This is a genomic window from Mucilaginibacter lappiensis (assembly GCF_900155965.1).
Classification (GTDB): domain Bacteria; phylum Bacteroidota; class Bacteroidia; order Sphingobacteriales; family Sphingobacteriaceae; genus Mucilaginibacter; species Mucilaginibacter lappiensis.
Genome location: NZ_FTMG01000017.1, coordinates 57,672 through 114,469, shown reverse-complemented (window position 1 = coordinate 114,469; position 56,798 = coordinate 57,672). Strand labels below are relative to the sequence as shown.

Annotated in this window: 64 protein-coding genes (2 of these 64 cut by a window edge); 42 read left to right on the top strand and 22 right to left on the bottom strand. The window is 41.9% G+C overall.

What is annotated here, in order from left to right; genetic code table 11:
- The 3 genes from BW976_RS24475 to trxA form a co-directional block, all read right to left on the bottom strand.
- Window positions 1-30 carry the beginning of an ABC1 kinase family protein gene (locus tag BW976_RS24475; RefSeq protein WP_076377497.1) on the bottom strand. Its footprint begins 1,335 nt before the window's first position, so only the first 30 of its 1,365 coding nucleotides appear in the window; the start codon lies at window positions 28-30; its stop codon lies beyond the left edge, outside the window.
- A 4-nt stretch (window positions 31-34) separates the two neighbouring features.
- Window positions 35-688 (bottom strand): TetR family transcriptional regulator C-terminal domain-containing protein, encoded by a 654-nt coding sequence (locus BW976_RS24470; RefSeq protein ID WP_076377496.1) that lies wholly within the window; start codon window positions 686-688, stop codon window positions 35-37.
- A 139-nt stretch (window positions 689-827) separates the two neighbouring features.
- Window positions 828-1,133, bottom strand: coding sequence for a thioredoxin (trxA, locus tag BW976_RS24465; RefSeq protein WP_076377494.1), 306 nt, complete (start codon window positions 1,131-1,133; stop codon window positions 828-830).
- Between the two features lie 262 nt (window positions 1,134-1,395).
- Here trxA and BW976_RS24460 point away from each other — a divergent pair, with 262 nt between their 5' ends.
- Entirely contained in the window at window positions 1,396-2,286 is an 891-nt protein-coding gene (locus BW976_RS24460) for an alpha/beta hydrolase (RefSeq protein WP_076377492.1), read from the top strand.
- A gap of 123 nt (window positions 2,287-2,409) precedes the next feature.
- Here the strand turns inward: BW976_RS24460 and BW976_RS24455 are convergent, their stop codons facing one another.
- The 3 genes from BW976_RS24455 to BW976_RS24445 form a co-directional block, all read right to left on the bottom strand.
- On the bottom strand, window positions 2,410-3,594 hold the full coding sequence (locus BW976_RS24455) for an acetyltransferase domain-containing protein (protein WP_076377490.1): 1,185 nt from the start codon (window positions 3,592-3,594) through the stop codon (window positions 2,410-2,412).
- Between the two features lie 91 nt (window positions 3,595-3,685).
- Window positions 3,686-4,582: an MBL fold metallo-hydrolase gene (locus BW976_RS24450; RefSeq protein ID WP_076377488.1), complete on the bottom strand. Its 897-nt coding sequence runs from the start codon at window positions 4,580-4,582 to the stop codon at window positions 3,686-3,688.
- Between the two features lie 76 nt (window positions 4,583-4,658).
- Window positions 4,659-6,317 (bottom strand): ArnT family glycosyltransferase, encoded by a 1,659-nt coding sequence (locus tag BW976_RS24445; protein WP_076377486.1) that lies wholly within the window; start codon window positions 6,315-6,317, stop codon window positions 4,659-4,661.
- A 195-nt stretch (window positions 6,318-6,512) separates the two neighbouring features.
- Between BW976_RS24445 and BW976_RS24440 the strand changes: the two genes are divergently transcribed.
- From BW976_RS24440 to BW976_RS24430, 3 genes are all read left to right on the top strand, one after another.
- The gene (locus BW976_RS24440; protein ID WP_076377484.1) at window positions 6,513-7,763 is read left to right on the top strand and encodes an alkaline phosphatase family protein; all 1,251 of its coding nucleotides are present in this window, start codon (window positions 6,513-6,515) and stop codon (window positions 7,761-7,763) included.
- 189 nt (window positions 7,764-7,952) lie between these two features.
- Complete coding sequence (locus BW976_RS24435) at window positions 7,953-8,528, top strand: Crp/Fnr family transcriptional regulator (RefSeq protein WP_076377482.1); 576 nt, start codon at window positions 7,953-7,955, stop codon at window positions 8,526-8,528.
- 70 nt (window positions 8,529-8,598) lie between these two features.
- Window positions 8,599-9,621: an NAD-dependent epimerase/dehydratase family protein gene (locus tag BW976_RS24430; RefSeq protein ID WP_076377480.1), complete on the top strand. Its 1,023-nt coding sequence runs from the start codon at window positions 8,599-8,601 to the stop codon at window positions 9,619-9,621.
- Window positions 9,622-9,734: 113 nt separating this feature from the next.
- On the opposite strand, the gene BW976_RS24425 is transcribed toward BW976_RS24430, so the two are convergent.
- From BW976_RS24425 to BW976_RS24410, 4 genes are all read right to left on the bottom strand, one after another.
- Window positions 9,735-12,284, bottom strand: coding sequence for a phosphocholine-specific phospholipase C (locus BW976_RS24425; RefSeq protein ID WP_076377478.1), 2,550 nt, complete (start codon window positions 12,282-12,284; stop codon window positions 9,735-9,737).
- A 185-nt stretch (window positions 12,285-12,469) separates the two neighbouring features.
- Window positions 12,470-13,594 carry a TIGR03364 family FAD-dependent oxidoreductase gene (locus tag BW976_RS24420; protein WP_076377476.1) on the bottom strand — a complete coding sequence of 375 codons (1,125 nt, stop codon included), beginning with the start codon at window positions 13,592-13,594 and terminating at the stop codon, window positions 12,470-12,472.
- Between the two features lie 15 nt (window positions 13,595-13,609).
- Window positions 13,610-14,968, bottom strand: a complete 1,359-nt coding sequence (locus BW976_RS24415; RefSeq protein WP_221283437.1) for a DUF5690 family protein — start codon at window positions 14,966-14,968, stop codon at window positions 13,610-13,612.
- A 3-nt stretch (window positions 14,969-14,971) separates the two neighbouring features.
- A complete protein-coding gene (locus tag BW976_RS24410) occupies window positions 14,972-15,655 on the bottom strand; it encodes an HAD hydrolase-like protein (RefSeq protein ID WP_076377474.1) in 684 nt (227 codons plus the stop codon).
- Window positions 15,656-15,839: 184 nt separating this feature from the next.
- Between BW976_RS24410 and BW976_RS29955 the strand changes: the two genes are divergently transcribed.
- Window positions 15,840-16,064: a GDCCVxC domain-containing (seleno)protein gene (locus BW976_RS29955; RefSeq protein ID WP_455565428.1), complete on the top strand. Its 225-nt coding sequence runs from the start codon at window positions 15,840-15,842 to the stop codon at window positions 16,062-16,064.
- An 18-nt stretch (window positions 16,065-16,082) separates the two neighbouring features.
- On the opposite strand, the gene BW976_RS24400 is transcribed toward BW976_RS29955, so the two are convergent.
- The gene (locus BW976_RS24400) at window positions 16,083-16,661 is read right to left on the bottom strand and encodes a helix-turn-helix domain-containing protein (protein WP_076377470.1); all 579 of its coding nucleotides are present in this window, start codon (window positions 16,659-16,661) and stop codon (window positions 16,083-16,085) included.
- Between the two features lie 257 nt (window positions 16,662-16,918).
- Between BW976_RS24400 and BW976_RS24395 the strand changes: the two genes are divergently transcribed.
- From BW976_RS24395 to BW976_RS24375, 5 genes are all read left to right on the top strand, one after another.
- Window positions 16,919-17,503 carry a phosphonate degradation HD-domain oxygenase gene (locus BW976_RS24395; RefSeq protein WP_076377468.1) on the top strand — a complete coding sequence of 195 codons (585 nt, stop codon included), beginning with the start codon at window positions 16,919-16,921 and terminating at the stop codon, window positions 17,501-17,503.
- A gap of 180 nt (window positions 17,504-17,683) precedes the next feature.
- Entirely contained in the window at window positions 17,684-20,980 is a 3,297-nt protein-coding gene (locus BW976_RS24390) for a carboxypeptidase-like regulatory domain-containing protein (protein WP_076377466.1), read from the top strand.
- Between the two features lie 17 nt (window positions 20,981-20,997).
- Window positions 20,998-22,605 carry a SusD/RagB family nutrient-binding outer membrane lipoprotein gene (locus BW976_RS24385; protein WP_076377464.1) on the top strand — a complete coding sequence of 536 codons (1,608 nt, stop codon included), beginning with the start codon at window positions 20,998-21,000 and terminating at the stop codon, window positions 22,603-22,605.
- A 192-nt stretch (window positions 22,606-22,797) separates the two neighbouring features.
- Window positions 22,798-23,616 (top strand): glycerophosphodiester phosphodiesterase, encoded by an 819-nt coding sequence (locus BW976_RS24380; RefSeq protein ID WP_076377462.1) that lies wholly within the window; start codon window positions 22,798-22,800, stop codon window positions 23,614-23,616.
- A 127-nt stretch (window positions 23,617-23,743) separates the two neighbouring features.
- Window positions 23,744-24,592: a metallophosphoesterase family protein gene (locus tag BW976_RS24375; protein WP_076377460.1), complete on the top strand. Its 849-nt coding sequence runs from the start codon at window positions 23,744-23,746 to the stop codon at window positions 24,590-24,592.
- Window positions 24,593-24,662: 70 nt separating this feature from the next.
- On the opposite strand, the gene BW976_RS24370 is transcribed toward BW976_RS24375, so the two are convergent.
- From BW976_RS24370 to BW976_RS24345, 6 genes are all read right to left on the bottom strand, one after another.
- The gene (locus tag BW976_RS24370) at window positions 24,663-25,628 is read right to left on the bottom strand and encodes a Gfo/Idh/MocA family protein (RefSeq protein ID WP_076377458.1); all 966 of its coding nucleotides are present in this window, start codon (window positions 25,626-25,628) and stop codon (window positions 24,663-24,665) included.
- A gap of 104 nt (window positions 25,629-25,732) precedes the next feature.
- Window positions 25,733-26,791: a hypothetical protein gene (locus BW976_RS24365; RefSeq protein WP_076377456.1), complete on the bottom strand. Its 1,059-nt coding sequence runs from the start codon at window positions 26,789-26,791 to the stop codon at window positions 25,733-25,735.
- A gap of 71 nt (window positions 26,792-26,862) precedes the next feature.
- Window positions 26,863-28,446 (bottom strand): N-acyl-D-amino-acid deacylase family protein, encoded by a 1,584-nt coding sequence (locus tag BW976_RS24360; protein ID WP_076377454.1) that lies wholly within the window; start codon window positions 28,444-28,446, stop codon window positions 26,863-26,865.
- A gap of 8 nt (window positions 28,447-28,454) precedes the next feature.
- Window positions 28,455-29,342: a class I SAM-dependent methyltransferase gene (locus BW976_RS24355; RefSeq protein WP_076377452.1), complete on the bottom strand. Its 888-nt coding sequence runs from the start codon at window positions 29,340-29,342 to the stop codon at window positions 28,455-28,457.
- Window positions 29,343-29,492: 150 nt separating this feature from the next.
- Complete coding sequence (locus tag BW976_RS24350; RefSeq protein WP_076377450.1) at window positions 29,493-30,245, bottom strand: ABC transporter ATP-binding protein; 753 nt, start codon at window positions 30,243-30,245, stop codon at window positions 29,493-29,495.
- The gene (locus BW976_RS24345) at window positions 30,242-30,973 is read right to left on the bottom strand and encodes an MlaE family ABC transporter permease (protein WP_076377448.1); all 732 of its coding nucleotides are present in this window, start codon (window positions 30,971-30,973) and stop codon (window positions 30,242-30,244) included. Before BW976_RS24345 ends, BW976_RS24350 begins: the two co-directional genes overlap by 4 nt.
- A gap of 215 nt (window positions 30,974-31,188) precedes the next feature.
- On the opposite strand from BW976_RS24345, the gene BW976_RS24340 reads away from it, so the two are divergent.
- From BW976_RS24340 to BW976_RS24325, 4 genes are all read left to right on the top strand, one after another.
- Entirely contained in the window at window positions 31,189-31,893 is a 705-nt protein-coding gene (locus BW976_RS24340; protein WP_076377446.1) for an SDR family oxidoreductase, read from the top strand.
- A gap of 234 nt (window positions 31,894-32,127) precedes the next feature.
- Entirely contained in the window at window positions 32,128-32,730 is a 603-nt protein-coding gene (locus BW976_RS24335; RefSeq protein ID WP_076377445.1) for a PspC domain-containing protein, read from the top strand.
- Window positions 32,731-32,811: 81 nt separating this feature from the next.
- Window positions 32,812-33,816, top strand: a complete 1,005-nt coding sequence (locus BW976_RS24330; protein ID WP_076377444.1) for a LiaI-LiaF-like domain-containing protein — start codon at window positions 32,812-32,814, stop codon at window positions 33,814-33,816.
- An 855-nt stretch (window positions 33,817-34,671) separates the two neighbouring features.
- A complete protein-coding gene (locus BW976_RS24325) occupies window positions 34,672-35,376 on the top strand; it encodes a carboxypeptidase-like regulatory domain-containing protein (RefSeq protein ID WP_076377443.1) in 705 nt (234 codons plus the stop codon).
- 51 nt (window positions 35,377-35,427) lie between these two features.
- On the opposite strand, the gene BW976_RS24320 is transcribed toward BW976_RS24325, so the two are convergent.
- Entirely contained in the window at window positions 35,428-36,054 is a 627-nt protein-coding gene (locus BW976_RS24320) for an NUDIX hydrolase (protein WP_076377442.1), read from the bottom strand.
- Between the two features lie 169 nt (window positions 36,055-36,223).
- On the bottom strand, window positions 36,224-36,955 hold the full coding sequence (locus tag BW976_RS24315) for a hypothetical protein (RefSeq protein ID WP_076377441.1): 732 nt from the start codon (window positions 36,953-36,955) through the stop codon (window positions 36,224-36,226).
- Between the two features lie 132 nt (window positions 36,956-37,087).
- Here BW976_RS24315 and BW976_RS24310 point away from each other — a divergent pair, with 132 nt between their 5' ends.
- From BW976_RS24310 to BW976_RS24300, 3 genes are all read left to right on the top strand, one after another.
- Window positions 37,088-38,347 (top strand): prephenate dehydrogenase, encoded by a 1,260-nt coding sequence (locus tag BW976_RS24310; protein ID WP_076377440.1) that lies wholly within the window; start codon window positions 37,088-37,090, stop codon window positions 38,345-38,347.
- Window positions 38,348-38,773: 426 nt separating this feature from the next.
- A complete protein-coding gene (locus BW976_RS24305; RefSeq protein WP_076377439.1) occupies window positions 38,774-39,256 on the top strand; it encodes a hypothetical protein in 483 nt (160 codons plus the stop codon).
- A 5-nt stretch (window positions 39,257-39,261) separates the two neighbouring features.
- Window positions 39,262-39,657, top strand: coding sequence for a hypothetical protein (locus BW976_RS24300; protein ID WP_076377437.1), 396 nt, complete (start codon window positions 39,262-39,264; stop codon window positions 39,655-39,657).
- 125 nt (window positions 39,658-39,782) lie between these two features.
- Here the strand turns inward: BW976_RS24300 and BW976_RS24295 are convergent, their stop codons facing one another.
- The 3 genes from BW976_RS24295 to BW976_RS24280 form a co-directional block, all read right to left on the bottom strand.
- A complete protein-coding gene (locus BW976_RS24295; RefSeq protein ID WP_076377435.1) occupies window positions 39,783-41,090 on the bottom strand; it encodes a DUF3472 domain-containing protein in 1,308 nt (435 codons plus the stop codon).
- A 933-nt stretch (window positions 41,091-42,023) separates the two neighbouring features.
- Window positions 42,024-42,680: an energy transducer TonB gene (locus BW976_RS24285; RefSeq protein ID WP_076377431.1), complete on the bottom strand. Its 657-nt coding sequence runs from the start codon at window positions 42,678-42,680 to the stop codon at window positions 42,024-42,026.
- Window positions 42,681-42,716: 36 nt separating this feature from the next.
- On the bottom strand, window positions 42,717-44,123 hold the full coding sequence (locus BW976_RS24280) for a C45 family autoproteolytic acyltransferase/hydrolase (protein ID WP_076377429.1): 1,407 nt from the start codon (window positions 44,121-44,123) through the stop codon (window positions 42,717-42,719).
- 662 nt (window positions 44,124-44,785) lie between these two features.
- Here BW976_RS24280 and rplC point away from each other — a divergent pair.
- The 25 genes from rplC to rpsM all read left to right on the top strand — a co-directional run.
- Window positions 44,786-45,403 (top strand): 50S ribosomal protein L3, encoded by a 618-nt coding sequence (rplC, locus tag BW976_RS24275; RefSeq protein WP_076377427.1) that lies wholly within the window; start codon window positions 44,786-44,788, stop codon window positions 45,401-45,403.
- A 1-nt stretch (window position 45,404) separates the two neighbouring features.
- Entirely contained in the window at window positions 45,405-46,037 is a 633-nt protein-coding gene (gene rplD, locus BW976_RS24270; protein ID WP_076377425.1) for a 50S ribosomal protein L4, read from the top strand.
- 2 nt (window positions 46,038-46,039) lie between these two features.
- Window positions 46,040-46,330: a 50S ribosomal protein L23 gene (gene rplW / locus BW976_RS24265; protein WP_076377423.1), complete on the top strand. Its 291-nt coding sequence runs from the start codon at window positions 46,040-46,042 to the stop codon at window positions 46,328-46,330.
- Between the two features lie 7 nt (window positions 46,331-46,337).
- Window positions 46,338-47,165 (top strand): 50S ribosomal protein L2, encoded by an 828-nt coding sequence (gene rplB / locus BW976_RS24260; protein WP_076377421.1) that lies wholly within the window; start codon window positions 46,338-46,340, stop codon window positions 47,163-47,165.
- On the top strand, window positions 47,165-47,431 hold the full coding sequence (rpsS, locus tag BW976_RS24255) for a 30S ribosomal protein S19 (protein ID WP_076377419.1): 267 nt from the start codon (window positions 47,165-47,167) through the stop codon (window positions 47,429-47,431). The genes rplB and rpsS overlap by 1 nt, the downstream gene beginning before the upstream one ends.
- Before the next feature lie 6 nt (window positions 47,432-47,437).
- Window positions 47,438-47,866, top strand: a complete 429-nt coding sequence (gene rplV / locus BW976_RS24250; RefSeq protein ID WP_076377417.1) for a 50S ribosomal protein L22 — start codon at window positions 47,438-47,440, stop codon at window positions 47,864-47,866.
- A 6-nt stretch (window positions 47,867-47,872) separates the two neighbouring features.
- On the top strand, window positions 47,873-48,748 hold the full coding sequence (gene rpsC, locus BW976_RS24245) for a 30S ribosomal protein S3 (protein ID WP_076377415.1): 876 nt from the start codon (window positions 47,873-47,875) through the stop codon (window positions 48,746-48,748).
- Window positions 48,749-48,910: 162 nt separating this feature from the next.
- On the top strand, window positions 48,911-49,333 hold the full coding sequence (gene rplP, locus BW976_RS24240) for a 50S ribosomal protein L16 (protein ID WP_076377413.1): 423 nt from the start codon (window positions 48,911-48,913) through the stop codon (window positions 49,331-49,333).
- A 120-nt stretch (window positions 49,334-49,453) separates the two neighbouring features.
- Entirely contained in the window at window positions 49,454-49,663 is a 210-nt protein-coding gene (gene rpmC / locus BW976_RS24235) for a 50S ribosomal protein L29 (RefSeq protein ID WP_076377411.1), read from the top strand.
- 16 nt (window positions 49,664-49,679) lie between these two features.
- Entirely contained in the window at window positions 49,680-49,934 is a 255-nt protein-coding gene (gene rpsQ, locus BW976_RS24230) for a 30S ribosomal protein S17 (RefSeq protein ID WP_076377409.1), read from the top strand.
- Window position 49,935: 1 nt separating this feature from the next.
- A complete protein-coding gene (gene rplN / locus BW976_RS24225; RefSeq protein WP_073405786.1) occupies window positions 49,936-50,304 on the top strand; it encodes a 50S ribosomal protein L14 in 369 nt (122 codons plus the stop codon).
- 1 nt (window position 50,305) lies between these two features.
- Window positions 50,306-50,650 (top strand): 50S ribosomal protein L24, encoded by a 345-nt coding sequence (gene rplX, locus BW976_RS24220; RefSeq protein ID WP_076377407.1) that lies wholly within the window; start codon window positions 50,306-50,308, stop codon window positions 50,648-50,650.
- Window positions 50,650-51,213: a 50S ribosomal protein L5 gene (gene rplE / locus BW976_RS24215; RefSeq protein ID WP_076377405.1), complete on the top strand. Its 564-nt coding sequence runs from the start codon at window positions 50,650-50,652 to the stop codon at window positions 51,211-51,213. The genes rplX and rplE overlap by 1 nt, the downstream gene beginning before the upstream one ends.
- Window positions 51,206-51,475 (top strand): 30S ribosomal protein S14, encoded by a 270-nt coding sequence (gene rpsN, locus BW976_RS24210; RefSeq protein WP_076377403.1) that lies wholly within the window; start codon window positions 51,206-51,208, stop codon window positions 51,473-51,475. The genes rplE and rpsN overlap by 8 nt, the downstream gene beginning before the upstream one ends.
- Before the next feature lie 149 nt (window positions 51,476-51,624).
- A complete protein-coding gene (gene rpsH / locus BW976_RS24205) occupies window positions 51,625-52,023 on the top strand; it encodes a 30S ribosomal protein S8 (RefSeq protein ID WP_076377401.1) in 399 nt (132 codons plus the stop codon).
- A gap of 16 nt (window positions 52,024-52,039) precedes the next feature.
- The gene (gene rplF, locus BW976_RS24200; RefSeq protein WP_076377399.1) at window positions 52,040-52,597 is read left to right on the top strand and encodes a 50S ribosomal protein L6; all 558 of its coding nucleotides are present in this window, start codon (window positions 52,040-52,042) and stop codon (window positions 52,595-52,597) included.
- Between the two features lie 5 nt (window positions 52,598-52,602).
- Window positions 52,603-52,953 (top strand): 50S ribosomal protein L18, encoded by a 351-nt coding sequence (rplR, locus tag BW976_RS24195; RefSeq protein WP_076377397.1) that lies wholly within the window; start codon window positions 52,603-52,605, stop codon window positions 52,951-52,953.
- Between the two features lie 12 nt (window positions 52,954-52,965).
- A complete protein-coding gene (gene rpsE, locus BW976_RS24190) occupies window positions 52,966-53,484 on the top strand; it encodes a 30S ribosomal protein S5 (protein ID WP_076377395.1) in 519 nt (172 codons plus the stop codon).
- Between the two features lie 6 nt (window positions 53,485-53,490).
- A complete protein-coding gene (gene rpmD, locus BW976_RS24185; protein WP_076377393.1) occupies window positions 53,491-53,670 on the top strand; it encodes a 50S ribosomal protein L30 in 180 nt (59 codons plus the stop codon).
- Window positions 53,671-53,674: 4 nt separating this feature from the next.
- Complete coding sequence (gene rplO / locus BW976_RS24180) at window positions 53,675-54,121, top strand: 50S ribosomal protein L15 (protein ID WP_076377391.1); 447 nt, start codon at window positions 53,675-53,677, stop codon at window positions 54,119-54,121.
- 6 nt (window positions 54,122-54,127) lie between these two features.
- On the top strand, window positions 54,128-55,468 hold the full coding sequence (secY, locus tag BW976_RS24175) for a preprotein translocase subunit SecY (protein ID WP_076377389.1): 1,341 nt from the start codon (window positions 54,128-54,130) through the stop codon (window positions 55,466-55,468).
- A gap of 8 nt (window positions 55,469-55,476) precedes the next feature.
- Window positions 55,477-56,268 carry a type I methionyl aminopeptidase gene (gene map, locus BW976_RS24170; protein ID WP_076377387.1) on the top strand — a complete coding sequence of 264 codons (792 nt, stop codon included), beginning with the start codon at window positions 55,477-55,479 and terminating at the stop codon, window positions 56,266-56,268.
- Window positions 56,269-56,331: 63 nt separating this feature from the next.
- Window positions 56,332-56,550, top strand: a complete 219-nt coding sequence (gene infA, locus BW976_RS24165) for a translation initiation factor IF-1 (protein WP_022833270.1) — start codon at window positions 56,332-56,334, stop codon at window positions 56,548-56,550.
- Between the two features lie 8 nt (window positions 56,551-56,558).
- Window positions 56,559-56,675, top strand: coding sequence for a 50S ribosomal protein L36 (gene rpmJ, locus BW976_RS24160; protein ID WP_074487407.1), 117 nt, complete (start codon window positions 56,559-56,561; stop codon window positions 56,673-56,675).
- Window positions 56,676-56,748: 73 nt separating this feature from the next.
- Window positions 56,749-56,798, top strand: the 5' portion of a protein-coding gene (gene rpsM, locus BW976_RS24155) for a 30S ribosomal protein S13 (RefSeq protein ID WP_076377385.1). It continues 328 nt past the right edge of the window; 50 of the gene's 378 nt are visible here — the first part of the coding sequence; the start codon lies at window positions 56,749-56,751; its stop codon lies off the right edge, out of view.

Below are 56,798 nucleotides of genomic sequence, written 5' to 3'. Positions count from 1 at the left end.
GGTAGGGGAGACTTTCTTATCGTTTGTCATCGTATTAAAACCCCATCTTATCCTTTATAGCGCCGTTTTTAACCAGAAACTTACCATACTCAAACAGGTTGTCGATAGGCGAGCGCTGAAACAGATCGAACGTAACGTTAACGCCTTTTTCAATAGCTTCGTCGGTTTTTTCGAACCCGGCAGAATTATCATTCACCCAAAAATTCAGCACAAATACAAACTGTACCCACAGGGCATCTTTATAACGTTTGCTGAAAAACTTACGATCGCTCAGTTCTGATGATTCCAAACCTTCTTTCAGTATTTCGTCGGCAAAGTTTTCGTAGATATCTTTTAAGTGCTCAAACACGCGGGGGGTAGTAAAACCTTTGGGTTGTTTATTGATGGTGTAAATGGCAAAGCTGCGGCTGTTTTTGATCAGCTCGAAAAATCCATAAAAAAACGATAATGCTTTTTCACGGGCGCTGTATCCGCCCCAGATTTCCTGTCCGCGAATCTCCGTTAGGGTTTTGCGGGCGAATTCGGCCCAGATGTTTTGTTCAACCGATTCAAACGAACCAAAGAACTGGTAAAACTCAGCCTCGGTCATTTCGTTTTGTTTGGCAAAAATGTAAACCGATTTAGGCTGCGCGCCCTCAGTCAGTACATAATCAATATACGCGTTCTGGATGCTTTCGATAGTTGCCATAATTTTGAATTTTTAAAGAGCCTCACCTAATCCTCTCCAAAAGAGAGTGCTTTTATGTGTATGTTTTTAAAGTCTCACCCTTTAGGGGGAGATTATGAACATTATTATTTGTTTTTAGTGTTCATGAGTGCTTCGCCGTTTAGAGGGGGCTGATAAACTGCTCAACCGCCTGTTGTAATTGCCGGGCCTGTATCACCCCACTTTGCCGCCATTTGGTTTGCCCTTTTTGAAATATCATGAGGGTAGGTACGCTTTGTATCTTGTAAGCGCTGGCCGCCGAGGGGTTTTTGTCGATATCTATTTTCAGGATCTTTACCTTGTCGCCAAGGGCGTGTTTTACATCTTGCAATATCGGCGGCATCATTTTACAAGGGCCGCACCACTCGGCCGAAAAATCGACCAGTACAGGGGTTTCAGATGCTATAATTTCCTGGAAGTTAGCCATAGCGCTTATTTTAGTTCAAGGGTGAAAGTTCATAGTCCACGTGATATGAACACTCTAATTTCGTAAAAGTTTAAGGTATTTACATAGCAGTGGTATATTATGACTTTGGGGTTATGAAGAAGTTCTAATAAATTGGGGAAAATAATTTTGTCATGCTGAGCGACAGCGAAGCATCTATTTACGGGAAGCATAATTAAATAATAGATCCTTCGCTGTCGCTCAGGATGACAAAGTATTAAGTTTAAAATCCCTAAATTTAAGCATGCAAACCAAACCAACCATTTACCTCTGCTTGCTACTTTTTACATTGCCTATGGCCATCATGGCGCAGGATAAACCAACGGTGATACCGCTCTGGGCCAAAGGAGCGCCGGGCTTTGAGAACCGGAGAAATGAGCCCGAGCAGGCTAAAGATTACTGGGTAAAAAATATCCACAATCCATCACTTACGGTTTTTACGCCGCCGGCAGGCAAGGCTAACGGTGCTGCTATTGTGGTGTGCCCTGGCGGCGGGCACCGTTTGCTGGTGTATACCGCCGAAGGAATTGAGCCTGGTAAATACCTCAGCAATCTGGGCGTAACTGTTTTTGTATTGAAATATCGTTTGGGTAGGGATACGCTATCGCCCTATAAAATTGATGTGCATGCCAAGCAGGATGGTTACCGTGCCATGCGCCTGGTGCGCAGTAAGGCTGCCGAATATGGTTTGGATACCAACAGGATAGGGATGATGGGTTTTTCGGCGGGAGGCGAGGTGGTGGATATGGTAGCTTACGGCCCGGGTAAAGGCGATCAAAATGCCCCTGATCCGATTGATAGGTTGAATGCCCGGCCAAACTTTGTGATCCAGATATATCCTGGCCCGCTGTACATACCTGATACACTGCCCGCTGATGCGCCGCCGGCATTTTTACTGGCTGCTAATGACGATCCTTGCTGCTCGCCATCGGTAGTGAAACTGCTTAACCTGTATCGTACTGCCAAAATACCGGTAGAAGTACATTTATACACGCAAGGCAGTCATGGTTTTAATATGGGGAGCCGCTCCAAGCTGCAATCTATCAATACCTGGCCGCAGCGCATGGCCGACTGGCTAACGGATAATAACTATTTAACCCCGGTAAGGAGAGAACGGCCAAAGGTGTTGCATTGAGCCCTTGGAAAGTCTGAAGTCTTGAGTCTGAAGTCCGAAGCATAAAACTTGACCGCACGATTATGTGTCGATCTGATTCACCTATTTTTGTTGACTTACAACTTTCGACTTCAGACTTAGAACTTACAAATAGTTTAACCACCATTGCTTATGCGTTTGTTTGTATTTACCAAACCAGCGGCAAGGAAAATACAGCGAGGCGATCACTGCCAGCCATATCAGGTAAACTACCGGCAGGCTATAACCAAAGGTTGGTGGACGAAACCAGATGGGGGATTTGGGTGTAATCAAATCTTTACTGGTATATCCCCAGGCCAAAAGGAAAATGATGCTCAATATCCGGATAATATAAAAATGGGGTACGTAATAAAAGAAAGGGACTTTGCCATAAACATTAAATATACCGGTAAGCTTGTTTTGTATTTTCTCAAAGTACGATAGCAATAGCATCGCCACGCCCAGCGTCATACAGAGGTATAATAGGGAGCAAGGATATTTGGTGGTATTCAGAAATGACATTATCGTAAACAACGTATTTCGTTGTACCGCCCATGGCGAGGGATCGCCATAAATATTGAAAGCCCGCAGAATAACAAAGATACCTAACGTAATCAGGCCGGCATAGCGTAGCTGCCTGCGTCGCAGTATGGCATCATAACCCGAACGGTAAAGCGCGCCAAAAGCATAGCCCAATAGCATAACGCTGGTCCAGGGGAGTATGGCGTAGAGGCAAAATATAAAATGTGAATCACCCAACGGTATGATGGCAGCTCTTGCCGTAAATAATACCTTAGTAGCAGCACTGTCTGTTGCCGGATTAGACAGGCCAGGCAAATCAAACAGGTTATGACCAAAAAACAGCAGTAAACCAATCAAACCTATTACTTTTACCGGGAGGCGGTTAAACAACCCTAAGATGATCATGCTGATACCTATGGCCCATATTACCTGTAAAATAATGAAATTGTAAAACGGATTGGCCGATATAGCCAGGGTAATGAGCACAACTTCTACAAAAATAAGCCAGAGACCCCGCTCGATCAGAAAGGCAGAGAACTCGCCCGGGCTGCGCCTGGAGCCTGCCAGGTTAGCCGATATGCCGCTTAGGAAAACAAACGTAGGTGCGCAAAAATGTGTTATCCACCGGGTGAAAAACAAAGCCGGTGTAGTGTTGGCCATATCAGTAGGGCTCACACTGCTCAGGTGAAAAAAATCGCGCACATGATCAATGGCCATAATGAGCATGATGATGCCGCGTAGCACATCAATTGACTGTATGCGCTGTTTATTTACTGATTGTGATGACATTGATAAAAGCTTAAGTTATTTGAATATACATTAAATGATTGATATTTAATGTAATAGCTTAAGTATTTAGCGCCGCAATAAAGTATCGGTTTTAAGCACTAAGCTCTTCATAAGCGGCGGTAAGCCCGCGCTCTATACCATCGCCCTGCCATTCGGTTACGCCGGGAATGGTTTTGATAGCGAGGATATCTTCTTTGCTTTTTCCGGCCTTGATGCTGCTGTCTACATAAGTTACCAGGCTTTCCATAAAGTGGTGCATAGCTTTTACATCGTCCATATTTCCGGTTACCTTTTGCGGATCGAAGGCATGACCGAAAACAAACAGCGTATTTTTATCAAATTGCTTTTGTGCTTTTTCCAACACGGTGATCCAACTTTTGCAGGATGCGCCTGCGCTGCGGTCAACAAAAGGGTAACGGCGATTAAACACCAGGTCGCCGGTATGTACAATGTTGGCATTTTCAAAGTGTATAAAACTGTCGCCATTGGTATGGCCGGCGCCAAAATAGTGCGCGGTGATGTGCTCGTCGCCTACTTTAATTTTCCATTTATCGGTATAGGTGGTATCCGGGTATAGTTGCTTGTCTTCGGTTTGTTTTTGAACAGCCACCGCTTTTTGATTGGTAAGCGAATTGGCATGTGCTGCTACATTTTTGGCGATACCTTTAAAGGAGATATTGCCGCTGGTATGGTCGCCATGGTGATGGGTATTGATGAGCCATTGAAAAGGCAGGTCCGATTGTTTTTTGAGCTCGGCTATCAGGTGTGTGGCCGGGTCCGGAAATTCGGCATCAACCACCACAATTCCTTCTTTATTTACCAACCAGGCAATGGTGCCGCCCTGCTCGGCAAACATACCTACATTGTTGCGTAGAGGTTTAAACTGGTAGGTAGGGTCGGCCAGCATGGATGCAAAGCTTTTGTTAACCAGTAATGCTACGGAACCGGCGGTAAGCGCGGTATTAATTAAAAACTGACGACGTTGCATAGTTTATTGTATTGGTACAGCTAAGTAAATTTAGGTAATTATTAGTAGCGGATAACCTACCTGATGTAACAATATCCTATGGGTTTAACAACACCACCTGTGCTTCCGATAATTCTGTTTCGCGCGTGTTTCGGTTCAGGAATGTAGGTTTAAGGCGAGTTACGGAATAATGTTTAAAGGTTTTGATAACGGTGAATTTCCAGCCTTTGGTTCCCAGGTTATGCAGTACCCCGGTATTGGCATACAGCAAGCCTTTGCTTTTTATTGGAGAAGAGTCGGAAACTTCAGTGAAGGGCGCATGCAGGTTAAAGCTGAAATCGTCATGAAACTGGCCGTCATTAATATAAACCGGCAGTTTTTGCGGATTGTTCTGGTTGATCCACAAGGCAGCCTCACTGCCCGATTGGTAATGCAACAGCGATGGGTAAAAGCACAGGTTAAGAAACAGGTTAACGATAAACGAAGCCAGCATCGTGCTGAAAATGATTTTTTGCATGCCCGTGGAAATCCGTCCAGGTAAAAATATCAGCATCAGCAGGAATACGAAAATGATTGATCCGGTAAGCCAGCCGAAGGTTTCGGGGCGATAAAAATACCAGAGCGTAACTGTAATCAGCAGCATCAACACCATAACAATAGTTTGGGTGATGCGTATCGCTTTGATGCCTTTTTCGGTGCTAAGCCCCTTGAGATATTGCGCCGTGATGATGGCGAAAAAAGGGAATACGATATTTAAATAATGTGGCAGCTGAAATTTGGATGCGGAGAACAGCAGGAAAGTGATGAGCGATCCACAGATGCAATACCATTCTTGTGCCTGCACATTTTTGATTCCCTTTTTAATAAACTGAAATATAGCCGCGAACAATAACAGCGACCAGGGCAAAAAAGCCCAAAGCGTGGTATGTATAAAAAAGGTAGGATCGCCATGACCTTTGATGGGGCCCGTATTAAAAAAGCGCCCGAACTGGCTATCCCAGAAAAAGAATTTGATGCCTGATACACCGGTATGTCCGAATACTACCTTTTCTGGGTGGAGATCAAATTGTTTGTACAGGCACCATACTTCGGGAGTGATAAACAGCAACACCAATACTATAGCCAGCAGCCAGCGCCAATGAAAAAGTTGTTTCCACTGCCGGGTGATGATCAAATGCCCAACTATAGCGCCCCCGATAGTGATCAAGGCGAACATACCCTTGGTCATCACCGCGCAGGCGGTAAACAGGCAGGCCAGTACCAGCTGACTAAAACTATTTCGGGTATACGCTTTATAAAAATGATAAACCGCGGCAATGATAAGTCCGGTTAAATAAGGTTCGGCGCGTACATCTGTATTGGAAAGGATGATATGTTGAGCGGTTAGTAATATCAGTACAGCCCACAGGGCGGTTTGCTTATTGTACAGATCTTTGGCAAAATAATAGGTATACACCACACCCATCATCATAAACAGGATGCCCGGCAGTTTATAGGCCCAGGTGGTAAAGCCAAAACATTTAAAGAATACGGCGGCTACCCAAAACGGAAAATGCGGCTTATCGAGCCAATCGGTTCCCCAGGCAAACAGGTCGGCATAGTTGTTACGCTGTACCATAGTTTTGGCTATGTTAGCATACAAATTAGCATCGGGGCCCATAATGGTAGTAAACAAACCAGTAAAATTGATGATCACCGCCATACCGATAAAGAGGTATAGCCATTTGGTTTGATGAGTAGTCCTGGGTTGATGCATATGAACAAGCGGGGTAAGACGGCTGTAAATATAAGCAGATTTTGGAAGCCTCTACAAAGGAGAGGCCTTTACTTTAACAGGTTTTAACACTCTCTCCTTTGGAGAGGGCGGGATGAGGTAAATCATAACAATTTATTAACGTCGTGGTTTTTAAAACAAGGTAGTTTAGTACCTTGTACCATCCAAATATAAACGATGCGAAATTCTATAAAATTAACTGTAACAGGCCTGTTTTTACTGGCAACTTTAAATGTAAACGCTCAAATACGTACCAAAAAAGCCGTTTTTATAATTGCTGATGGTATCCCTGCCGATGTGATCGAAAAATTGAATACACCCAATCTGAAACTGATAGCCCAACAAGGTACCTACCTGCGCGCCCATGTTGGCGGCGAAAAAGGGGGGTATTCGCAAACACCAACTATATCGGCCAATGGTTATAACAGCTTGCTTACCGCTACCTGGGTAAATAAGCACAATGTTTGGGGCAACGACATTAAAGCTCCCAATTATAACTACTGGAATGTTTTCCGGATGTTTAAGAATGCTTATCCAAACAAAAAGACAGCCGTTTTCTCGAGCTGGACGGATAACCGTACCAAACTAATCGGTGATAATCTACCTGCCGCGGGCAACATTCACCCGGATTATGCCTATGATGGTTATGAATTGGATACCGCGAAATTTCCGCATGATAAGCTGAGTAATTATATGCACCTGATAGATGAGCAGGTAGTAACCTCGGCAGCGGCCTGTATTAAGGATAAAGCGCCCGACTTGTCATGGGTGTACCTGGAGTATACCGATGATATGGGTCACCGGTACGGCGATAGTCCTCAGTATTATGATGCCATTGAAAAAATGGATGCACAGGTTGGTCGTATCTGGCAGGCTATCCAATATCGCCAGAAAAACTTTAAAGAAGATTGGTTGATATTTATCACCACCGATCATGGTCGCAGCGAGCTAAACGGCAAAGACCACGGCGGGCAAAGCACCCGTCAGCGCTCTACCTGGATGGTGACCAACTATAAACCATTAAATAATTATGCTAAATATTATACCCCAGGAATTATCGATATTACCCCGTCCATCAATACGTTTTTGGATGTAAAAGTACCTGAAGCGCAATTGCGCGAGGTTGATGGTACATCGCTGATTGGTCCGGTTTCTGTTGCAGAGCCGCAGGCTAATTTTGTACAAGGTTCGTTGGATGTAAGCTGGAAAGCATTAAATCCGCAAGGCAAAGTAAAGATATGGGTGGCGGCCGCCAATAATTACAAAGAAGGTCAGCCCGATGATTATAAACTATTAGCCGAGGTGCTTGTAACCAAGGAACATGCGCTGCTGGATGTTAAAAATCTGTCGTCTAAATTTTATAAGGTTTGTATTGAAGGGCAATTTAATACCGTGAATAGGTGGGTGGTTTTGGAGGATAAGAAATAAGGGAAGCGATTCAAGAGCTAAGAATCAGGAATCAAGACCGAAAATCATGTTTCATCTGTAAGGAACGAACGAACAACTTCGTCGGGGGCCACATTTTGACCCATTCATGTGGGCGACACTGGAAAGATTATTCAAAAGCCTTCAGATGAAAATCAGGAGGCTTTTATTATTTATTAATAACTTGGCCGTATGCATAGCGGCTTGCTGAATATTATATCTCAAAAAGTACAATTAACCGATAATGACGTTGATTTGTGCGGGATGCTTTTTGAACCTGTACAGTTTCCGAAAAATAGTATTATTGAAAAAGAAGGTGCAGTACCTCAATATTTATATTTTGTAGTCAACGGATTTATGCGCTTGTTTCACCATAACAAAAATGGCGATGAGGTGACTACCCATATTAATTGTCCGCCTGGATTTTTAACATCATATGTCAATTTTATTAACCAAACCAAGGCAAATGAAAATGTGCAGTGTATAACTGATTGTGAATTGTTAAGGATAACCAAAAGTAATTTAGATAACCTAACCATTCAAAGTGCCGCTTTTAAAGATTTTAGCATCATTGTATTCCAACAGTCCATCGCGTATAATGAGGCCCGTTCAAAAGAACTGGCAACACTAACGGCTGGGGAACGTTATGAAAAATTGATCGAAAACTATCCGGGTATTATTCATCATGTACCGGTTCAATACATCGCATCCTTTTTAGGTATGAAGCCGGAAAGTTTAAGCAGGATACGTAAGCAGATGAATTCCTAACATTTGTTAAGTGGATTAGAATTAACAACAGGCAGATTTGTACCATTCATTATTAAAAAACAGTAAGAAAATGGCCAATCGTAATTTAGCCTTAGTTAATGGTGCCAATGGGCACCTTGGCTACAACTTAGTAAAGCTTTTGTTAAGCAAAAATATCCCGGTACGCGCTGCTGTAAGAAATATTGGCAATAAAGACTTCATGGCGGGTTTAGATTGTGAGGTAGTCCAATCGGATATTACCGATAAGGAGTCGTTAGTAAAAGCATTCCAGGATGTAGAAACCTTTTATGCGGTAGGTGCCTCGTTTAAACTCTGGGCAAAAGATCCGCAAAAGGAGATCTATGATGTAAACATGCAAGGTGCCCGGAATATTATTGAAGCCGCAGCGCAGGCTGGAGTGAAAAAGATTGTATACGTAAGTTCAATAGCGGCATTAAATTACGGTACTATCCCGGTGAGGGAAAATGATGGTTATAACCCAGTTCGTAAGGATGTATATTATAACTCCAAAAACGACGGAGAACAACTGGTATTTAAACTTGCAAAAGAGCATCATGTGCAATTGGTGGCTGTGTTGCCATCTGCTATGATAGGCGGGGAAGCTTTTGCACCATTAAATGTATCGTATAATATTTTAAAACTGATCTTACAAAAAGAGATCCCGGTAGAGACTAATATCGCGGTTAATTGGATTGATGTAAAAGATGTTGCCGAAGGTTGTTACTTAGCAGCAACTAAAGGCGTAAACGGAGAAAGGTATATCCTGGCTAATGAGAAATGCACTTCTATTAAAGATACTACAAAAATAGCACAGGAGCTTTTTCCTGAATTGAAAATCAAATTGCCTGCTGCTGTGCCAAAGCCCGTTTTATTTTTTATTGCGTGGTTAATGGAATTAGGGAGTAAAATAACAGGCAGGGCACCTTTACTAAGTACTAAAGATATCGCGATGTTTTCTGGCTTACAGCAAGACTTTGATTTAACGAAATCGAGACAGGAGTTAGGATTTGATCCTAAAGATTCGAGCGTTGCGGTAAAAGAAGCGATGCAATATTTGATCCAACATCAATTAGTACAATTAAAAAGACGATAGACCAGTTGCTATGTGCAAATCGGCTATAAAAAGAGTTTGGGGTTTGATTTTATAGGCAACAAAAAATGCCAGGCATTAATGCCCGGCATTTTTTGTTATTATTGAAGATTAGCCTAAACTACTTTCCCCATCAAAGGATCGCTGAAGCTATGTTGTCCGGTTTCTACACGACCGGCGTAGCGTTTTTCAAAGGATTGGCTGCCGCTTACTTTGACGCTGAAATCATACCAGCCATGGCTTTTGGCGAGGTTAAGCACCAATGTGTTTTGTCTTTTGGCTGTTAATACCTTTTTAAGGTTATTGGTTTTGTAAGCGTGGTCGATTATTTCAATGGTATGGGCTTTGCCATCGGTGTTGGCCAGTTTTAAGGCCACGTTACCGGTAAGCTTATTACCCGTATGTTCGTAATCGCAGGTAATGTCCAGGTGCGGATCGGCGGCATTGCCTTTATATTCACGGAAAAATCCGTTAGGGCCGTAAACACGCAGGTGGTATTCATCGTTCTCAAATTCATGCACGGGCCAGTTATCAGTCAAACTGTCGCCAGCTGTAAGCGCGTATGCCCAGGTACGCAACGGTTCCATCTGCTGTGGATCATTAAAACTAACGTATTTGCCTGGTGCGTAAACATTAAACGGAGCTCCGGTTGCTTTATCACCAAATACTTTGTTATCCGCAGTGAATTTTAATTCGAACGATTTTTTATCGGCACTTAGTTTGCCATCGGCATATAGCTGGTAAGGCAGGGCACATGACGGTTTAATGCCTTTTTCCTGCTGTGGCATATATGGCGATGAGTGCGGATCTTTGTTGATCTGCGCAATCTCATCAGCTGTAAGCAGTTTGTAGGTGGGTAGTTTTTTGAATTTTGCCTGGTGTATGCTCTCTAAAAAAGCATCTTTAGCCACAAACTCTGGGTTGGCTATTTTTTCACCATTATATGGCCTGAAAACGCTGGTCAAATCACCACAGATGGTACGACGCCAGCTGCTGATGTTGGGTTCGGCTACTTTTTTACCTGTTTTTTTACTTAAAAAGTTCTCCAGGAATTGTAGGGTGGAGGTGTGGTCAAATACTTCGGAGTTTACCCATCCACCTCTTGACCATGGCGAAGCGATAACTAAGGGCACGCGGTATCCCAAGCCTATGGAGCATTCCCGGTCAAACATCTGGGGGAAATTATTGCGGGCTTTTTCCTGTGCAAGGGTTACAAAATCAACACTGGTATCAATACCTTTTGAAGTTAGGCCGGTACCTGTTTTTTTTGAATGAGGTACTACAAATGGCGGTACGTGGTCAAAATAGCCATCGTTTTCATCGTAAGCTAATATGAAAATGGTTTTTTTCCAAACCTCAGGATTCTGGGTCAATATGTCCATTACTTCGGATACATACCAGGCCCCAAACCAGGCTGCGCTGGGGTGATCGGAGAAGTTTTCGGGAGCCGATATCCAGGAAACGGTTGGTAATTGCCCTGTTTTTACATCATCTCTAAACTGGTGCAATACATCCCCTTTGGGTACCTGCAATTCGCGTTCGGTGCCGTTATCATTATATTTCAGGTTTACCAGCTCGCGGTAATGCGGATCATTGGTATTGGTGGTAAAACCTTTCTGGTGCAGGTTTTTTTCGCGTTGTGATAGTTTGGCAAATTTACCCGGATCAAGACTGGCCATATCTTTTTTGATACTATCCAGATCGCGTTTTTTCTGTTTCAGTTGCTTTTGCAGGTGATCAATGTGCGCGTCGCCGGCTGGTAAAGCGGCTATTTGTTTCTCAAGCGCGGTTATTTCATCAGGCAACAGGGTGAATCTTTTTTGCAGATAAGTAATGTGGTTATCGTGCAACTTGATGTTGTACTGACCAAAAAATTCCAGGGGGTTATCCTGAAAGTTTGATAACCATGAATCTTCTTCGCCTTCAAAACCACTATCAATAGCTACCTCGTTCTGGTAATGTTTCCAGGAAATGCCGTGATCTTCTAAACGTTCGGGGAAAGTGGCCCAGTTGAGGGTACCATAATCCATATCATCGTTCCATACGTGTGCCAGCGAGTCTTCATGCTGCTCTGCGCGGATGGTACCGCTCCAGAAATATAACCTGTTGGGATTAGTGCCGGTTAATGCCGAGCAAAAATTCTGATCGCACACGGTAAAGGCATCGGCCAGGGCATAGTAAAAAGGCAAATCCTCCCGGTTATAATAACCCATGGTAAGTGGCATATGCCTGTATTCTTTAATGCCGTTTTGTTTTACATTAAGCCACTCATCATACTTGCCATCGTTACGGGCATTTACCTGGTTGGCCCAGGAATGTGGTAATGATGACATCCAGGTGGCCTTGGTGCCTTTAATATCCAGACGGAAAGGTGCATAAGTTTCACCCGCTTTGTTGGATTGCAGCCATACTTTGTTTTTATTTGGCAAGTCAATAGCCCGCGGATCATTATAGCCGCGCACGCCTTTGAGGGTGCCATAGGTATGATCAAAAGAACGGTTTTCCTGCATCAGGATTACGATATGTTCGGCATCCAGGTAGGTACTGCCGGGGGCCGGATTAATGGCCATCGCTTTTTGAATTGATTCGGGCAAAATACTGGCCATGCCAGCCGCACCGGTAAGTAATGCTGCTTTCTTTAAAAAGTCTCTGCGGGTATCAAACATTGGTGTTTAGTTATTGGTCCATGGTCGATAGTCCATAGATCATGGTTGTTATTTTTGTCCATAGTCGATGGTCCATAGACCATGGTTATTATTTTTTCAATATTAAGAAATTTTAAAATCTATTACTGCTATACTGTATTCTAAACTTTAAATTAATCTATGGACTATCGACCATAGTTCATAGATTAACTTCTTGCCGCAATTACCTCTTCGCACAAGCCAAATGAAAGGGTCATACCATTACCGCCCATTCCGTTGATGATAGTTACACCAGGTTTGATCTCTACAACTAGCTCGGTTGCCCCGTTAGTCATTTTTGGATAGATACCATGCCATGACTGCAGGAGTTTCCAGTCCTTAAAGGTGGCAAAAGTATGTAAGTACTCCATTATTAAATTATTAATAAATGCCTTATCAAACGGGTCGTGTACCAGGCCATATTCATGCGAATCGCCAATGGTGAGTTCGCCACTACCATTTTGAGAAACCATTACATGGATACCCCATTTTAAATGTGTAGCGTATTGTTCCTCATAACGTTTGCGCAAAGCAGGTAACGAAGCCGCAGTCTGAAAACCAGGATAATGGATCATGGATAAACCACCGCATAAAGACGGACCTATACGCCACTCATCCGGCTGGGTAACCAGGCGCATCATTTGCAATTTACATTTGGTGATGGGGGTTTGAGCAAACAGCTCGGGATATAAGGTTTCAAACTCGGCACCACTGCAAACAAATATTTCATCAGCCTGCCAGCTTTGACTGCCCGATACTACTTTGGGATGTTCGATACGGCTGATGGCGGTATTCCAATGAAATTCCACACCATATTTTTCGGCCAGGTATTTGGCTACTTGCCCAACAGCCACACGCGATTCTACAATCATATCCTCACCACTCCATAACGCGCCTTTTAAACCTTTAGGATTAACAGCCAGTGATTTGGCAAAAGTTTGGGCAGGGGTTAATAAGGCACAATCCCTGAATTGATGATTAACCTCTACATATTCTTTAATGGCCTGTAACTCATCATCATGATAGGCCAGGTGCAATGAGCCTACTTCATTATGCCATATACCGGCTTCAGTACAAATGGTTTTCCAGATGCTGCGCGATAGCATGGCACGGTCAAACAGGGGGCCGGTTGCCTGTCCAATTGGCCATACCATCCCGAAATTGCGAATGGATGCGCCAACGGCACGTTCGTTACGTTCAAATACGATTACCTTATAGCCACGCATGGCTAAGGCGCGGGCAGTGGCTAAGCCTACAATACCTGCGCCTATAATGATCGCGTTTTTGTTCATTGGTTTAATGATTAATTAGTTGATCGGATTGCCTGTTATGAGATGGTCGTTGCCTAATAAGCCGGCTTGCTCATTTTGACTTTTTAATTTTGAATTTTGACTTGGCCTGGCACTTTGCAAAAAGTAAATGAGCGATAGCACACCGCAAATGCCGCCAACAAGACCCACAATCATAACGCCTTGCTGAAAAAAGTGCCCCCAGCTAATGTTTGGATGCCCCAATTCTCTTACCAGCAAAATGCTTACACTACCCAGGTAACCCATGGAGTCGGCTACGTACATGATAAAACCAACGTTGCTTTTATAGTTAAAAGTGGCTATCATGCGCTCAAAAAATATGGCGTTGTAAGGTACGTAACCCAGGTAAAGGCCAAGGCCGGCCATAGTCATCCAGCTTATCGGGCTTATTAGCTTCATAGTAAACAGCATGGTAGATACACCAACCAATAAACAGCCGCCGATGATGAGCAGGTGGATGATACTAAAGGCTTTCAGATTCTTTTTTACTAAAATGAGCAAACTCATGGCTACCAGTACGATGATGGATATGATGGAATCTATATTGGTATAAATGCTGTTACTTTTTACGCCCAGATCGGCCCAGATCTCTACCTCAAAATTATCGCGCACATCACGCATAATGGTAAGCAGCACATAAATGATAATGGTAAGGATGATACCCGGTAAAAAGCGTATCAGGAATTGCTTGCGCTCCGCCGCGTTCATGGGGCTGCGTTTGGTACGCAGCTTTTGATCCTCGGCTGTGGGGGCGGGCATCAGCTCCATGCAAAATACAAAAAGGAGTAGCGGTAATACAAATATGGCGCCTGTTAAAAAAGGCATATGATATTCGTTCACATGAAAAACGTTAAGCAGGGTACGCCCAACCGTTTTTACAAAGCCCGAGGCAAATATTAAACTAATAGATAGCACTGCTGCCATAAACTCGGTAGAGCGACGGCCTTCCAGGTAACCAAAAACCAGGCCCCAGATCAGCCCCAATGGAAAGCCGTTGACAAACAGGAAAATGATATTGAAGGGTGCCGGCACTATAGCAAAAGCCAGCAATGCCAGCCAGGCAATGCCTATTAAAGTTAAAATATATCGCGCCCTGTTTTTGCTGTTTACTTCGGCTATAAAACGGATGCCATAAAACTTGCTGAAGGTATAACCCACCACCTGGGCTATTACCAGCCATACTTTATAATCGATATGCAGATATTGCTGACCGGTAAAGGTACCGGCTGCAAAAGCTTTACGAAAAGCATACATAGAAGTGTATAGCCCAAATGACGCCACAGCAGCCATTATGGATAGAAGAGAGTAGGGCCATTTGGCTATTTTGGCCCTTAACGAGTCCATCAGTTTTATCATTTTTTATTGATTTATGATATCAATTACCTGTGCTATATTATCAATGATGTGAGTAGGATTGGAAGGTTCCAATTGCTCGCGGGTAAATGCGCCGGTGGTTACACCAATTACATATTTGCAGCCAACGCTCTGTCCTTCGCGTACATCAGCCCCGGTATCACCTACTTTAACAACCTCTAAAGGGTCCGTTATATTACCTGCCTTCATCATTTTTTGTATCATATATGGGTGCGGGCGACCAAGTTCTACTTCGTCAGATCCGACTACATGATCTATCAGCCCTTTTTCGCGCCATTGCAGGCGGGTTACTATGGTGTTGGCAATATCACGGGAAAAACCGGTGTTGATACCTACTTGTACACCGGTGGCGCGTAGGGCCGCAAATGTTTCTTCGACATGCGGCAGGGGGTCAATAGGGCCATGTTGATAAAAGCTGATCATCTGCTGAACAAATTCTTGATGAATGTTGCTGATGAGTTCCGGAGTAATTTTATCGGTATTATTTTCAATCACCAGCAATATTTGTTTGATGGCTACCGTTTTTTGGTAACCCCTAAATGGGGCAATCTGGTTGAGCTCAATATCATAATTGTATTTTTTTAAAGCGGCCTGGAAAGCTTTGCTCACCTCCTGATCGTCTTTAACGGTAGTGCCGGCTATGTCAAATACCACTAATTTAATGGCCATAATATTGATGAAATAATGTTTAGCAATAGTAAACTTTGTTTATTAATATCAAACTAAATTTGTGTTAAGATATGGTTAAGGGGCGAGAATCTTGTGTAAGAATGTATAGCCCATATATTTAAACAACCTCTTGTTGATGAAGTAAATACAGGCTATCTATATCGGTTATAAGATCGGAAAATTAATGCTAATTTTGAATATGGAAGTAATATTCATCTCAGAAATTACCTGCCCGGTTTGTGGTTTTAAAAAGCAGGAGAAGATGCCGGTGGATGCTTGTCAGTATTTTTACCAATGCGGTAACTGCAATGCGTTATTAAAACCTATGGAAGGAGATTGTTGCGTTTTTTGCAGTTATGGCTCTTATAAATGTCCCCCAATTCAAACTAAGGGGACTTGCTGCAATTAATTTAACACTAAAATAGATTTACTTTTTTTCTTCAAAAAAATAAACCGCGAGCATAATAGCGGTGGTGTTACCGAGATTTTTTGGGGTATGGGGTATGCGTCCATCAAACAACATGGAATCGCCCTGGTGTATGGGTATCCGCTCGTCCTTAAACTGGTATTCTACTTCACCCTGTAAAATATATTTGTATTCGAACGCATCAGTTTCTACAAGAGGGCGCAGCGCTCCAGGCTCCAGTTCTAATATTACAATATCAACAGTTGATTGGGTTATAGACTGTGTAAAAATGCGCTGATAATGGAAGCCGATGGCATGCTCTTTTTCAAAGTGCTCGTATTCGCTTTTCCGTTTTATAAGTATGGGTAAATGGTCACTTTTTGAGCGGATATCCTTAAAAAATTCATTCAGATCAATTTCCAGGGCTTTAATGATTTCGATCAGCACCATGAGTGAAGGTATGGTCCGGCTGTTCTCGATCTGTGATATCAGCCCTTTACTTACATTAGCCCTTACGGCCAGTTCCTGTACAGTGATGTTTTTTTCGCGACGGCGTTCTTTTATCCGGTTACTGATCTGTATCAGTATATCTTCTTCCATTGGTTAGTCTCCAGGTTAGCGGGTGCAAAGTAGTTTTCAAAATCCAAAAGTCAAAATCCAAAAAAGTGTCAATTAATCAGGATCGTTCTTAAAATGCCCCCTGAAAATCAGAAAAATAGATACCTAAATACCTAATAATGATATTAATGAGTTAATAACGTATAATCCATAGTTAATATTAAGTGAAAACGATATTTTACAAACATTTAATATTTTCATAATGTGGATACGCTTTATTTGCAGAAAATAAACTAATCATGGCTTTTTCCCAATATAATCCGCTGGCTGTTGTAAATGAAGTATTTTCATTGTATGAAAAATTCGGAGATGAAGATTATATAGGCGAACCGGTTTCGCAATTAGAACATATGTCTCAAGCGGCTGCTTTGGCACAGGCCGAAGGTTTTGATGATGAGGTAATATTGGCAGCATTTTTTCATGATATAGGTCATTTATGTGCAGATGCCGAAGAAGCCGGAAGCATGGATGGTATGGGTAATGTTGATCATGAAAAACTGGGAGCTGATTATTTGCTGGAACGTGGTTTTTCGGAAAGAGTAGCCAATTTGGTGCAGGGACATGTGATAGCGAAGCGATATCTTACTTATAAATATCCGGAATATTATAATCGGCTGTCTGATGCCAGCAAAGGAACGCTGCAATTTCAGGGAGGTGTAATGACCGATGAAGAGGCTTCAGATTTTGAGTTAAACCCTGATGCCGAGCTGATTATAAGATTACGCTATTGGGATGACATGGCCAAAGAGATGAATCAACCCGTAAATAACCTCGATTATTTAAAATCTATAGCACTAACCCATCTGCAACTGGTAAACAGTTGATATTTTAATATTAAGTTTTTGTAAGGTATATGTAATTACGCTGTTACAAAAACCGCCTGCTTAACACAGGGTGAACATAAGATTAAGTATAGCTTAATACTAAGTTGGTTTACTAATAATAAACAAAGTTTAGTATTGCTGCATGAAAAAATCAATCCTTTCACCTTTAAATTTTAGCAGATGAACAAGTTTTACCAGAGATTAAAAAACCTTATCACGGTTTTATTATTTTGTATAACGCCATCTATTTTATTTGGACAAACCAAAATAAGTGGTACCATTACCGACGAAAACCATTTGCCACTTCCTGGAGTAAGTGTGAAAATTAAAGATCAAAACAAAGGCACAGTTACCGATGTGGATGGTCATTACTTTATTACAGCCTCCAACGGGCAAACACTCATTTTTACATTTATTGGCTATACCCCGCAATCTGTAGTTGTGAGCGACAAGGCCATTGTTAATGTAAGTATGAACGGTAACAGTAAAACGCTTAATGAGGTTGTTGTAACCGCTCTAGGTGTTAAAAAGGAAACCCGCCGAATTGGTTACGCCCTGCAAGCGGTTAATGGTGCCGATGTAACTACTGCACGTGACCCTAACCCTATTACCGGTTTAACAGGTAAAGTGGCAGGTTTATCAGTAGGTCCATCGGCTGAGTTATTGGGTAATCCTTCGGTATTAATAAGGGGTAACTCAGTAACCTTATATGTTGTTGACGGTTTCCCGATCAATACAGATACTTACAATATCAGCCCTGATGATATTGAAACTTATACCGTATTGAAAGGCCCGGCTGCGGCCGCGTTATATGGTAGTCGCGCACAAAACGGCGCTATCCTGATCACCACCAAAAAAGGTGAAAAGAACAAAAAAGGCTTAACTGTTGATATTAACAGCAGTACGGTGATGAACAAAGGTTTTTTGGCATTCCCCCGTATTCAAAGTTCATATGGCCCTGGTGAAAATACCTTTTACACCTTTGTTGATGGTAAAGGTGGTGCACCGGGCGGTGTGGATAGCGATTATGACATTTGGGGTCCCTATTTTGCAGGCCAGTTAATACCTCAATATGACAGCCCGGTTATCAATGGTGTACGCCAGGGAACTCCATGGGTAGCCCGTGGTAAAAATAACCTGAAAAACTTTCTACAAACAGGTGTACAAACCAATAATAACATTTCATTAGGTGCTGTGGGTGATACTTATGTTACCCGTTTCTCGGTTTCGCAACAACATCAAACCAGCTATATCCCTTCACAGTACCTGGATATAGCCAATGCCAACTTTTACGCATCATTTACCCCAACCAGCCGTTGGAAATTTGAAGCTAACGTTGATTTCAACAGACAATCAACTGATAATTTCCCTGACGTACAATACGGTCCGAACAGCCTTATTTACAATTTGGCCATTTGGACAGGTGCCGACTGGAGCGTTAACTCTCCGGATATTAAAGCCATCTGGCAGCCAGGTAAAGAAGGGGTTCAATCAGAATTTGAGGAGTACACCCGTTACCACAATCCTTATTTGTTAACTCAGAAATGGACAAGGGGGCACTATAAAAATGATATTTATGGTTATGTATCCGGTAACTTTAAAATTAATGATAACCTGAACGCTACTTTACGTTCACAGATTGATACCTATAATATCTTGCGCACAGAGGACCTGCCATTCTCGGCCCACCCTTATGGCCGTGAAGGTAACATGGGCGATTACCGCGAAGATCGCCGTAACCTGTTTGACAACAATACAGAGTTGATGTTAAACTATAACTACACGGTAAAAAAATTCCTGAACTTATCGGGTGTGGTTGGTTCAAACTTACGTAGCTTTAATTATAACTCCAGTTGGACATCAACCGATTATTTGAACGTGCCTGAGGTTTACACCTTTGCTAACTCCAGAAACCCGGTGCAGTCAACTGCTTTTAGTTCCCAAGAGCGCGTATTAAGCGGCTATTACTCTTTGGATGCTACTTTTGGTAAATATGCTACCTTATCAAGTACAGGTCGTGTTGATAAATCATCAGCATTTCAAAACGTAACTACCTATTATTATCCAAGCTTATCGGTAGCAACGGTAATATCTGATTACATTAAATTACCAGAGATTGTTTCCTTCTTAAAAGGAAGGGCATCGTATTCAACAGTTAAAGCCGATGCTTCGAGCCCAACAATTGGTCCTGCTCCCTTTAATGCTATTTCGGCCTTGGGTGGCTCAACTACTACTAACAGCCCTAATTCGAATCCGTTGTTCCTGAACCCGCTGGGTTATGGCAGTACTTATAACTCGCCTTATAACGGTCCAAGTTATCAGCTTAATCCGTTTTATTTAACGAGTAAGCCATATAACAGCCAGCCGGCTGCTTCAGCTTCTAACTTTCTGTACCAGCCGAACATCAAAACGTCAACTCGTGTTAATTACGAAGAGGGTTTTGATATTAAATTCTTACAAAACCGTTTAGGTCTTTCTGCCACGGCCTTCCAGTATATTGATGGTCCGCAGATATTGGCCAACAGTATTTCAACTGCTACAGGTTACACTACTTTATACCTGAATGCTTTAAAAACCAGAAAAACTGGTTATGAGGCTTCGATAGAAGGTACCCCAATCAGAAACTTAGGTGGTTTTACCTGGAATGTTTTGATTAATGTATCAACCTTTAAAGATGTGTATGAAGAGTTGCCTCCGGGACAAAATACTTACAACCAGTTCTTTAAACAAGGCGACCGTACCGATAAGTTATACGGTACAGCTTTTGCCAGAACCCCACAAGGCCAGATCATTAACGACGCCGCCGGTAAACCATTGGTGTTACCTGTTGCTCAGTACCTGGGTAACGAAAACGCTAAGTACCAATGGAGTATTGGTAATAAACTCCGCTACAAAAACTTCAATCTGGGTTTCCAGTTTGACGGATCTGTTGGTGGTGTAATTATTGATTATATGCACAACAAAACTATGCGTGGTGGTTCAAACATTGAAACAGCCACCGGGGCTCTTGGTGATGCCCGTTACAAAGACTGGCAAAATTTTGGTAAAAAAGGTTACAACGGTAGCTACATAGGCGAAGGCGTAACTGTATCAAACGGAACCTCCATCAATTATGACCCTGTAACCGGTAGAATAATAAACTACGCTGCACTGCAATACTCACCTAATAAGCAAACCGCGTTGGTACAGGATTATGTAAGTAAGTACTACAATGTTGATGAATCAAACCTCATGAGCAAAACATTCTCTAAACTGCGCGAGGTAACATTGGGTTATGATTTCCCGAAAGCATGGCTGGATAAATCATTCATCAGAAAAGCATCCGTATCGATATACGGCCGTAACTTATTGTACTTCTATGGTGACAAACGCTTTAAGGATGTGGATTTAGATCAATATAACTACGCTACTTCAACCACTGTTTTACAGTCGCCAACAGTACGTAGCTATGGTGTCAACTTCAATGTATCATTCTAATTAAAAATTAAATAATGATGAAAAAGATATTAATCAATTACTTATTGCCGGTATTTATAGTATTGGCGGTAACGGGCTGTAAAAAGAGCTTTGAAGATTTGACCAAGAACAACAACGTGCCCAGCACAGTGCCGGCATCGCTGTTATTTAACGGTATATTAAATCAAATGGCCGATTTGCCACAAACCAGTAACGAAATATATTGCCAATACTATATATATAACTATGATTATTATGGCAATAACCGTTATGATGGCTTTACCAATGGAGGCGATAACTACTATAGTTCCCTTAAAAATGTGTTAGCTATGGAAGCACAGGCCACAGCAACCGGTGGTGCTGCGGTTAATCCGTACGAAGCATTAGGCAAATTTTTCAGAGCTTATTTTTTCAGCAAAATGAGTTTGGAGGAAGGTGATATTCCAATGACCGATGCATTAAAAGGCTTGGGTAATCTTACTCCTACTTATGATACTCAAAAGGCGGTAATGGTTCAGTCATTGGCTTGGTTGGAGAGTGCTAACGCCGATCTTACTCAATTGATCAATGATCCTACCGTTGCTGGTTCGGGTGTAGGTTCAACATTAACTAATGACATTTATTTTAATAACGATCTTTCCAAATGGCAAAAAACAGTTAATGCCTTTCATATAAGATTATTATTGGCTTTGAGTAAAAAAACAGCTGATATTGATGTTAAATCGCAGTTTGCGGCTATCGTAGGTAATCCAACCAAGTATCCGCTGATGGAAAATATATCTGATAATCTGCAATATACTTTTGTTTCGCCAAGTAACTATTATCCGCAAAACCCAAATAACTTTGGGCAAAATGGTTCAAGACAAAACATGTCGGCAACTTACGTTAGTTTGCTTACACAGTTTAAAGACCCAAGGGTATTTGTTACAGCCGAACCTTCACGTTACCTGGTTGATACACTAAAACAAAGCCCAACTGATTTTGCCTCATTTGTTGGCGCTGATGCTGGTCTTGATCTTGGGGTGATGTATAATAATGCTACCTTGCAACGTTACTCATTTTTGAACCGTAAGCATTTCTACTCAACTTATACCGGCGAACCAAGCATTCAGATAGGTTATCCTGAGCTGATGTTTAATATTGCCGAAGGTATTAACCTGGGCTGGGCAGCAGGTGACGCTGAAGCTTATTACAAAAAAGGTATACAAGCTTCGTTTGATTCTTACAGTATACCTACTGGTACGGGCGCATTTACTGCATATTTTTACCATCCTACTGCCAGCTCAAAAGGGCCAACTGACGGAACCAGCTATAACACTTATCAGGTTAATGTAAACTGGGATACCTATTACGCACAACCTGCAGTTAAATACGCGGATGGTGTAACGGGTCACAATCAAATTTTACAGCAAAAATACCTGGCCTTGTTCCGTCATTCAGGTTTGGAGTCGTACTTTACTTATCGCCGTACAGGTGTGCCAACATTTACAGTAGGCCCAGGTACAGGTAACGGTACGCGTATACCACTACGTTTTGAATATCCAACCTCAGAAAGAACGGTTAATGCAACTAATTACAATAAAGCATTAAGCAGCCAATATGGTGGCAGCGACGATATCAACGCTACCATGTGGATATTGAAATAAACCATGAATATTGAATAATGAATAACAAAGGCCTTCCGGTATATCGGGAGGCCTTTGTTGAATTAAATAAAAAACATGAAAAAAGTAACTTTATCATTATTGTTTGCCGGCTCACTCTCAGCATTATTAGCACAGCGGCATAAAACAGAGAATGTGATCATTGTAAAGTAATTCATCATCATCAAAGAACAAATGCGCTTAGCTATATTAACAACAGCATTATTTTCATTAGTGGTAAGTGATAACTGGCAGCCTAATCCGGCACCGGTATCAAAACATAAATTCATCATTTCTGCGCATCGAGGCGATCACGTGATCTATCCGGAAAATACATTAGCTGCTTACAAAGAAGCTATCAAAAACGAGGCAGATTATATTGAGATCGACTTGCGGACAACCAAAGATGGCGAACTGGTAAGTATGCATGATGGAAGTGTGAACCGGATGACCAATGGACAAGGACAGGTTAAAGATCTTACCTTAGCAGAGCTGGAACAACTCCAGGTAAAAAGTAAGGATAGCACATCAACGGAGATTAATCGCATTCCAACATTTAAACAGATATTGCAGTTATGTAAAAACAAGATCAATATCTATCTTGATTTTAAAGCTGCAGATCCGGCTTTGGCCTACCAAACGATCAAACAATATGGTATGGAAAAACAGGTATTGGTTTACATAAACAGTGCCCCTCAGTTTATCGGATGGCGTAAAGCCGCCCCAAAAATGCCGCTGATGCTGAGTTTGCCCGATAGTGTTAAAACGGTTGCAGGGATGGAAGATTTTATCACCAAGTATCAGCCAGATATATTGGACGGTAGCTATAAACAGTACAGTGTCGATATGGTAAAACTGGCGCAAAGTAAACATATACCTGTTTGGCCCGATATTCAAAGCGCTGGTGAAGGTCCGGCAGATTGGGATAAAGCCCTGGCTGCAGGATTATCCGGTTTGCAGACTGACAATCCCGCGGCGCTGGTGAAATATTTAAAAGGGAAAGGCTTGAGGTAAAGATCTTTGAAAGCGTTATTGAGGTACGAAGCAATGACGCGTTTGTACTGTTATATTTATTTCTATTACATCCCAGTCCTTAATTCTAACTTAATACCCATACCGTATTTTTACTAAAAAAATAAACATGAGCACCCGCAGAGATTTTATTGGTACCGGACTGGCCGGTATAGCCGCCTTAACCTTATTGCCTGCTGTTAATACTTTTGCAAACGTTAATAACGAATATAACCGCCAAAATAAAGGCAGACTTAAATTGCGATTTGCCCTGGCATCTGATATTCATTATGGGCAGCCGGATACCGATTATGCGCAAAATACCGGCAATATGGTTAAATGGATTAATGCCGATCATGCTAAAAACCACCTGGATATGGTGATTGTTAATGGTGACCTGGTACATAACCGCCCTGATCTGTTGCCAGAGATAAAAACCAAATATCTCGATAAGTTCAATATGCCTTATCATACTATTCCCGGTAACCATGATTTTGCCGATGCTGCCGTATGGCAAAAGAATTTTGGTTATGAAGATAAGTATACCGTAGAATTTGGTGGTATTGCTTTTGTGCTGGCCAACACTGCCGATACAAAAGGTACCTACATTTGCCCGGATAATGTTTTTATCAAGGCCTCGTTAGAGAAATTCAAAGACAAGAAGATTGTATTTGTGATACTGCACATCCCCCCGTTCAAATGGCAAAAAGATGATGTTTTTGTGGATTGCCCCGAAACCATAGAACTGCTTCATGGTTACCCGAACGTAAAGGCAATTTTTCACGGACATGACCATTTGCTTGATGGGGTACGTTACACGAATAATAAACTCCCGCACTTTTTTGATTCGCATATTGGTGGTAACTGGGGAACTGACTATAAAGGATACCGCATAGTGGAAGTTGATAATGAAAATGCTATCTATACTTACCAGGTAAACGCCAGCCAAAACCCGGTTTTGAATTCTAATAAATTTTAAATCAGGAGCCACATGTAATGTGTCTCTACTAAAATGAAATGTAGAGACGCATGTATGTAAATCTTGCAAATTATTTCTCAGAGGGAAATTTCAGCCCAATCTGCGCACGGGCCTTGTCAATCAGATTGATCATTTGTTTCGACATTTGGTGGCTGATGATAGGGCTTTCTGTTTTACCCGCTTTGATTAGGTCGCAAAAGTGAGCTATCTCATAATTAAGGCCACCAGCAGTAAAGGGTTCGTTTAACTCAATAACGCGGCCATCCAGGTAATCAATAGTAGCACGGGTAGGGTTCCACCAGTTTTTGTGTATGGTGATGTGGCCTAGCGGCCCGGCAATCAATGCGTCGCCCTTACCATGCAGATCGAACCCGGCATATAGCTGCGAATAGCCACCTATGTGCTGTGTTTGAAATATGGTGAACATATCTATCCCGGTACTGCCAAATCGTCCCATAGCTTGTACATCCTGTAGTTCACCAAGCCAGTCTATCGCCAAAAAAGCTTCGTATATACCTATCTGCATGAGTCCGCCGCCAGCAAGCTCCAGACTAAAATTAGGATGATCGGCAGAAATATCGGCTACTGATGATCCTGCGCGTATATAACCAGCAGGGCCGATAGGGTCGAGGGTTAGATGCTCTTTTAAACGCAGGTATAAAGGGTAGAAGGCTGGTTTCATCCCTTCCATAAAAAGCAAGTTGCAATCTTTTGCCACAGTAAGTACCTGCTCCAGTTCGGCCAGGTTAACAGTAACAGGTTTTTCGCAAAGCACATGTTTACCGGCTTTTAACGCAGCAATGCTATAGGCGGCATGACTATCAGGCAAAGTGGCAATATAAACCGCATCAACATCACTGGTAAGCAATTCATCAACACTCGCGCAAGCTATACCTCCATATTGTTCCACAAATGCATTAACGGTCGACGGTGTTCTAGACCAGGAAGCTATCAGTTGGGTATCTGCCACTTCCTGAAGCCCCTGCGTAAACCGGTGAGCTATACGCCCGCAACCTATTATTCCCCATTTTATCATAGTCTTGAGTTCTGAGTCAAAAGTCTAAAATAAAAAAGTCTTAAGTCAAAAAATATAAATATTAATTGACTTAAGACTTCAAACTCAAGACTTACTACTTAAGCCTATTGGTATTGGATGTAAATAGGGTATGGTTTGTATCTTGATAAAACTTCCTCAGGTGTTAACATGTGATGAGGCGCTTTTTTGATATCGTTTTTATAAAACAATTTAAAGCCTGTGAACTGTACGGGTTCCTGGTTAATAAAATAGCGGTAGGTTCCTGTTTTAAGGTCAGGTTCACCCCAGCCGTCCATATCCATCACTAGCTGAACTTCTTTGTGCAATTTGATGTTTTTATAGTTGGTTACCATTTTTTTGGTAAAACGGTGCACTACTAAAATTTTTGGAGGCAGGTTGTTCTTTTTAACAATGTTCGCTAAGTAACCAGAAACGTAGTTGATATCCGCAGCATCATAAGTGCCAATTTTTCTACCCGGATGGGTACCGTCTTTCATGGAAAACTCAGGGTCCATACCAAAATGAACTTGTGGCATGGCTAAATATTTTTCAAACAGTGGTAATTCGGCTTGTATATTACTTAATGCCACCTGTACATCTAAAAATACAATGGCATGTGCCTTTTTGGCTAATGATAAAACGCTGTCGATTTGTTTAAATGGCATGCGGTAGCGGAATTTACCATCTTTACCACCGTCGCCTTGAGCCACTACCGCAATATAATGCAGGGCAGGTTGTACCGGTGTTTTTGGATCGGCTTTTTCCCAGTGTTTTACTTCGCCTTTTAATTTGGCCAGCATTTCATTAGGAGGTAATTCGCCAAGGATCCCCATTTTTTTAGAATAGAGGTTACCGTAAAAAGCTACTACACGTTTAAATGGTAAAATAGCGCCGTTTAATGGATAAGGAGTGTTTTTAACTGGCCATCTGCCGGTGGTATCGCCATGAGCATTGAATTTTAACAGGGAGTCATAAAGCTTTTTATCCAAAGGAGGGTAGCTTGATTTTACTACGCTCAGGGTGTCTGCCGTTTCGCCTTTGGCCGAATCTGCCTTGGCTGATGGTTTAGCGCCTGGTTTGCTGGTACTGCTGCTTTGTTTGCAATTGGTTAGCAGGGTAATTGTTAATAAAAGCGCCGAGGCGTAAAGGAAAAAATGTTTCATTATGTATAAAGGTGAGATTTTTGTGTGTTTGATGTACCGGGTTTTGAACTCTTTGACTGGTTAAGTAATAATTATTTCTGTTGATATCCGGGACCGTGCAAAATAACACCTTTTCTGGTGCCTGTGTGTTTAAAATTATCAACAGTTATGTTTCCATTCACTAAAACATACTTAAAACCAGTTGAATAGGCGTGGGGATGTTCAAACGTTGATTGGTCTTTGACCGTACCAGCGTCAAAGATAACAATATCTGCAAACATACCGGGCTGTAGTAATCCACGATTGGTTAAATGGAACTTTTGCGCCGGTAACGAGGTCATTTTGCGTATAGCATCTTCTAGCCTGATCACATTCTTTTCGCGTACATAGTAAGCCAGCACACGGGCATTGCTGCCATAGCCACGTGGGTGTGGTACTCCTGAACCAAATAAGCGGATGCCCGAATCTGATGCCACCATAGTGAGTGGATAACGGAGTATATTTTCAACATCGGCTTCATTTAAACCATGAAATACCATGGAGGCGCTGCCAATTTTGGTGATATCTAAAATGGTTTCAATTTCATCAGATATAGTTGAAGGGCGGCCTTTGGCGATATTGATCTGCATAATGTTTTTGCCGTTGATGGACGGATCGCCATCGCAATGGGCAACTACAGCGTAATCAAAATGCTCCCGGGTACGCCTTTTCATATCGGTTATCATCTCTGCTACCACCTTTTGATGTATCAGCGGATTATTCAATCTTTTTAAAACCGAATCATGTCCGCCGTCCTGTAACCAATCAGGCAGTAATACATTGAGTGTAGTGCTGCTGGCCGTGTATGGATATTGATCAACCGTTACATCCAAACCTTCCTGGCGTGCTTTTTCGACCATGGCAATCACTTCGTTTGAGCGATTCCAGTTGGGTAGGCCAACCTTAAAGTGTGATATTTCTACCGGCATATTGGCTTGCCGGCCAATATCAATGGCTTCGGCAATAGCATCAAATATCTTGTCCGACTCATTACGCATGTGCGAGGTGTACACCCCATGATATTTGGCCGCCGCTTTTGCCAGGGCAACAACTTCCGGTGTTTTGGAATATAAGCCCGGTGTGTAAATTAAACCGGTAGAAAAACCAACGGCTCCATCGCGCATGGCTTGTTCTACGAGGGCCTGCATTTTTTGCAGCTGTGTATCGTTAGGTGTTATGGCACGTTTGCCTAAAATAGCCTCACGTACATCGTTATGGCCTATGAGGGTGGCCACATTTACAGATAGTTTTAAACTATCTAAAAATTTAAAATATTTGGCGATGTTGATGTTAGAGCTGCCGCAGTTACCCGTGATCACGGTAGTTACGCCGTCATAAATAAAATTATCGGCAGTAGGGGTTTTCTTTTCGTCGCCTTCAATGTGGGTGTGTACATCAATAAAACCAGGGGCAATGATCAAGCCGGTAGCATCGATGGTTTTGTCGGCTTTACTTTCGGACAGATTGCCTATACTCACGATCTTATCTTTAACTATACCCACATCCCCATAAAACCAGGGATTGCCGGCACCGTCTATTATTTTTCCGTTTTTAAGGATGATGTCAAAATGCTGCTGTGCAAAACAACCTGTAGATAACAATATCAGGCATATCGTATACAGCAGTTTTTTGATCATAAGCTTAGCTATGAACGTGTTTTAAAGAATTTGCCAAAAACCCCAAGCGGCAGTTTTGAACCCGCGGTAGCTTGCAGATAAAGTTCGCCGATCTCGAGGTTCTGCACTTTAGGAAAAGCACTTTTGATGAGGTTTTCGATAATTACCGACGAAAAGCCCAATGAGTAGGTATTCAGGATCAGGAAGTGTTCTTCGGGATCAAGTAATTGGATAACATCGGCCATCATCTCATTGATATTATCTTCCAGTTTCCACTTTTCGCCGTTGGGGCCATTGCCATATGCTGGGGGATCCAGAATGATACCGTTATATTTTTTGCCGCGTTTTAGCTCCCGTTTTACAAACTTCAATGCGTCCTCAACCACCCATCTGATATTATTCAGACCTGAAATCTCCTGATTTTCGTTGGCCCAGGTAACCACTTGCTTTATCGAGTCGACATGTGTGGTATCGGCACCTGCTGCTTGTGCAATTAACGATGCGCCGCCGGTATAGGCAAACAGGTTAAGTACTTTGGGTTGTGGTGTTTTAAACTTTTTGATGTTTTGGGTGATATAATCCCAATTTACTGCTTGCTCGGGGAAAATACCCAGGTGTTTAAAGGAGGTTAAACCCAGGCGGAATTTGATGGCCGCATCTTTATTTTTGTATTCAATATGCCAGCGATCCGGTGTTTTAGGATCTTTCTTTACCCAGTCGCCCGCCGTAGCCGAACGACCTTTAAATTTGATGTGGTGTAATCGCAGCCATTCAGAAGCAGGTAATTGTTTGCTCCAAACCGCTTGCGGTTCGGGGCGTATCAGCACAATATTCCCAAAGCGTTCCAGCTTTTCAAAATCGCCACAATCAATCAGCTCGTAATCTTTCCAGTGCGTTGGGGTTAATAGTTGGATCATTCTTTTTTGAGTTGTACGTTATACGTGTTACGTTTTGTGTATTCTGGTTAAGGCACAAAATTAAAATAATAAACGTAGAACTTACAACGTAATTAATACCCCAAAACTAATGTATCACGTAAAACGTCACACATACAACCTAAACGCCAATCAAAGTTTCGCTTTTGCTGCCTGCATGAATTTACTGGCGAATACAAAGTCGTTTAGTTCCTGGTTATCGGTGTGGGCTATCTCTTTATTGCTGCCTTCCCACCATTTTTTACCTTGGTGTAAAAATATAATATGATCACCTATACCCATTACCGAGTTCATATCGTGGGTAACAATCACTGTTGTTATTTTATATTCTTCGGTCAGCTCATTGATCAACTCATCTATCAGGATGGATGTTTTAGGATCGAGGCCCGAGTTGGGTTCGTCAACAAACAAATATTTAGGTTGCATGGATATGGCTCGGGCAATACCCACACGCTTTTTCATCCCGCCCGAAAGTTCTGATGGATATAGTTTGTTTTTACCCGTAAGGTTAACTCTTTCCAGGCAAAAATTAGCACGATCAAGTTTCTCTGCTTTTGTTTGATTCGTGAAGAGATTCAGCGGGAAGATGATATTTTCTTCCACCGTCATAGAGTCAAACAGTGCCGAGTTTTGAAAAAGCATCCCTATTTTGGTGCGGATAGGTACGCGTTGCTCAAAATCCATATCGGTAAAGTTCTCGCCGTCAAATATCACGTCGCCTTTAGTAGGATCGTGCAAGCCAACAATACATTTCAACAAGGTAGTTTTTCCTGATCCGGAACCGCCGATGATGAGATTGTTTTTACCTGGTTTAAAAACTGCACTTATACCTTTTAGTACTTCGTTATCGCCAAATGTTTTGTAGATGTCTTTAATTTCGATCATAGTAGCAGGCGTGAAATAATAAGATCCACAAATAATATCATAATACAGCTCCAAACAACACCGCGAGTGGCCGACTGGCCAACCTCAAGCGAGCCGCCATCGGTATAAAAGCCCTGGTATGAGCAAATGGATGTGATAATGAATCCGAAGAATATAGCTTTAACAGCACAAACCGTAACAATAACCGGGTTAAAACCATCGGTTAAGCCGGTTACATAATCGGCAGTGGAAACATCATTTGAGGCGGCACAGGCAATATAACCACCTACTAAACCTAAAATTACCGATACGATAACTAATAAAGGTATCATGGTTACACCGGCTATGATCTTGGGTGATATTAGATATCCCGGCGCATTTACGCCCATGATTTCCAGTGCGTCTATCTGTTCGGTTACCCGCATGGTGCCAATTTGTGAGGCCATACTGGAGCCCACACGCCCGGCTAATACCAGTGCAGATATGGTTGGACTAAACTCCAGGATGGTAGAGTCGCGGGTAATACCGCCAACAATAGTTTTAGGGATAAAGTCGCTCACCAACTGAAACGCGGTTTGTATGGTAGCCACCGCGCCAATAAATACCGAAATGATAGCGATGATACCCAGCGAGCCTACACCCACCGAAACCATTTCACGCATCACCTCGCTCCAATAAACACTAAACTTTTCGGGCTTCCGGAAACTTAAACGCAGCAGAAGAATGTATTTTCCTAAACTTTGGAACATTTGTTTTTATAAAAATCGGTTAAAAATACGTTTTTTACCATTAAGCTTTACCGCTTGTGCCCATTGAATTAATTTAAATATGCAATTTTATGAGCTATCAGCTATTCCTTACGTAAATTCGGCCCATAAAGCTTCAATCCTAATCAAAAAAAATCATCCTCGTATATTCGGGGCTATTTTAAAAAGAACAATTATTTAAACACATTATTACCGTCATGAAGAACGCTCTTATCACCGGTTCAACAAAAGGCATGGGTCGCGCTATTTCTATTTCATTTGCTAATGAAGGATTAAACGTGGCAATTTGTTCTCGCAACGAGCAAGAATTATTAAAATTTAAGGATGAATTGCAATCCATCAATCCATCTATCAAAGTTTTTGCGCAGGTTGCTGATGGCAGTAAAAAGGCCGAGTTACTAAAATTTGCCGCGGGTGCACAACAAGAACTGGGATTTATTGATGTGGTGGTAAACAGTCTGGGTATGTTTGCGCCTGGCAGCATACTTGACGAAAGCGAAAGCGACTTTGAAAAACAATTAAATACCAACCTGATGCCTACTTATGAGTTATACCGTTACTTCGGTAAAGCGATGATAGCGGCGCGCAAAGGCCACTTTTTTAATATCTGTTCGGTAGCATCGTTAAATCCTTTCCCACAGGCTGGTACCTATGGCGTAACAAAGTATGCGCTGTTAGGCCTCACTAAAGTGATGCGGTTGGAAATGCAGGAGCATGGTGTAAAAGTAACCGCAATAATTCCCGGATCAACGCTGACGGATTCATGGAAAGACGCGGTGGTTGACAAAGATACCATGGTATTGCCAGAAGACATCGCATCGGCCATTATCAATATATACAGAATGAGCCCTGGTGCCAATGTCGATGAAATGATCATTAAACCGGCGCCGGGTCAGATATAAATTTTAGGTAGTTCATAGTTGATGGTTGATAGATCATGGATAAGAGATTGTGGAAAAATAGCCCGCGTTTATCTACAGGCAAACAAAACCATTAACTATGAACTATGATCAATGAACTTCGTCGGTATTTTCAGGGGCTTTACCGAGAGTTTGGTCACTTTCACCTAATAGTATTACGGTAAAACATTTGTTGTTTGCACATTTGAATTATAAAATCACTATTATTAATACATTATGGAAAAGAAACTTTATCGCGATGAACGCCGAAAGGTTGTAGGCGGTGTTTGCGCGGGTTTGGCAGAATACTTTGATATCGACATAGCTATAATACGTGCCTTGTTTCTGCTCACCTTTATATTCATGGGCACCGGTTTAATGGTTTACGTTGTTTTATGGATAGTATTGCCCAAAAAATATCAGCAATACTTTAATCCTGGCGTTGATTACCGTGTACCGTCGCAAGATGATCCCTATAATCCGTTTGCCGCTGGTGTACCACCACAACAGGATATGCCGTTTGGTGTACCTCCTAAAAAAGGGGGATCATCAACACCAGCATTGATTATTGGTGTCATATTAATATTTATAGGTGCATCGTTCCTGCTGCATGAATTACATTTATTCAGGTTTTGGCATTTTGGTAAACTATGGCCAGTGGTTTTAGTAGGAGCTGGTTTAGCCTTGATGGCATCGGGCAACAAAAGGAAACCCTGGGAAGAAGATTATAACCCAACCAATGCCGGGGCTCAGGAAGAGGTAAAAGATGATACCTCAAATAAAGGTGATCAAGCTGCACCGGAAAGCGATAACTTAAAAGATAATCCACCAACTGTATAACATGATTTTGTTATTTAGCCGTGAGGATTAAAGATCAAAGCGGTTTATAGCAGCTTTTCATAACTATAAAAGAATACTGAAATGAGAAACGATAAATTAGTTCCGGGTGCTATCCTGGTTTGTATAGGAGCTATATTCCTGCTCAACAACTTTGGATATATAGATTTCCATTGGATGAATATCCTCCATCTTTGGCCTATATTTTTAATTATGGGTGGTGTTAATCTTGTGTTTGCAGGCAACCGCACAGCATGGGCCACTATCTTAAAATTAGGGGTAGTTATTTTGGGCTTTGGGTTACTGATATTCGGCCACTTTGAGCGTTACAGCTTTTGGCCCGGCCGTTATAATTTTCATTATAATGACGATAGTAATAATAATGAAAAGGACGACGATGATGATGACAGCGACAGCACGGGTGTAGATCATGGGGTTGTTAAGGTTTCAGGCAGCAGTGTTTTTAATAAAGACTATACTGCAGATGCTAAATTGGCCCGTCTTAATATCAGCGGGGGCGGTACTACTTATACTTTAAATGATACCACTAATCAGCTGTTCAAAGCCGAAACCAAAGAGTTTTATGGTAGCAAATATGAGTTTACTTCCAGCAAAGACGATTCGATGTATGTAGTCAACCTGCACTTGCGGAACGATAAAGGCTGGCATATCGATAGCGACGAAGATAAAGACAAAGCCAATAGGGCCGATATTAAATTAAACCCTAACCCGGTTTGGGAAATTAATGTAGAAACCGGTGCCACAAAACTTAACTTCGATCTTAGTAAATTCAAAATAAAAAACTTAACTTTAAAAGGAGGTGCGGCATCATTTGATGTAAAGCTGGGCAGTCCACTGACAACTACCAATGTTGAGGTGTCAACTGGGGTGTCAGAAGTAATTATCAGTGTGCCGAAAGATGCAGCCTGCAGTATCCGCACCAATTCGGGCCTGTCATCAAGCGACTTCGATGGCTTTGATAAAAAGGACGATAACCGGTATGAAACCCCTGGTTTTGACGCCGCTAAAAACAAAATATACATCCACATGACTGGTGGTGTATCTGATTTTAAGGTAAGAAAGTACTAATTAACCCAACCGATACCGGGACAGTATATCTATAATAAATTTTACAAGCCGCTTCATGATGCTATCATGAGGCGGCTTTTTTGTATACTACCCAAACAAAGTGGGTTTACATGGTTTACACTTTTTATGGTTTACATTTATTTATGTAATTGACAATCAGAATATTATATGAAATTATGTGAAAAAAAGGTGTTTTTATGTAAACCCACTTTTTTCTACTTATCCTCGTTTGTTACCCCGGGTGTTGGGAATAGGCTATGTTGCCTATGCCAGTTCAAGCGTCCTTCGCTTGAACTATAGTGGGTGTAAGCGTCCACGCTTACGATTACCGGATAAAAAAGTAAGCGTAGACGCTTCCGTCCCCTCTGCGTCTCCTGAAAGTTTAAGTTAACCCAAAAAATCTAAATGTGAACTAAAGAGTACCCGGAAAGCAAGTTCACGATTAGGAGATTCCGCTGGAGTCCACCATTTCTTTAATTTTATCTATAAACAGGAGGCCTCTCTGAGGCCGAATGGTACTCCAGGTATACTGGTTATAGTATAACAGCATTGCCGGCCCCAGCGGGGCCACCTGTTTATAGCTCTAAAAAAGCACGTTCTTTGGCTCCGTAGGTGCCTCCAGTTGAAATTTCAAGTTGATGAATTTTGTGGGTTAACTTAAATCTGCGAGAGACCCTGAGTAGACAGAATGTTTTGCCGAAATATTTGGTCATTTTCCTAAGGGATGATGGGAGACCTGTTTTGGCGCTTGACTTCAGCTTTTTGTCATTAATTGTTAAAACATGCCTAAAAGTGTTAAATCCAAAACCATTATTGGAAAAAATAGGTTTAATTTACAGCTTAATTGATCTACATATGAAACCTAAATACTTTATAATATTTTCAGCCCTTTTTATTGCGGGTACCGTGAACGCTCAAAGTGTTTTGAAAGGCACTGTTTATGAAGCTGGTAAAAACAACCGGATGCCTAATGTTTTCATAAGGGACGATAATAACAAAAGACAAATAACTATTACCGACGATAAAGGTAATTTTGAAATAAATACCGAAACCGGTCATACCCTGATATTTGATTCGCCTGGCTATATATCCGATACCTTGTATGTAACCAACCATGCTCCAAAAAGAGTAGAGATGGCAACCAAAACAATCACCCTGCACCAGGTTAATGTTACCTCAACCCGGCAATCGTTTGATGCGCATAAAGAGTATCCGGAGGTTTATACCCGCAGTAAAGTGTATCCGCTGTCGCCATCATCATGGTTTAGTAAGGATGCCCGTGATGCACGCCGCCTTAAAAAATACTTTAAACATGAAGAGGAAGAGCGTCATGTTGATGATGTATTTAATGTTACCTATGTAGAAAGCCTGGTACCATTGCGCGGTCAGGATTTGGAAAATTTTATGACCCTTTACCGCCCAACTTATGCGTTTCTGAAAAGTAACAATGGCGAATCACTTACCGTATATATAAACGACTCTTATAAGAAATTTATGGCCTTGCCTGCAGATAAACGGACATTGCCTAGCTTACCCAATACGGGTAAAACGCTGCAATAGGCAGTTTTTAGTATGTAGTTAGCAATATCTCTGTAGATTACAGGGATATTGTCAATCTACGTAAACGGTCATATTGCCCGATATGATGTTTTGGTATAATAGCTCTATCTGACTTTGGAGTATACGGTCTTCCGATAGTTCCGGTAGTTTGTCAATGTCAAAATATTGTACATCAAGCACATCAAATCCCTTATTAAGGGTAGATGACAGAGCTTTGCAATAGAAAACCATTTTATACACATAGAATGGCTGGGGTGGATGCGGATGCATTTTTTTATCAAATACGGCCAGCAACCTTTCTGGTCTAATATCAAGCCCGGTTTCTTCCTGAAATTCTTTAATGATCACCTCTTTTGGGCTGTAGCCTATATCGCCCCAACCACCGGGTAATGACCATTTGCCATCGGTGCTTTCACGGGCCAACAGTATTTTATTATCAGGAGAGAGCAGGATCCCTCGTACATCGACTTTAGCTGTAGGATAATCGGTAGCTTGCGGAAAATGTATATTGATGGTTTCTTCCCCATAACCCGAAACCTGATCCAGCATTTGGGTGCTGATATGCCGTAGTTCGGTGTACCGCTCTATATCATACTCGTTTTTGGCGTAAAGCAAACCTATGTCAGCAACGGATCTTAGTTGAGTAATGAGGGTTAAAAGAGTGCTGTTGTTATTCATTAGAGTAATTTAATACTAGTTGTCATACTGAACGCAGCGAAGTATCTATTTTACATTTCGCATAACGATATATAGATCCTTCGTTCCTCAGGATGACAAATCGGGATAAATCCGAAATCGAAACGGCGAAGCCCTCAACGGAGTTAATTCTCAAATCCGAAATAAAAACCTATCCTCTGCCCAACAATTCATCCAGCTTATTGCGTTCTGTTTGCAGTTCGCGGGCCAGTTTCTTTTCTTTTTCGTTAGCTTTTGATTTATATGTTTTGTATTCCTCATCAAGCTCTTCATACAGTTTTATACGGTATTTAGCTTCGCGGCTATGCGCACCCGAACGGGCAATAACTATAGTAGCAATAACACCAAAGGCAATAACCAAACCCCACATTAATAAATTATACGAGGATTTAGTGAGCGAAATACCCAGGAGGCTTATTTCATCGCGCTTAGCATTCGATTCAGAAAGTGTCTGATCTTTTGTAGTTACATCAGTTTTAAGACTGTTGATATCTTTAGTTTGTGCAGTAAGTTTTGATTGCGCCTCGGCTAGTTTGCGCCTTTCGATATTCAGCGTATCGCGCATGTTTTTCCAAAGGGCGGATGCCAATGGCTCCTGGTAGTGATACAGTTTACTGACCAGGTATTTATACTGACCGTTAAGCGATTTGTCTTTTTCCAATGCCGAATCGGCCGCGGTAGCTTTTGGCTGAGCATATCTGTAGGCCGAAGGATTAGCAGGCACAACTGGTTTTACACCAGCCGGTTTTGCAAAGGCTGGTTTCGGTACGGCAGGTTTCACCGTACCTGTTTTTTTAATAGTGTCCTGGGCAAATCCCGGGTTAATATGGCTTAAAAAAACAGCGATTAAAACACAGATACTAAATAAAAAATGCTTGCTCATTAGATGTAAAATTAGAAATCCTATGTTAACAAATTAGGATATTTATTTTTTTTATTGTGATATCCTGAAGGTTTGTAGGGGCTAATGTAAGGTTTCATACGTAATTTTGCTACTCATGGTTATATTAGCGGCATGAATATAGGTATTATTGGTTTAGGCGACATGGGACGCTTATATGCCAAAGCTTTTGCAAAAGCGGGCTACACCGTTTGTGGATGCGATTTACCCGAGAATCGCGACAGATTGGAAGCTGAGCTGGCGCCATACAAAATAAACATAATGGATAGCGGTAAAGATGTGGCACGTACCAACGACCTGATCATTTACTCGGTTGAGGCCGACAAGATGGAGCAGGTAGTGGCAGAGTGCGGTCCGCTAACCAAATATGGCGCTATTGTGGCCGGCCAAACATCTGTAAAGCATCCGGAGATAGCTCTTTTTGAAAAATACCTGCCTGCCGATGTGCAGATAATTACCTTTCATGGCATGCATGGCCCTGGATTTGAACCAGCGGGCCAAACACTGATCCTGATACCACACCGTACCACGCCGGATGCCTATCAGCGTATGTATGATCTGTTTAACGCTATTGGCAGCCAGATTGTGGAAATTACAGACTATCACGAACATGATAAAATTGTGGCCGATACCCAGGCCGTAACCCATGTAGGTTTTGAAAGTATGGGCACCGCATGGAAATCGGCTGGCTTTTTTCCATGGGAAAACGCCTCCTATATTGGTGGTATCGACAATGTGAAGATACTCACTACCCTGCGCATATTTAGTTATAAAGCCCACGTATACGCCGGATTGGCCATTTTAAACCCATACGCCAAGCAGCAGGTTAAACGTTATGCTGAGTCTGAATCGGAGCTGTTTAAGTTGATGATCAAGGAAGAAGCCCAAACTTTCAGAGAGCGATTGTACCGCGCCCGCGACTTTGTTTTTCATGAAAGTCGCAAACCTATCATGCTGAATGATACGGTGATGAAGGAGTTTTCCCTATCTCAAAAGCCGGAGCAGCAGAAACCAAATTCACATTTAAGTATACTGAGTATGGTGGATGCCTGGTACCACCTGGGTGTAAACCCTTATGATAACCTTATATGCCAAACCCCGCCTTTTCGCCTGCGTTTAGGTATTGCCGAATACCTGTTCAAGAACGAAGAATTACTGGAGGAATCTATCGAAACAGCCTTATACGATAAAACTATCCGCGGCGACGATCTGGAATTTCACTCGGCCGTAAGAGAATGGTCGTCCATCATCGGTTATGGTGATATGGAAGGCTATAAAAAGCATTTTAACGATGTACAATCCTTTTTTGTCGGCAGGCTGGAAGAAGGCAAAAAACAAAGTGCCGAACTCATCAGAAGATTGATGATGGAATAAGCACAAAGACTTTTTAAACCTTAAATTTTAACACTTTTTTAGTCAAAAACGTCGTAAAAAGGCTTAGTTATTGTCTGTTTTAATAAAGCCTTAGGGCCATTTTAACACTTTTTAACAAATTTTAGATGAGTTTTGAAAGGTTAAAAAAGTATTAATTTTCTGACTGTCAAATAACTACATGCCAACCGGTCGGTTTTGGGCCTTGTTTTCCTTTAACTAAACAGCCCGGTTTTTCTGATACAAAAGAAAAACCGGGCTGCTGTTATACAAATATAGGCAATATCCGGCGTAATACCTTTATTACAAAAATCTATCCTTCGGCATACATTTCCAGAAAATAAATTATTCCCCTGTAGCGTATAGATAGATGTGATACGTAATGGTATATAATCCTAATGTATATTATCCCGTCATAACCAATTTTTTATGAAAAACCTGTGCCTCTATATCGTTGGTTTGTTTATTTTATTGACCGTGGTGTCCTGTTCAAAGAATAAGGCAAAAGTCATCTGCCCTCCGGTGCCACTTACAGTACCAGTGCAGACTGTTAAATTTCAGGTGGTTGATAAAACCAGCGGACAGGATCTCTTTTTCTCACAGAATCCCCCGTATGCTTTAACTGATATTAAAATTGTATTCAGAAACAGTTCGAATAAATTAGATTCTATTTCTCCTCCACTGAAAGAAGAACTACCCAACGGATCGCATTTTGTATATGCTGTTTCTAATCCCAGGACACCGGATACCTGTTATATTAAAATAAAAAGTCTGAAAACAGATACCATGATCAGCACATTTGCAACTACTACAACTGCATGTAGTACAACCTCCTTTTTAAACAAGGTACAGGTGGATAAGAACGCCCCTGTTGCTTATGCCAGTGGTAACGTCATCGTCATCAAAAAATAAAGCGGATGAAGGGTGAGGAATTTTCGGCTTTGGTTAACTACCTGCAGGAGGTTCCTGCTGTTAATGTTTTTGGCAGCGGAATATTTGAAAATGGCTTGTGGTGGGTTAAGTTTAGTATCGACATTAAACACACCTATGCCTGGCAGGTGGTACAGGAAATTGGCCATGTAGTTAACTATGTATCGCTTGAGGAGCGGCTGCCTACCGTATTTTACCCTGTTTCGCCACCTCCTTATATCAACGGCGGACCGGACGAATTCCTTTCCTGGATCATTGAAAGTGAAGATGCCGATTTTACACCCGACGATCTGAAAGATTGGCTTTCGGGCAGATTACCCCAACCGGTTAACGATTTGAAAGCCTGGAGTACCAGCAACGAGGAGGATTGGAAAGAGGTTTAGTTGAAAGCTTAAGGCTGACTTTTACTATAAACTAAAGGCCACGCTGTTTTGCAGCGCGGCCTTTAGTTTATTAAATGAATGTCCCTTCAGAGTCTCTTGCAGAGGTCCCCGAGGTAGGTTACAAACTATGGTAATGTGGTAAAATTGATGCTTGGTGGCGTGCCGGTTGCTGTGCGGGTAAATGTTTGGTTAAGGGTTACGTAATTGGCAAAGAAGCCGCCATTTTGTAAATAGAAGTTACTCCCGGAAATACCACCACCGTAATCCATTCTTTGTTGATTGTTGGCAGTAGCATCACCATCAAAATAGGCGCTGGTTAGTTCGGTCCAGGTGCCGGTTGAGCTCATTACCCATTGGTTGCCAAAATTTCCTTTACGGCCCAGGTAGCCATTGGTATCTGTAAAGTTCTCTACAAAGGAGTACAGACCTGTTAAATAGGTATTGGTAGATGGTCTTAACCACGAGGTAATGAATTTCCACGAGCCAACCTCGGGCGCATAAAACCATGACGAAAAGGTAGTATTGCCAGATGAATCGGGCACGGCTTCGGTTAAAAATTTATAGGTAGTGCCGGCAACCCAGTTATAATCAAGGTAAGCCTGGCCGCCTTCGCCTTCGCCGGTAAATGTTTGTACTACCACACCGGTACCAGCCCGTGTGCTGGTGGTAGTACCGCCGGTTGGGTTCCATACCGAAAACAGGATGCGGCGTTCTGATGATGAATTTACCTGCATGCCAAAATATCCCTGGCTAAAGCCATTGGCCATAAAATAAGAGCCAACCGGATCCTGACCAACAGGTACAGTAACTTCATTATAAAACCATTGAGAATTGGCCGGGGCGGTATAGCCTAAATGAACCGAAGGCCCCCTGCGCGACCAGTAAAAGTTAGTAGAGTCATTGGCATACTGCACATTGGAAGCAACCACAGGTCCGCTGATGATGAGGTCGGACACATCGGCATAATAGCCACCGGTTTTGCTCACGCCTTGGAAATCTACTTTTACATAACCCGGACTGGTAATATTTACCGTACCTACATTATAGGTGGTAAAGGCCGAGCCGGTCATGGATACGTTAAATGGCACCCCGTTAACAGTAAGCTTAATAACGCTGCTGCCCGATGCAACCTTGGCTTTTACCTGTACGGTTAACGAACCGGTGTTGCCTAAACGGAAATAGGCCGAGAAAATACTGTTGGGATTGGTCCAGTTAGCCAATGTGGTAGAGGTTACGGTTTCCACACCACCCGAGGCCAGAGTAGTAACGAAAGCATTGCCACCCATAGAAACCCGGAGTGATGAGCCACCGAGTGATTGGGTTTTAGCGGCGGTGGTTCCGTTTACGGCTAAATTCTTTTGCGCATCCTTTTTACAGGAAAATAATACAAGCATCATCAGGCACACCAGGTAGTGTAATTGGTTTTTTTTCATAACGTAAAGGTTTGTTAAAATTTTGTCGGTTAATTTTAACTTAAATTATGAAATGGATAGTTAATCAGCTATTTAAAGATTACGCAAACGTTTGTTAAAAATTTAACCAGAAGATAATTTTATATGATGCAGCGCGGCATCGGCAAAATAATATTTTACAAATAGGCTCGTAGCTTCAAACAGTGCTAAAACGTATTTCAATGGAGCTATGCAGATAATGATCTTATAAAGTATTGCTAATTGCGTGTTAACCTGATTGTTAGCGGGGCTGATGATTTTTATAACGCATGTTGCTTTTAATGGAAATTCATAGAATGAGGCGGTTGGGACTATAAACCACAACACAAACGTTTGAAATTGTATTTCAGGCGGTTATGGGGTATTTGTATCCTTTAAATAGCAACTCTTTCTATACTTTAATATCAACAAATGCATGTCATTTTGAAAGAGGTACGTGGAGAAATCTTCTACGACATTTATTGCGGACTGTATTAAGCAGAAGATTTCTCCTCATCCCGTTACTTTATCCAACGCTGTTCGTCGAAATGACATTTGGTGTTTTAGTCCTCTAAGAGAAACAGAGTTGGGGCCCGTGCAATTCCTTCCCTCGGGAAGGGGCAATGTCATTATTTAAGGAATTTTGCAAACCCCATCGGGGTTAAAGCTTTGTAGAAAAAAGGCAGTTTCCAATTCAGTGCCGTAGGTACTGCACTCAGGTTGCATACCTACGGCATGCTGAATACTTATTTTTTGTTTTCTACAAAGCTTTTACTCCTACGGAGTATCCTTAACTTAATGACATTGCGGGAAGGGGAGGAAGGAGTTTAATGGATATTGCAAACCTGTATCATGTGTATAAACCCCTCCCTGCCATTGCACATAGTCCATCTCACCGCTTTCGTGGGGAGGGAATGTAAATTCGTTAACCAAAATTTATCTGGATTTCATCTTCACCAGATAAACTCCCCTTTTTTCGGGCATCTTAAATTTCTCGTTGTTGTCGCTGTTATAATAAGGCTCCACTATTTGAACCTGATCAGACATAAAGTAAGAGCCTATCAGGTATTCGGCTTCGGTTATCGTATAAAGTGTACCTTTAATATCAAAAACAAAGCCATAATCAGTAGCTTCTAATTGTTTTAAAGGTATTTTAAAATTGTCCATATAAAAACTTATAGGAACAGAGAATTGTACACGTACCGGCTTGCCATACTGAATGCCAGGTTTCCAGGGTTTAGATTCCTGTACAACTTTTACCGCCTCAGCTTCGCATCCGGCGCCAATGCAATTTAATGGTGTAACATTAATAAGTTTCCCGTCTTGATCTACCACAAATGATACTACAACACGGCCATTAATACCAAGTAAGCGGGCAACGTATGGATATTTGAGATTATTAGTAATGTATTTACCAAAAGCCTGTATACCTCCCGGATATTCAGGAATGACCTCAACGCTTGTATAAACATCATTGCCTTTTTGTTGCTTAACAACAGGAGGTTTTACTGTGGTATCGGCATTTAAGCCAGTATGAGCATAAGATGCCTGTACAATTAATAAGGCAGCCAGTAAGAAGTAATAAGGTTTCATGAGGCAAATGTAATTATTTGCATTATTCTTTATTGATTACTTAGTCGCAAACAACGTCCAGGGATAGGCTTTCATATCCCGCAGGTATTTGGCCTGGTAATTATACTCCGGATGTTGTTTGAAGAAAGGGGCAGCCAGGAAATCAGTACCACCGGGGTGGCCCATGTGTGCCCATAACTGCATTTTGCCGGCCAGGGCTGCAGTGGTTACCTTACCTTGTACGGCACCCATCGGGAAGTAGGGGCCTTCGCTCCACTCGGGGCAGCCCTTGGGGTCCTGGTCAATATGCCCGTCGATAATGCAGCGGTTATAGGCGTTTTTACCTTGCAGGGCATCAAAGGTATCCCCCTCTATAGTTTTACCGTTCTCGGCATCCAGTTTGCCTTTATAATCCAGGCAAACCAGTTTTTCCATGCGGAGCTTGCGGGCATTGGGCGAGGTGGTTTTGTCGTTCACATCAAAAGTGGTTTCTGTTTTGATGAGTGCCGGGTCGCTCGGGAAGTTAGAGCCAATCATCGCCGTATCTTTTGATCGCCATACCTTTACCGTTTTTAAACCGAGTTCGAGTTTGGCCACCTCGTTGGTCTTGGTGTCGCCAACGAGCCAGTCGTTGGCATAGCCGCCATTATTATCCGTACTCATGATCCTGATCACATCGTCGATACTTTTACTGTACTGCGCGGCCTTGCGGGCACGTACAAACTCGGGCGTGCGGGTGGTATCAAAACCTTTAAAACCAGTAATGGTGGTTTCGGTAATGAGTATGCCGTTGCTGGTGATCACAAAATCGTCACCACTATGGATAAAGCCCGGCGCGCAGTCCATTAATATATGGTTCCCTTTTTCGGGTACCAAATCGGCTATTACATTCCAGCGCTCACCTATAATATAGTCTGTCCAGTTATTATGGCCTATTACGATCGTGCCATCTTTGGTGTAACGACCTGTAGCAATGAAGGCACTGCAATTGCCGGGTGCCTTATTATCGCCGCTGCCGGGTTTTATTTTATCCATGAGGCCGGGCACATAATATTGGGCCAGCTCAATATTAGCATTAAGGGCGGTAATATCAAGCGTATCGTATTTAAGGCCATGGGCTTGCAAGCCCTCGGCTATGCCGCGTATTTCGTCCTGGTATTCCTTATCTATTTTTTTCCATAGAAACCTGGCCGATGCGCTGCGGTAAAAGGCCCAGTCCTTTTTACTGCTGTAGGGCAGGTAGTAAGCCATCACCTTAAGCATCGTATCTATCTCCTTATATAATAGGTATCCGTGCTGGTAACCCATATCGGCCGGCGAGCCTTCCAGGTGCAGATAAACCCAGCCGTTTTTATCTGCCCGGCTGGCTTTGCCTATACGATCATGTGGCTTGGTTTCTGGTTTACAGCTAAAAAGTAGTGAGGAGACGAGCGCGATAGCAATAATGGTGGTAAAAGCTTTCATGATCAGTATAGTTTTTAAGGAAAGCTCAATTTAATAAAAGAATATGAAATTGCAGGGGCTTAGGTAGGCATTTTTTTAAGGAGTCCTCCCGGAAGATTTTGGCTAAAGCTATTCTAAGTATTTGACTTTAACCGTTGGCTGAAGCCAAACGGCAATGAATAAAATCCTTTATCGAAAATAGTGTCAACGGTTAACATTCATTGCCGTCTCATTTATGGGACGGACAAGGATAAGATTAAAAATGGCTTTAGCCGAATAATCTACACAGTTTTCAGGTACCAATGCATGATATAATGCTTATTGATTGAACCAGATGTGGTATTTACAGTTAATATGAACTTTACGCTTAGTTATTGTAAAACCAGATTTTGAAAAAATAGAGCCAGTGAAATTCAATTTCAGGAATCTTTAAATACCCGGTTTTTATCAATTCTATGTAAACTCCAAAAAGCATAATTTCGCGTTCCTGATTAAATAGCTTAGGCGCCAGCGAAATACCGGCGACGAGCTTGTTAAAAACCGATGTGGAAAAATATTAAAAAATAATTCACTAACTATTTGAGAGTTAATACAAAATTCCTATCTTTGCCGTCCCTTAAGGGGGAAATAATATGCCTTGAACGAAGCCCTACTGCTTCGATGGGCACAAACAAATTAAAGAAATGTCAGGAATTATTGGTAAAAAAGTAGGAATGACCAGCATTTTCGACGAAACAGGGAAGAATATCCCCTGCACAGTAATCGAAGCTGGCCCTTGCGTAGTAACACAAGTTAGGTCTGTTGATACAGACGGGTATGCTGCTATACAGTTGGCATATGGCGACAAAAAGGAAAAAAACACCTCAGGCCCATTAAAAGGTCACTTCCAAAAAGCAGGTACTGCTCCAAAGCGTAAACTTGTTGAATTCAAAACTTTCGAAGACGAAAAAAACTTAGGTGACACTGTTACTGTAGAGATTTTTGCTGCCGGAGATTTTGTGGATGTGGTTGGTACCTCAAAAGGTAAAGGCTTTCAAGGTGTGGTAAAGCGTCATGGTTTTGCGGGTGTGGGTATGCAAACTCACGGTCAGCACAATCGTTTACGTGCGCCGGGTTCCTTAGGTGCGTCATCATGGCCATCACGTGTATTTAAAGGTATGCGTATGGCGGGTCAAACCGGAAACGGCCGTGTTAAAGTTCAGAACTTACAAGTTGTGAAAGTTTATGCGGAGCAGAATCTGTTAGTTGTTAAAGGTTCCATCCCAGGAGCTAAGGGTTCATTCGTAATAGTTGATAAATAAGATGGAAGTTAACGTATTAAACGTATCAGGTAAAGAAACAGGTGCCAAGGTGCAGCTTCCTGAGTCGGTATTCGGCATTGAACCCAACGATCACGCGATCTATCTTGATGTAAAGCAGTATTTAGCTAATCAGCGTCAAGGTACACACAAATCAAAACAGCGTAACGAAATTGCAGGTTCAACCCGCAAGTTATATAAACAAAAAGGTACAGGTGGTGCCCGTGCAGGTAGCGTAAAATCTCCATTATTTAATGGTGGTGGCCGCGTTTTCGGTCCGCAACCACGCGATTACAGCTTCAAGTTAAACAAGAAACTGAAATCACTGGCACGTAACTCAGCTTTATCATACAAAGCAAAAGATAACAACATTTTAGTATTGGAAGATTTTAATTTTGATAGCATCAAAACTAAAAACTATATTAAACTGGAGGCTGATCTGAATGTTACTAATGACAAAACATTATTAGTAGTAGCAGGCGCCGAAAATAACAATGTGTATTTATCAAGCAGAAACCTGAAGAAAACTAAGGTTATTTCAGTTGAGCAGTTAAACACTTATGATGTGTTAAACGCTGGCAAACTGTTATTAACTACAGGCGCTGTTAAAACTTTGGAGGAAGCATTAGCTAAGTAATTATGGAAATTTTAAAGAAACCCTTACTTACTGAAAAAGTAACTCAATTAACTGAGAAACTTAACCGTTATGCTTTCAAAGTTGATCACAGAGCAAACAAAATTCAGATTAAAGGTGCCATTGAGGCAATGTATGGTGTGAACGTTAAGGCGGTAAACACTATGAAATACGTCGGCAAACTTAAAACTCGTAATACTAAGGCAGGCGCCGTTTCTGGCCGCGCTGCTACGTATAAGAAAGCGATCATTACGTTGAAGGACGGTGAAACAATTGATTTTTACAGCAATATATAATTAAGACATGGCAGTAAAGAGATTTAAACCGGTTACCCCGGGTACCCGCTTCAGAGTTGATGTATCTAACTCAGATATTACAACAAACGTTCCTGAAAAATCGTTGGTTGTATCAGCCAACACCAGATCAGGCGGACGTAACCATAGCGGTAAAATGACCATGCGCTACTTAGGTGGTGGTCACAAACAGGCATACAGATTGATCGATTTTAAACGTAATAAGTTTGATATCCCGGCAAAAGTTGCAACCATTGAGTACGATCCTAACCGTTCTGCACGTATAGCTCTGCTACACTTTGTAGATGGTGAGAAAAGATATATGATAGCTCCGGAAGGCTTAACAGTTGGAACGGTAGTTGTATCTGGCGAGAGTGCAGCACCAGAGGTTGGTAATACCATGCCTTTGAAAAACATTCCACTGGGTTCTATCATCCACAACATTGAGTTAAACCCAGGCCAGGGTGGTGTTATTGCACGTAGTGCAGGTACATACGCCCAGCTTTCAGCACGCGATGGTAAATATGCTATCATCAAATTGCCTTCAGGCGAAACACGTATGATACTGTCAACTTGTTTGGCAACTATCGGTACCGTTTCAAATGGCGAAAAAGCAAACGCGGTGTTAGGTAAAGCAGGTCGTAACCGTTGGTTGGGCCGCAGGCCAAGAGTTCGTGGTGTAGCCATGAACCCGGTAGATCACCCTATGGGTGGTGGTGAGGGAAGAGCCTCAGGTGGTCATCCACGTTCACGTAAAGGTTTATTAGCTAAAGGCTACAAAACTCGTGACAAGAAAAAAGGATCGGATCGTTATATCATTGAAAGAAGGAAAAAATAATGGCACGTTCAATTAAAAAAGGACCTTATATTGATCATAACCTGGAAAGAAAAGTTCTTACCTTGAATGAATCAAGCAAAAAATCAGTTGTAAAAACATGGTCACGTCGTTCCATGATCTCTCCTGATTTCGTTGGTCACACATTCGCAGTACACAACGGAAATAAATTTATCCCTGTGTATGTAACAGAAAACATGGTTGGTCACAAGTTGGGAGAATTTGCTCCAACCCGTACATTCCGCGGTCACGCAGAAAAGAAAAAATAACAGGCAATGGAAGCAACAACAAAAATCAAAAAGTCTGTATTAATCAGGCAACAAAAAGAAGCAGCAAAAGCCCAGGTTGGCGGTGCTTCAGTTGCTAAACTACAGGACTGTCCAACTTCACCACGCAAAATGCGCTTGGTAGTTGATCTTATCCGTGGCGAGAACGTTGAAAAAGCGTTGTACATATTAAAATATACTAACAAAGAAGCTGCTATTCGTGTAGAGAAACTTTTGTTATCAGCCATCAAAAACTGGGAAGCAAAAAACGAAGGCAAACGTGTTGAAGACAGCGCTTTATTTGTTAAAGAAATTTCAGTAGGTGGCGGCCGTCAGCTAAAAAGGTTACGCCCTGCTCCGCAAGGAAGGGGATACCGTATACGCAAACGCTCAAACCATGTAACCCTTATTGTGGATAGTAAAAACGATAATAATTAATTTGAAATGGGACAGAAAGCACATCCAATAGGTAACAGGTTAGGAATCATCAGAGGATGGGATTCTAATTGGTTCGGTGGCAATCACTATGCCGACAAATTAGTTGAAGACGAAAAGATCCGCAAATATCTTTCAGCTCGTATAGCTAAAGGTGGGGTATCTAAAGTGGTTATCGAACGCACATTAAAACGCATCACTGTAACTATTCACACTGCCCGTCCGGGTATCGTGATCGGTAAAGGTGGTCAGGAAGTTGACAAGATCAAAGAAGAGTTGAAAAAACTTACCAAAAAGGAAGTGCAGATCAACATCTTTGAGATCAAACGCCCTGAGCTTGATGCACAATTAGTGGCAGAAGGTATCGCAAAACAACTGGAAGCACGTATCTCTTTCCGCCGTGCCATGAAAACTACAATTGCTTCTACCATGAGAATGGGTGCTGAAGGAATCAAGATCATGACATCAGGCCGGTTAGGCGGTGCCGAGATGGCACGTAGCGAACAATATAAAGAAGGAAGAATTCCTTTGCACACTTTCCGTGCTGATATTGACTACGCACTGGCAGAAGCCTTAACTACTTATGGTAAAATAGGTGTTAAAGTATGGATCTGCAAAGGCGAAGTTTACGGAAAGCGTGATCTGTCTCCAAACATCGGTGGCACAAGCAGCAGCAGCGGTAAAGGTGGTCGTCCAGACGGTGCTCCGGCATTTGGTGGACGTGACAACCAACGCGGTGGCGAACGTGGTGGCGAGCGCAGAGGCGACAGAAAACCAGGTGGTGACCGCCGTGGTGGTGGAAACAACAACCGTCCAGGTGGCCAAGGTGGCAACCGTCCGGGTGGCCAAGGCGGTAATCGCCCGGGTGGTCCAGGAAAGAGATAATAATAACAGATGTGAGATTTGAGATGTTAGATATGAGAAATCATACATCATCCCTTGATCGCAGCATATAGATAACAATTAATAAGATAAAAGATATTTGATAAGAGAGACTGAAAAAGTATAATCTCACATCTCATATCTCATATCTCAATACTTAAGAAAATGCTACAGCCAAAAAGAACGAAGTTCAGAAAGATGCAAAAAGGCAGGATGAAAGGTTTAGCCACCCGTGGTGCAGAACTTTCATTCGGATCTTTCGGTATAAAATCACTCGAAGCGGCCTGGATTACCAGCCGCCAGATCGAGGCTGCGCGTATCGCTGTAACACGTTTTATGAAACGTGAAGGCCAGGTATGGATCAGGATATTCCCTGACAAGCCTGTAACCAAAAAACCAGCAGAGGTACGTATGGGTAAAGGTAAAGGTGCTCCTGAATACTGGGTTGCGGTAGTACGCCCCGGAAGGATCATTTTTGAAGCCGAAGGTGTGCCATTGGACGTTGCTAAAGAGGCTTTACGCCTTGCAGCACAAAAACTTCCGGTACAAACCAGATTTATAGTACGTAGGGATTACGTAGAAGCATAAACGGAAAGTTAGTTGAAAAGTTGTAAAGTTTTCATGTTGTGAAGTTAGATGCCGAACATTCACCCATCAAAAAAACAATACAGCGTTGAAACTGCGAACAACAACAAATAACAAAAGAAAATGAAGAACTCAGAAATTTTGGAGCTATCAACTGAAGAATTGGTTGCAAGAGTAGGCGAGGAGAGAACAAACCTTACCAAACTTAAATTTGCCCATGCAGTATCAGCTATAGAGAATCCAACACGTATAACAAAAGTACGCAAGGACATCGCTCGGTTAACTACTGAATTAACAAAGCGTAAAGCTGCGTCAACTTCTGAAAACAATTAATTAAGCGTTCAGAAAAATGGAAAGAAATTTAAGAAAAACACGTACCGGTTTGGTAGTTAGCAATAAAATGCAAAAATCAATCGTAGTAGCTGTGGAACGTAAAGTGAAACACCCTATCTACGGTAAATTCGTAAAGAAAACTACCAAATTCATGGCTCATGACGAGGCTAATACCTGTGGTATTGGTGATACCGTATTGATTATGGAAACACGTCCGTTGAGCAAAAGCAAAAACTGGAGATTAGTTCAAATTATAGAAAGGGCTAAATAAGATGGTACAACAGGAATCAAGATTAAACGTAGCCGATAACAGCGGAGCTAAAGAAGTTTTAGTGATCCGTGTATTGGGCGGTACTGGTAAAAGGTACGCATCAATCGGCGATAAGATAGTAGTAACTGTAAAAAGCGCTTTACCTTCAGGTAACGTGAAAAAAGGTACTGTATCAAAAGCCGTAGTAGTACGCACCAAAAAAGAGATCCGCAGAAAAGATGGTTCATACATCCGTTTCGACGATAACGCAGCTGTATTGTTAAATAACCAGGACGAGCCGAGAGGTACCCGTATCTTTGGCCCTGTTGCAAGGGAACTGCGTGAGAAACAATTTATGAAAATTGTATCATTAGCACCGGAGGTATTGTAACATGGAAAAGAAAAAACACGCACAACCAGCTAAATTAAAGATCCGTAAGGGCGACCTGGTTAAAGTTATAGCCGGTGACTCAAAAGGAACACAAGGCAAAATTGTTGAGGTTATATTAGAAAAAGGCAGGGCTATTGTTGAAGGTGCCAATATGGTATCAAAACATACCAAACCTAATGCTGCCAATCCAAACGGTGGTATTGTTAAACAGGAAGCTGCTATACATATTTCAAACCTAATGCTGGTTGATCCTAAAACAGGTAACCCAACCCGTGTTGGCCGTAAGAAAAACGATGCCGGCAAATTAGTAAGGGTAGCAAAAAAATCAGGGGAGGAAATTAAGTAATGACTTACATACCAAGACTCAAAACAAAATACAAAGAGGAGATCCGTACCGCTCTGAAAGATAAATTTCAGTATAAAAGCGTAATGCAGGTTCCTAAACTGGAAAAAATTGCCATTAACCAGGGTGTTGGCGCTGCCACAACCGACAAGAAATTGATCGAAAACACCATTACTGAGTTAACTACCATCACTGGTCAGCAGGCAGTATCTTCAAAATCTAAAAAAGATATCTCAAACTTTAAATTGCGTAAAAATATGCCGGTTGGTGTACGTGTTACCCTGCGTGACAACACAATGTATGAGTTTTTGGATCGTTTAATCGCTGTTGCCCTGCCACGTATACGTGATTTTAAAGGCATCAACGACAAAGGTTTTGACGGAAGAGGTAACTATACATTAGGTATTACAGAGCAAATTATATTCCCTGAGATAAATATTGACAAAATCAATAAAATTCAAGGTATGGATATTACCTTTGTAACCTCCGCAACAAACGATGTTGAAGCATTGGAGTTGTTGAAACAATTTGGATTACCATTTAAAAATCAAAATAACAATGGCTAAAGAAGGTGTAAAAGCACGTGAAATAAAACGCGCTAAATTGGTTGCTAAATACGCAGAGAAAAGAGCAGCCCTTAAAGAGGCCGGCGATTATGCAGCCTTAGATAAATTGCCTAAAGCTTCGTCACCGGTAAAATTACACAACCGTTGTAAATTAACCGGTCGCCCTCGTGGTTATATGCGTCAGTTTGGCATTTCACGTGTAACATTCCGTGATATGGCATTAGCTGGTAAAATACCGGGAGTAAAGAAAGCAAGCTGGTAAAAAAATAAAATTCAAAAGTCAAAATTCAAAAGTGCCTTACTGGCGTTTTTGAATTTTGAATTTTTACTTTTGAATTAAAAAATGAATTTAACCGATGGAAGGTCGCCCGGGATGTTACCGGAAGGAAACCACTATCATAACACAATAAAATGAATACAGATCCAATCGCAGATTATCTTACAAGAGTAAGGAATGCTATTAAAGCCAACCATAGGGTTGTTGAAATTCCTGCATCAAATCTGAAAAAGGAAATCACGAAAGTGCTTTTCGACAAAGGTTACATTGCCAATTACAAGTTTGAGGAAGTTGGTCCGCAAGGCAGCATTAAAGTTGCTTTAAAATACCACCCGATAACTAAAATTTCTGCTATCCGTAGCATTCAGCGCATCAGTAAACCAGGTTTGAGGAAATACGCAGGTACTGATAACCTGCCAAGAGTTTTAAATGGTTTAGGAATCGCTATCCTGTCAACTTCAAAAGGTGTAATGACCGATAAAGAAGCTCGTCAGCAAAATGTAGGTGGCGAAGTATTATGCTACGTTTATTAATAGGAGAAATTAAGCAATGTCAAGAGTAGGAAAAGCACCGATAGCACTACCTCAGGGAGTTGCCGTTACCGTATCAGCAGAAAATGTTGTTACTGTAAAAGGCCCTAAAGGTGAGTTGCAGCAAGCGGTTGATAGCGATATCACCATTGCACAGGAAGACGGCAATTTGTTAGTTCAACGCCCGTCTGAACAAAAACGTCATAAAGCATTACATGGTTTATACCGTGCGCTTTTAAATAACATGGTAGTAGGTGTAACCACTGGTTACAAAGTGGAGCAGGAATTAGTAGGTGTAGGTTACCGTGCTACCAATACAGGTAATACTTTAGATTTAGTGCTGGGTTACTCTCACCACTATGTATTTGAATTACCAAAAGAAATTAAAGTTACAACCACTGCTGAGAAGGGTAAAAACCCAACCATCATCCTGGAATCTATCGATAAACAATTGATCGGTCAGGTAGCGGCAAAAATACGTTCGTTACGTGCACCAGAACCATACAAAGGTAAAGGTATCAAGTTTGTAGGCGAAGTATTGAGAAGAAAAGCAGGTAAATCAGCATCTAAAAAATAATCGTCATGGGAGCTAAATTATCAAGAAGAGACAGGATTAAAAAAGGCATCAGAAAACGCCTTTCAGGATCAACAGAGCGTCCTCGCCTGTCAGTTTACAGAAGTAACAAAGGAATTTACGCGCAGATCATTGACGATTTAACCGGTAAAACTATCGTATCGGCTTCATCTTTATCAAAAGATTTTGCAGCAGATGGCACTAAATCAGAACAATCAGTAGCCGTAGGCAAACTGGTAGCTCAGAAAGCTATTGCAGCAGGTATCAAAGATGTGGTTTTCGACAGGAACGGTTATTTGTACCATGGTCGTGTTAAATCACTGGCCGAAGGTGCACGTGAAGGTGGTTTAAACTTTTAATCGAAAAGAGAAATGTCAACAATCAACATAAAAAGAGTAAAAACAAGCGAGATCGAATTAAAAGACCGCTTGGTAAGCATACAACGCGTTGCCAAAGTAACTAAAGGTGGCCGTACATTCAGTTTCTCTGCCATTGTGGTAGTAGGTGACGAGAACGGTGTTGTAGGTTACGGCTTAGGTAAAGCCAAAGAGGTTACCGAAGCTATTGCAAAAGGCATTGATGATGCTAAAAAGAACCTGGTAAAAGTTCCTATCTTAAACGGAACTATACCTCACGAGCAAATTGGTAAATTTTCTGGCGGTTTTGTTTTCATTAAACCAGCAGCAAATGGTACCGGTGTTATTGCAGGTGGTGCAATGCGTGCCGTATTAGAATCGGCAGGTATCCACAACGTACTGGCAAAATCAAAAGGTTCATCAAATCCGCACAACGTGGTAAAAGCAACTGTATCGGCATTAGCGCAATTACGCGATGCACATACTGTAGCTCAGCAACGTGGCGTTAGTTTAGGTAAAGTATTTAACGGATAATCAGTCATGGCCAAAATCAAAATAACTCAGATTAAGAGCGTGATCGACAGAAGTGAACGCCAAAAAAAGACAGTCGAAGCTTTAGGCTTACGTAAAATTAACCACAGTGTGGAAGTTGAAGCTACACCTGCTATAATTGGGATGGTTAGAAAAGTTAATCACCTGGTAGCGGTAGAAAACATTTAATATCATGAATTTAAGTAATCTAAAACCTGCAGAAGGTTCTACTAAAAATAGAAAAAGAATTGGCCGTGGTACAGGTTCTGGCCGTGGCGGTACGTCAACCCGTGGCCATAAAGGCGCCGGTTCACGTTCAGGTACCAGCACTAAGGTAGGTTTTGAAGGCGGTCAAATGCCTTTGCAACGTCGTGTACCTAAGGTTGGTTTCAAAAACCCTAACCGTGTGGAATACACAGGTGTTAATTTGGATGTACTGCAAGGCTTAGTTGAGAAATTCTCATTGGCAGCAGTTGATTTCGATACCCTGAAAGAACATGGTTTGGTTTCACGTAACGACCTGGTAAAAATCCTGGGCCGTGGCGAACTGAAAGCCAAATTGGAAGTTAAAGCACATGCATTTACTGCAACGGCGCAAAAAGCGATCGAAGCAGCTGGTGGTACCATAGTTAAGTTGTAAGTTTCAATGAAGAAATTTTTCACCACATTATCCAATATCTGGAAAATCGAAGATCTGAGAGTGCGTATTATAAACACACTCTTATTTCTTTTAATATATCGCGTAGGCTCATTTGTAGTGTTGCCTGGCGTGAACGGTGCGTCATTCGCAAACCAAAAAGCAGAAGGATTAGTAGGATTGTTGAATATGTTTGCAGGAGGCTCGTTTTCACGTGCCTCTATTTTCGCCTTAGGTGTAATGCCTTACATTTCGGCTTCAATTGTGGTGCAACTGCTGGGTATTGCTGTACCTTATTTTACCAAACTTCAAAAGGAAGGTGAAAGCGGGCGTAACAAACTTAACCAGTGGACACGCTACCTAACCATCGGTATTACTGCATTGCAGGCTATCGGTTATGTACGTTCACAAATTGGTCCTGATGCACGTTTAATCAGCGATCCATTGTTTACCTTATTAACTACAGTGGTTTTAACCGCAGGCACATTATTTGTAATGTGGCTGGGCGAAAAAATTACTGATAAAGGTATCGGTAACGGTATATCGTTAATTATCATGGTGGGTATTATTGCCCAATTGCCAGGCGCGTTTATAACAGAGTTTAGCTCCCGTACCAGTGGTACAGGTGGATTGGTAACTTTCATTGTTGAAATTGTTGCACTGATAGGTGTGGTTATGTTCACTATATTGATAGTACAGGGTACACGCAAAATTGCGGTACAATATGCTAAACGTATAGTAGGTAACAAGCAATATGGCGGTGTACGCCAGTATATACCTTTAAAGGTAAATGCTGCCGGTGTAATGCCTATTATATTTGCCCAGGCCCTGATGTTTATTCCAGCAACGGTACAGCAATTTTTTCCGAAGGCAGCATCAAACGGTATCCTGATTGCAATGTCGAACTCCAACTCATGGCAGCATAACACGGTGTTTGGTATCCTGATCATCCTGTTCACTTATTTCTATACAGCTATTACGGTTAATCCTAACCAGATGGCAGATGATATGAAAAAGAACGGTGGCTTTATACCAGGCATTAAACCAGGCAAATCAACTGCCGATTTTATTGACGGTGTAATATCAAAAATAACTTTACCGGGATCAATATTCCTGGCTATTATAGCCATTATCCCGGCTATTGCCAGTTTAGTTGGCGTATCTCCAATCTTCGCAAGATTCTTTGGTGGTACTTCACTGATCATCCTGGTAGGTGTAGTTTTAGATACCCTGCAACAAATTGAAAGTCACCTGTTGATGCGTCATTATGATGGTTTAATGAAAACCGGACGAATTAAAGGGCGTACAGCAATGCCTGCTGCTGCCGGAACAAGTCCGACGGTTATCTAATTTAAAGCATGTCAAAAATTCTTTACAAGTCTGCCGAAGAAATAGAACTCATCAGGGAAAGCGCCCTACTGGTATCCCGCACACACGCGGAGGTTGCCAAAGTGATTGGACCTGGTGTTACAACTATTGAACTCGACAGACTTGCTGAAACCTTTATACGCGACAACGGCGGAGTCCCTACTTTTTTAAACTACGGCGGTTTTCCATACTCTCTTTGTATATCACTGAATGATCAGGTGGTACATGGTTTCCCAGGAAACTATACCCTGATTGAAGGAGATCTGGTATCTGTGGACTGCGGGGCTACCTTAAATGGCTTTGTGGGTGATTCGGCATATACTTTCGCCATCGGCGAGGTAAGCGATACCGTTAAGAAACTTATGCGGGTAACCAAAGAGTGTCTTGACCTGGGTGTTGCGAAGGCCGTGGTTGGTATGCGCATAGGCGATATCGGTTATGCGATACAGGAACATGCAGAGAAGAATGGCTTTGGCGTAGTAAAAGAGCTTGTGGGGCATGGCGTAGGCGTTAAGCTGCACGAAAAACCCGAAGTGCCTAACTATGGCAAGCGCGGAGCAGGCATCAAACTGGAAGAAGGAATGGTGATTGCTATTGAGCCTATGATTAACGCGGGCCGTGCAGGTGTTAAGTTTTGGGATGATGGATGGACAGTTTCAACTGTTGATAAAAAGCCATCGGCCCATTATGAGCATACGGTAGCTATAGGTAAAGGTAAACCAGACATTTTATCAACGTTTGAGTATGTTGAAAATGTTTTGAAAGAAAAGAATAATAATTAAATAAATTTTATTAATTTTGCATCCCGGTTTTAGGGCGGATAATTAAGTAATAATCAACAAAATATGGCTAAACAATCTTCGATTGAGCAAGACGGTACAATTAGGGAAGCATTGTCAAATGCAATGTTCAGGGTTGAACTGGAAAATGGTCATGAGATTATTGCACATATTTCCGGCAAGATGCGTATGCACTATATTAAAATTTTACCTGGCGACAGAGTGAAATTAGAAATGAGTCCGTACGATTTAACAAAGGGTAGAATAACTTATAGATATAAATAAACAAAGAGATGAAAGTTAGAGCATCCATTAAAAAACGCAGCGCTGATTGCAAGATCATTCGCCGTAACGGGAAACTTTATGTTATTAACAAAAAGAATCCTAAATACAAACAGCGTCAGGGATAATTAAAAAAAACTGTGATAATTCGTACAACGGTGGCCCGCCGTTCGGTTATCATTTAAAAAACAAACAATAAATATGGCAAGGATTTCAGGTATAGATTTACCGAAAAACAAAAGAGGAGAAAT

Excerpts from the sequence above, each read along its gene's own strand:
- BW976_RS24470 (WP_076377496.1), bottom strand. The coding sequence starts at position 688 with ATGGCAACTATCGAAAGCATCCAGAACGCGTATATTGATTATGTACTG.
- trxA (WP_076377494.1), bottom strand. The coding sequence starts at position 1,133 with ATGGCTAACTTCCAGGAAATTATAGCATCTGAAACCCCTGTACTGGTC.
- BW976_RS24460 (WP_076377492.1), top strand. The coding sequence starts at position 1,396 with ATGCAAACCAAACCAACCATTTACCTCTGCTTGCTACTTTTTACATTG.
- BW976_RS24455 (WP_076377490.1), bottom strand. The coding sequence starts at position 3,594 with ATGTCATCACAATCAGTAAATAAACAGCGCATACAGTCAATTGATGTG.
- BW976_RS24450 (WP_076377488.1), bottom strand. The coding sequence starts at position 4,582 with ATGCAACGTCGTCAGTTTTTAATTAATACCGCGCTTACCGCCGGTTCC.
- BW976_RS24445 (WP_076377486.1), bottom strand. The coding sequence starts at position 6,317 with ATGCATCAACCCAGGACTACTCATCAAACCAAATGGCTATACCTCTTT.
- BW976_RS24440 (WP_076377484.1), top strand. The coding sequence starts at position 6,513 with ATGCGAAATTCTATAAAATTAACTGTAACAGGCCTGTTTTTACTGGCA.
- BW976_RS24435 (WP_076377482.1), top strand. The coding sequence starts at position 7,953 with ATGCATAGCGGCTTGCTGAATATTATATCTCAAAAAGTACAATTAACC.
- BW976_RS24430 (WP_076377480.1), top strand. The coding sequence starts at position 8,599 with ATGGCCAATCGTAATTTAGCCTTAGTTAATGGTGCCAATGGGCACCTT.
- BW976_RS24425 (WP_076377478.1), bottom strand. The coding sequence starts at position 12,284 with ATGTTTGATACCCGCAGAGACTTTTTAAAGAAAGCAGCATTACTTACC.
- BW976_RS24420 (WP_076377476.1), bottom strand. The coding sequence starts at position 13,594 with ATGAACAAAAACGCGATCATTATAGGCGCAGGTATTGTAGGCTTAGCC.
- BW976_RS24415 (WP_221283437.1), bottom strand. The coding sequence starts at position 14,968 with ATGATAAAACTGATGGACTCGTTAAGGGCCAAAATAGCCAAATGGCCC.
- BW976_RS24410 (WP_076377474.1), bottom strand. The coding sequence starts at position 15,655 with ATGGCCATTAAATTAGTGGTATTTGACATAGCCGGCACTACCGTTAAA.
- BW976_RS29955 (WP_455565428.1), top strand. The coding sequence starts at position 15,840 with ATGCTAATTTTGAATATGGAAGTAATATTCATCTCAGAAATTACCTGC.
- BW976_RS24400 (WP_076377470.1), bottom strand. The coding sequence starts at position 16,661 with ATGGAAGAAGATATACTGATACAGATCAGTAACCGGATAAAAGAACGC.
- BW976_RS24395 (WP_076377468.1), top strand. The coding sequence starts at position 16,919 with ATGGCTTTTTCCCAATATAATCCGCTGGCTGTTGTAAATGAAGTATTT.
- BW976_RS24390 (WP_076377466.1), top strand. The coding sequence starts at position 17,684 with ATGAACAAGTTTTACCAGAGATTAAAAAACCTTATCACGGTTTTATTA.
- BW976_RS24385 (WP_076377464.1), top strand. The coding sequence starts at position 20,998 with ATGAAAAAGATATTAATCAATTACTTATTGCCGGTATTTATAGTATTG.
- BW976_RS24380 (WP_076377462.1), top strand. The coding sequence starts at position 22,798 with ATGCGCTTAGCTATATTAACAACAGCATTATTTTCATTAGTGGTAAGT.
- BW976_RS24375 (WP_076377460.1), top strand. The coding sequence starts at position 23,744 with ATGAGCACCCGCAGAGATTTTATTGGTACCGGACTGGCCGGTATAGCC.
- BW976_RS24370 (WP_076377458.1), bottom strand. The coding sequence starts at position 25,628 with ATGATAAAATGGGGAATAATAGGTTGCGGGCGTATAGCTCACCGGTTT.
- BW976_RS24365 (WP_076377456.1), bottom strand. The coding sequence starts at position 26,791 with ATGAAACATTTTTTCCTTTACGCCTCGGCGCTTTTATTAACAATTACC.
- BW976_RS24360 (WP_076377454.1), bottom strand. The coding sequence starts at position 28,446 with ATGATCAAAAAACTGCTGTATACGATATGCCTGATATTGTTATCTACA.
- BW976_RS24355 (WP_076377452.1), bottom strand. The coding sequence starts at position 29,342 with ATGATCCAACTATTAACCCCAACGCACTGGAAAGATTACGAGCTGATT.
- BW976_RS24350 (WP_076377450.1), bottom strand. The coding sequence starts at position 30,245 with ATGATCGAAATTAAAGACATCTACAAAACATTTGGCGATAACGAAGTA.
- BW976_RS24345 (WP_076377448.1), bottom strand. The coding sequence starts at position 30,973 with ATGTTCCAAAGTTTAGGAAAATACATTCTTCTGCTGCGTTTAAGTTTC.
- BW976_RS24340 (WP_076377446.1), top strand. The coding sequence starts at position 31,189 with ATGAAGAACGCTCTTATCACCGGTTCAACAAAAGGCATGGGTCGCGCT.
- BW976_RS24335 (WP_076377445.1), top strand. The coding sequence starts at position 32,128 with ATGGAAAAGAAACTTTATCGCGATGAACGCCGAAAGGTTGTAGGCGGT.
- BW976_RS24330 (WP_076377444.1), top strand. The coding sequence starts at position 32,812 with ATGAGAAACGATAAATTAGTTCCGGGTGCTATCCTGGTTTGTATAGGA.
- BW976_RS24325 (WP_076377443.1), top strand. The coding sequence starts at position 34,672 with ATGAAACCTAAATACTTTATAATATTTTCAGCCCTTTTTATTGCGGGT.
- BW976_RS24320 (WP_076377442.1), bottom strand. The coding sequence starts at position 36,054 with ATGAATAACAACAGCACTCTTTTAACCCTCATTACTCAACTAAGATCC.
- BW976_RS24315 (WP_076377441.1), bottom strand. The coding sequence starts at position 36,955 with ATGAGCAAGCATTTTTTATTTAGTATCTGTGTTTTAATCGCTGTTTTT.
- BW976_RS24310 (WP_076377440.1), top strand. The coding sequence starts at position 37,088 with ATGAATATAGGTATTATTGGTTTAGGCGACATGGGACGCTTATATGCC.
- BW976_RS24305 (WP_076377439.1), top strand. The coding sequence starts at position 38,774 with ATGAAAAACCTGTGCCTCTATATCGTTGGTTTGTTTATTTTATTGACC.
- BW976_RS24300 (WP_076377437.1), top strand. The coding sequence starts at position 39,262 with ATGAAGGGTGAGGAATTTTCGGCTTTGGTTAACTACCTGCAGGAGGTT.
- BW976_RS24295 (WP_076377435.1), bottom strand. The coding sequence starts at position 41,090 with ATGAAAAAAAACCAATTACACTACCTGGTGTGCCTGATGATGCTTGTA.
- BW976_RS24285 (WP_076377431.1), bottom strand. The coding sequence starts at position 42,680 with ATGAAACCTTATTACTTCTTACTGGCTGCCTTATTAATTGTACAGGCA.
- BW976_RS24280 (WP_076377429.1), bottom strand. The coding sequence starts at position 44,123 with ATGAAAGCTTTTACCACCATTATTGCTATCGCGCTCGTCTCCTCACTA.
- rplC (WP_076377427.1), top strand. The coding sequence starts at position 44,786 with ATGTCAGGAATTATTGGTAAAAAAGTAGGAATGACCAGCATTTTCGAC.
- rplD (WP_076377425.1), top strand. The coding sequence starts at position 45,405 with ATGGAAGTTAACGTATTAAACGTATCAGGTAAAGAAACAGGTGCCAAG.
- rplW (WP_076377423.1), top strand. The coding sequence starts at position 46,040 with ATGGAAATTTTAAAGAAACCCTTACTTACTGAAAAAGTAACTCAATTA.
- rplB (WP_076377421.1), top strand. The coding sequence starts at position 46,338 with ATGGCAGTAAAGAGATTTAAACCGGTTACCCCGGGTACCCGCTTCAGA.
- rpsS (WP_076377419.1), top strand. The coding sequence starts at position 47,165 with ATGGCACGTTCAATTAAAAAAGGACCTTATATTGATCATAACCTGGAA.
- rplV (WP_076377417.1), top strand. The coding sequence starts at position 47,438 with ATGGAAGCAACAACAAAAATCAAAAAGTCTGTATTAATCAGGCAACAA.
- rpsC (WP_076377415.1), top strand. The coding sequence starts at position 47,873 with ATGGGACAGAAAGCACATCCAATAGGTAACAGGTTAGGAATCATCAGA.
- rplP (WP_076377413.1), top strand. The coding sequence starts at position 48,911 with ATGCTACAGCCAAAAAGAACGAAGTTCAGAAAGATGCAAAAAGGCAGG.
- rpmC (WP_076377411.1), top strand. The coding sequence starts at position 49,454 with ATGAAGAACTCAGAAATTTTGGAGCTATCAACTGAAGAATTGGTTGCA.
- rpsQ (WP_076377409.1), top strand. The coding sequence starts at position 49,680 with ATGGAAAGAAATTTAAGAAAAACACGTACCGGTTTGGTAGTTAGCAAT.
- rplN (WP_073405786.1), top strand. The coding sequence starts at position 49,936 with ATGGTACAACAGGAATCAAGATTAAACGTAGCCGATAACAGCGGAGCT.
- rplX (WP_076377407.1), top strand. The coding sequence starts at position 50,306 with ATGGAAAAGAAAAAACACGCACAACCAGCTAAATTAAAGATCCGTAAG.
- rplE (WP_076377405.1), top strand. The coding sequence starts at position 50,650 with ATGACTTACATACCAAGACTCAAAACAAAATACAAAGAGGAGATCCGT.
- rpsN (WP_076377403.1), top strand. The coding sequence starts at position 51,206 with ATGGCTAAAGAAGGTGTAAAAGCACGTGAAATAAAACGCGCTAAATTG.
- rpsH (WP_076377401.1), top strand. The coding sequence starts at position 51,625 with ATGAATACAGATCCAATCGCAGATTATCTTACAAGAGTAAGGAATGCT.
- rplF (WP_076377399.1), top strand. The coding sequence starts at position 52,040 with ATGTCAAGAGTAGGAAAAGCACCGATAGCACTACCTCAGGGAGTTGCC.
- rplR (WP_076377397.1), top strand. The coding sequence starts at position 52,603 with ATGGGAGCTAAATTATCAAGAAGAGACAGGATTAAAAAAGGCATCAGA.
- rpsE (WP_076377395.1), top strand. The coding sequence starts at position 52,966 with ATGTCAACAATCAACATAAAAAGAGTAAAAACAAGCGAGATCGAATTA.
- rpmD (WP_076377393.1), top strand. The coding sequence starts at position 53,491 with ATGGCCAAAATCAAAATAACTCAGATTAAGAGCGTGATCGACAGAAGT.
- rplO (WP_076377391.1), top strand. The coding sequence starts at position 53,675 with ATGAATTTAAGTAATCTAAAACCTGCAGAAGGTTCTACTAAAAATAGA.
- secY (WP_076377389.1), top strand. The coding sequence starts at position 54,128 with ATGAAGAAATTTTTCACCACATTATCCAATATCTGGAAAATCGAAGAT.
- map (WP_076377387.1), top strand. The coding sequence starts at position 55,477 with ATGTCAAAAATTCTTTACAAGTCTGCCGAAGAAATAGAACTCATCAGG.
- infA (WP_022833270.1), top strand. The coding sequence starts at position 56,332 with ATGGCTAAACAATCTTCGATTGAGCAAGACGGTACAATTAGGGAAGCA.
- rpmJ (WP_074487407.1), top strand. The coding sequence starts at position 56,559 with ATGAAAGTTAGAGCATCCATTAAAAAACGCAGCGCTGATTGCAAGATC.